The organism is Gilliamella sp. W8128 (genome assembly GCF_016100545.1).
Lineage (GTDB): Bacteria > Pseudomonadota > Gammaproteobacteria > Enterobacterales > Orbaceae > Gilliamella > Gilliamella apis.
This window is the reverse complement of the sequence record NZ_JACFSE010000007.1, coordinates 115,343-173,013: the sequence shown is the minus strand read 5'-3', so window position 1 is coordinate 173,013 and position 57,671 is coordinate 115,343. Positions and strand designations below refer to the sequence as shown.

Annotated in this window: 58 protein-coding genes and 1 tRNA gene (2 of these 59 running past the window's edge); 25 read left to right on the top strand and 34 right to left on the bottom strand. The window is 35.3% G+C overall.

Going from position 1 to position 57,671, the window contains the following annotated elements:
• The 3 genes in view from mrdA to H3U97_RS09010 are tightly spaced (at most 14 nt apart) and all read left to right on the top strand, a layout consistent with a single transcriptional unit that may run on beyond the window.
• Positions 1-820 carry the 3' portion of a penicillin-binding protein 2 gene (gene mrdA, locus H3U97_RS09020; protein ID WP_034900928.1) on the top strand. It extends 1,121 nt beyond the left edge of the window, so 820 of the gene's 1,941 nt are visible here — the last part of the coding sequence; its start codon lies beyond the left edge, outside the window; it ends in the stop codon at positions 818-820.
• A 2-nt stretch (positions 821-822) separates the two neighbouring features.
• Entirely contained in the window at positions 823-1,929 is a 1,107-nt protein-coding gene (gene mrdB / locus H3U97_RS09015; protein ID WP_065579035.1) for a peptidoglycan glycosyltransferase MrdB, read from the top strand.
• Positions 1,930-1,943: 14 nt separating this feature from the next.
• The gene (locus H3U97_RS09010; protein WP_034900930.1) at positions 1,944-3,125 is read left to right on the top strand and encodes a serine hydrolase; all 1,182 of its coding nucleotides are present in this window, start codon (positions 1,944-1,946) and stop codon (positions 3,123-3,125) included.
• A 185-nt stretch (positions 3,126-3,310) separates the two neighbouring features.
• Here the strand turns inward: H3U97_RS09010 and fliR are convergent, their stop codons facing one another.
• The 13 genes from fliR to fliF all read right to left on the bottom strand — a co-directional run bounded on the left by fliR (position 3,311) and on the right by fliF (position 14,161).
• Positions 3,311-4,114 (bottom strand): flagellar biosynthetic protein FliR, encoded by an 804-nt coding sequence (gene fliR, locus H3U97_RS09005; RefSeq protein ID WP_198198747.1) that lies wholly within the window; start codon positions 4,112-4,114, stop codon positions 3,311-3,313.
• Between the two features lie 5 nt (positions 4,115-4,119).
• Entirely contained in the window at positions 4,120-4,389 is a 270-nt protein-coding gene (gene fliQ, locus H3U97_RS09000) for a flagellar biosynthesis protein FliQ (protein ID WP_034900933.1), read from the bottom strand.
• A gap of 21 nt (positions 4,390-4,410) precedes the next feature.
• On the bottom strand, positions 4,411-5,154 hold the full coding sequence (gene fliP, locus H3U97_RS08995; protein WP_370545684.1) for a flagellar type III secretion system pore protein FliP: 744 nt from the start codon (positions 5,152-5,154) through the stop codon (positions 4,411-4,413).
• Between the two features lie 3 nt (positions 5,155-5,157).
• Entirely contained in the window at positions 5,158-5,559 is a 402-nt protein-coding gene (locus H3U97_RS08990) for a flagellar biosynthetic protein FliO (protein WP_198198746.1), read from the bottom strand.
• Positions 5,560-5,579: 20 nt separating this feature from the next.
• Positions 5,580-5,960 carry a flagellar motor switch protein FliN gene (gene fliN, locus H3U97_RS08985; protein ID WP_034900937.1) on the bottom strand — a complete coding sequence of 127 codons (381 nt, stop codon included), beginning with the start codon at positions 5,958-5,960 and terminating at the stop codon, positions 5,580-5,582.
• Positions 5,953-6,990 carry a flagellar motor switch protein FliM gene (fliM, locus tag H3U97_RS08980; RefSeq protein ID WP_034900939.1) on the bottom strand — a complete coding sequence of 346 codons (1,038 nt, stop codon included), beginning with the start codon at positions 6,988-6,990 and terminating at the stop codon, positions 5,953-5,955. Before fliM ends, fliN begins: the two co-directional genes overlap by 8 nt.
• A 5-nt stretch (positions 6,991-6,995) precedes the next feature.
• Positions 6,996-7,463 (bottom strand): flagellar basal body-associated FliL family protein, encoded by a 468-nt coding sequence (locus H3U97_RS08975; RefSeq protein ID WP_034900941.1) that lies wholly within the window; start codon positions 7,461-7,463, stop codon positions 6,996-6,998.
• A gap of 214 nt (positions 7,464-7,677) precedes the next feature.
• Entirely contained in the window at positions 7,678-8,856 is a 1,179-nt protein-coding gene (locus tag H3U97_RS08970) for a flagellar hook-length control protein FliK (protein WP_198198745.1), read from the bottom strand.
• Positions 8,846-9,310, bottom strand: a complete 465-nt coding sequence (gene fliJ, locus H3U97_RS08965; protein WP_198198744.1) for a flagellar export protein FliJ — start codon at positions 9,308-9,310, stop codon at positions 8,846-8,848. Before fliJ ends, H3U97_RS08970 begins: the two co-directional genes overlap by 11 nt.
• A 17-nt stretch (positions 9,311-9,327) precedes the next feature.
• Complete coding sequence (fliI, locus tag H3U97_RS08960; RefSeq protein WP_217332379.1) at positions 9,328-10,671, bottom strand: flagellar protein export ATPase FliI; 1,344 nt, start codon at positions 10,669-10,671, stop codon at positions 9,328-9,330.
• Positions 10,672-10,693: 22 nt separating this feature from the next.
• Complete coding sequence (locus tag H3U97_RS08955; RefSeq protein ID WP_198198743.1) at positions 10,694-11,470, bottom strand: flagellar assembly protein FliH; 777 nt, start codon at positions 11,468-11,470, stop codon at positions 10,694-10,696.
• Entirely contained in the window at positions 11,463-12,461 is a 999-nt protein-coding gene (fliG, locus tag H3U97_RS08950) for a flagellar motor switch protein FliG (RefSeq protein WP_065579042.1), read from the bottom strand. Before fliG ends, H3U97_RS08955 begins: the two co-directional genes overlap by 8 nt.
• On the bottom strand, positions 12,461-14,161 hold the full coding sequence (fliF, locus tag H3U97_RS08945; RefSeq protein ID WP_198198742.1) for a flagellar basal-body MS-ring/collar protein FliF: 1,701 nt from the start codon (positions 14,159-14,161) through the stop codon (positions 12,461-12,463). The genes fliG and fliF overlap by 1 nt, the downstream gene beginning before the upstream one ends.
• Positions 14,162-14,336: 175 nt before the next feature.
• Between fliF and fliE the strand changes: the two genes are divergently transcribed.
• Entirely contained in the window at positions 14,337-14,639 is a 303-nt protein-coding gene (gene fliE / locus H3U97_RS08940; RefSeq protein WP_198192373.1) for a flagellar hook-basal body complex protein FliE, read from the top strand.
• A gap of 340 nt (positions 14,640-14,979) precedes the next feature.
• On the opposite strand, the gene fliT is transcribed toward fliE, so the two are convergent.
• The 3 genes from fliT to fliD are packed head-to-tail and all read right to left on the bottom strand — an operon-like array spanning position 14,980 to position 17,165.
• On the bottom strand, positions 14,980-15,327 hold the full coding sequence (gene fliT, locus H3U97_RS08935) for a flagellar protein FliT (protein ID WP_165601607.1): 348 nt from the start codon (positions 15,325-15,327) through the stop codon (positions 14,980-14,982).
• A gap of 17 nt (positions 15,328-15,344) precedes the next feature.
• Positions 15,345-15,722: a flagellar export chaperone FliS gene (gene fliS, locus H3U97_RS08930; protein ID WP_034900965.1), complete on the bottom strand. Its 378-nt coding sequence runs from the start codon at positions 15,720-15,722 to the stop codon at positions 15,345-15,347.
• Positions 15,723-15,731: 9 nt separating this feature from the next.
• Positions 15,732-17,165 (bottom strand): flagellar filament capping protein FliD, encoded by a 1,434-nt coding sequence (fliD, locus tag H3U97_RS08925; RefSeq protein WP_198198741.1) that lies wholly within the window; start codon positions 17,163-17,165, stop codon positions 15,732-15,734.
• A 559-nt stretch (positions 17,166-17,724) separates the two neighbouring features.
• On the opposite strand from fliD, the gene H3U97_RS08920 reads away from it, so the two are divergent.
• The 8 genes from H3U97_RS08920 (at position 17,725) to flgL (ending at position 25,174) form a co-directional block, all read left to right on the top strand.
• Complete coding sequence (locus H3U97_RS08920) at positions 17,725-18,537, top strand: flagellin (RefSeq protein ID WP_034900970.1); 813 nt, start codon at positions 17,725-17,727, stop codon at positions 18,535-18,537.
• A gap of 186 nt (positions 18,538-18,723) precedes the next feature.
• On the top strand, positions 18,724-19,440 hold the full coding sequence (locus H3U97_RS08915) for an RNA polymerase sigma factor FliA (RefSeq protein ID WP_198198740.1): 717 nt from the start codon (positions 18,724-18,726) through the stop codon (positions 19,438-19,440).
• A 191-nt stretch (positions 19,441-19,631) separates the two neighbouring features.
• Positions 19,632-19,952 carry a flagellar transcriptional regulator FlhD gene (flhD, locus tag H3U97_RS08910; protein ID WP_034901072.1) on the top strand — a complete coding sequence of 107 codons (321 nt, stop codon included), beginning with the start codon at positions 19,632-19,634 and terminating at the stop codon, positions 19,950-19,952.
• A 13-nt stretch (positions 19,953-19,965) separates the two neighbouring features.
• A complete protein-coding gene (flhC, locus tag H3U97_RS08905) occupies positions 19,966-20,571 on the top strand; it encodes a flagellar transcriptional regulator FlhC (protein ID WP_086358409.1) in 606 nt (201 codons plus the stop codon).
• Between the two features lie 58 nt (positions 20,572-20,629).
• Positions 20,630-21,517, top strand: coding sequence for a flagellar motor stator protein MotA (gene motA, locus H3U97_RS08900; protein WP_065613560.1), 888 nt, complete (start codon positions 20,630-20,632; stop codon positions 21,515-21,517).
• Positions 21,517-22,413, top strand: a complete 897-nt coding sequence (gene motB / locus H3U97_RS08895; protein ID WP_144190093.1) for a flagellar motor protein MotB — start codon at positions 21,517-21,519, stop codon at positions 22,411-22,413. Before motA ends, motB begins: the two co-directional genes overlap by 1 nt.
• Positions 22,414-22,576: 163 nt before the next feature.
• Entirely contained in the window at positions 22,577-24,220 is a 1,644-nt protein-coding gene (flgK, locus tag H3U97_RS08890; protein WP_144190094.1) for a flagellar hook-associated protein FlgK, read from the top strand.
• 15 nt (positions 24,221-24,235) lie between these two features.
• The gene (gene flgL, locus H3U97_RS08885; RefSeq protein WP_034900980.1) at positions 24,236-25,174 is read left to right on the top strand and encodes a flagellar hook-associated protein FlgL; all 939 of its coding nucleotides are present in this window, start codon (positions 24,236-24,238) and stop codon (positions 25,172-25,174) included.
• Positions 25,175-25,463: 289 nt separating this feature from the next.
• On the opposite strand, the gene flgJ is transcribed toward flgL, so the two are convergent.
• The 9 genes from flgJ to flgB are packed head-to-tail and all read right to left on the bottom strand — an operon-like array spanning position 25,464 to position 32,675.
• Entirely contained in the window at positions 25,464-26,489 is a 1,026-nt protein-coding gene (flgJ, locus tag H3U97_RS08880) for a flagellar assembly peptidoglycan hydrolase FlgJ (RefSeq protein ID WP_198198739.1), read from the bottom strand.
• Between the two features lie 15 nt (positions 26,490-26,504).
• Entirely contained in the window at positions 26,505-27,611 is a 1,107-nt protein-coding gene (locus H3U97_RS08875) for a flagellar basal body P-ring protein FlgI (RefSeq protein ID WP_110453940.1), read from the bottom strand.
• Between the two features lie 11 nt (positions 27,612-27,622).
• On the bottom strand, positions 27,623-28,300 hold the full coding sequence (locus H3U97_RS08870) for a flagellar basal body L-ring protein FlgH (protein WP_082205218.1): 678 nt from the start codon (positions 28,298-28,300) through the stop codon (positions 27,623-27,625).
• A gap of 22 nt (positions 28,301-28,322) precedes the next feature.
• Entirely contained in the window at positions 28,323-29,105 is a 783-nt protein-coding gene (gene flgG, locus H3U97_RS08865; RefSeq protein ID WP_144190097.1) for a flagellar basal-body rod protein FlgG, read from the bottom strand.
• Between the two features lie 18 nt (positions 29,106-29,123).
• Complete coding sequence (locus H3U97_RS08860; protein ID WP_034900991.1) at positions 29,124-29,879, bottom strand: flagellar basal body rod protein FlgF; 756 nt, start codon at positions 29,877-29,879, stop codon at positions 29,124-29,126.
• 14 nt (positions 29,880-29,893) lie between these two features.
• Complete coding sequence (gene flgE / locus H3U97_RS08855; protein WP_034900993.1) at positions 29,894-31,105, bottom strand: flagellar hook protein FlgE; 1,212 nt, start codon at positions 31,103-31,105, stop codon at positions 29,894-29,896.
• Between the two features lie 16 nt (positions 31,106-31,121).
• Entirely contained in the window at positions 31,122-31,841 is a 720-nt protein-coding gene (flgD, locus tag H3U97_RS08850; RefSeq protein ID WP_198198738.1) for a flagellar hook assembly protein FlgD, read from the bottom strand.
• 13 nt (positions 31,842-31,854) lie between these two features.
• A complete protein-coding gene (gene flgC, locus H3U97_RS08845; protein ID WP_086353945.1) occupies positions 31,855-32,262 on the bottom strand; it encodes a flagellar basal body rod protein FlgC in 408 nt (135 codons plus the stop codon).
• Positions 32,263-32,264: 2 nt separating this feature from the next.
• Entirely contained in the window at positions 32,265-32,675 is a 411-nt protein-coding gene (gene flgB / locus H3U97_RS08840) for a flagellar basal body rod protein FlgB (RefSeq protein WP_198198737.1), read from the bottom strand.
• Positions 32,676-32,867: 192 nt separating this feature from the next.
• On the opposite strand from flgB, the gene flgA reads away from it, so the two are divergent.
• The 5 genes from flgA (at position 32,868) to flhA (ending at position 37,709) form a co-directional block, all read left to right on the top strand.
• The gene (flgA, locus tag H3U97_RS08835; RefSeq protein WP_198192378.1) at positions 32,868-33,494 is read left to right on the top strand and encodes a flagellar basal body P-ring formation chaperone FlgA; all 627 of its coding nucleotides are present in this window, start codon (positions 32,868-32,870) and stop codon (positions 33,492-33,494) included.
• 78 nt (positions 33,495-33,572) lie between these two features.
• The gene (gene flgM / locus H3U97_RS08830) at positions 33,573-33,872 is read left to right on the top strand and encodes a flagellar biosynthesis anti-sigma factor FlgM (protein ID WP_065579058.1); all 300 of its coding nucleotides are present in this window, start codon (positions 33,573-33,575) and stop codon (positions 33,870-33,872) included.
• Between the two features lie 23 nt (positions 33,873-33,895).
• A complete protein-coding gene (locus tag H3U97_RS08825) occupies positions 33,896-34,330 on the top strand; it encodes a flagella synthesis protein FlgN (protein WP_034901007.1) in 435 nt (144 codons plus the stop codon).
• 143 nt (positions 34,331-34,473) lie between these two features.
• Positions 34,474-35,604, top strand: coding sequence for a flagellar biosynthesis protein FlhB (gene flhB, locus H3U97_RS08820; RefSeq protein ID WP_198198736.1), 1,131 nt, complete (start codon positions 34,474-34,476; stop codon positions 35,602-35,604).
• Positions 35,605-35,624: 20 nt separating this feature from the next.
• Positions 35,625-37,709 (top strand): flagellar biosynthesis protein FlhA, encoded by a 2,085-nt coding sequence (flhA, locus tag H3U97_RS08815; RefSeq protein ID WP_198198760.1) that lies wholly within the window; start codon positions 35,625-35,627, stop codon positions 37,707-37,709.
• A 59-nt stretch (positions 37,710-37,768) separates the two neighbouring features.
• Here flhA and H3U97_RS08810 read toward each other — a convergent pair whose 3' ends face one another.
• Positions 37,769-38,404, bottom strand: a complete 636-nt coding sequence (locus H3U97_RS08810) for an NAD(P)-dependent oxidoreductase (RefSeq protein WP_198198735.1) — start codon at positions 38,402-38,404, stop codon at positions 37,769-37,771.
• Between the two features lie 134 nt (positions 38,405-38,538).
• On the opposite strand from H3U97_RS08810, the gene H3U97_RS08805 reads away from it, so the two are divergent.
• The 4 genes from H3U97_RS08805 to treC all read left to right on the top strand — a co-directional run bounded on the left by H3U97_RS08805 (position 38,539) and on the right by treC (position 43,295).
• Positions 38,539-38,868 carry a helix-turn-helix domain-containing protein gene (locus H3U97_RS08805; RefSeq protein ID WP_034901015.1) on the top strand — a complete coding sequence of 110 codons (330 nt, stop codon included), beginning with the start codon at positions 38,539-38,541 and terminating at the stop codon, positions 38,866-38,868.
• A 99-nt stretch (positions 38,869-38,967) separates the two neighbouring features.
• Positions 38,968-39,930: a trehalose operon repressor TreR gene (gene treR / locus H3U97_RS08800; RefSeq protein ID WP_198198734.1), complete on the top strand. Its 963-nt coding sequence runs from the start codon at positions 38,968-38,970 to the stop codon at positions 39,928-39,930.
• A 182-nt stretch (positions 39,931-40,112) separates the two neighbouring features.
• A complete protein-coding gene (gene treB, locus H3U97_RS08795; protein ID WP_198198733.1) occupies positions 40,113-41,540 on the top strand; it encodes a PTS trehalose transporter subunit IIBC in 1,428 nt (475 codons plus the stop codon).
• Between the two features lie 78 nt (positions 41,541-41,618).
• Complete coding sequence (gene treC, locus H3U97_RS08790) at positions 41,619-43,295, top strand: alpha,alpha-phosphotrehalase (RefSeq protein WP_198198732.1); 1,677 nt, start codon at positions 41,619-41,621, stop codon at positions 43,293-43,295.
• Between the two features lie 297 nt (positions 43,296-43,592).
• On the opposite strand, the gene H3U97_RS08785 is transcribed toward treC, so the two are convergent.
• From H3U97_RS08785 to H3U97_RS08755, 7 genes are all read right to left on the bottom strand, one after another.
• On the bottom strand, positions 43,593-44,315 hold the full coding sequence (locus tag H3U97_RS08785) for an IS1 family transposase (protein ID WP_198198731.1): 723 nt from the start codon (positions 44,313-44,315) through the stop codon (positions 43,593-43,595).
• 277 nt (positions 44,316-44,592) lie between these two features.
• Positions 44,593-45,060 (bottom strand): STY0301 family protein, encoded by a 468-nt coding sequence (locus H3U97_RS08780; protein WP_198198730.1) that lies wholly within the window; start codon positions 45,058-45,060, stop codon positions 44,593-44,595.
• A gap of 96 nt (positions 45,061-45,156) precedes the next feature.
• Positions 45,157-46,020, bottom strand: a complete 864-nt coding sequence (pdxY, locus tag H3U97_RS08775; RefSeq protein WP_110453927.1) for a pyridoxal kinase PdxY — start codon at positions 46,018-46,020, stop codon at positions 45,157-45,159.
• 14 nt (positions 46,021-46,034) lie between these two features.
• Complete coding sequence (locus tag H3U97_RS08770) at positions 46,035-47,315, bottom strand: MFS transporter (RefSeq protein ID WP_065579071.1); 1,281 nt, start codon at positions 47,313-47,315, stop codon at positions 46,035-46,037.
• Between the two features lie 163 nt (positions 47,316-47,478).
• Positions 47,479-48,315 carry a PRD domain-containing protein gene (locus H3U97_RS08765; RefSeq protein ID WP_198198729.1) on the bottom strand — a complete coding sequence of 279 codons (837 nt, stop codon included), beginning with the start codon at positions 48,313-48,315 and terminating at the stop codon, positions 47,479-47,481.
• A 14-nt stretch (positions 48,316-48,329) separates the two neighbouring features.
• Positions 48,330-49,796 carry a glycoside hydrolase family 1 protein gene (locus tag H3U97_RS08760; protein ID WP_198198728.1) on the bottom strand — a complete coding sequence of 489 codons (1,467 nt, stop codon included), beginning with the start codon at positions 49,794-49,796 and terminating at the stop codon, positions 48,330-48,332.
• A gap of 3 nt (positions 49,797-49,799) precedes the next feature.
• On the bottom strand, positions 49,800-51,671 hold the full coding sequence (locus H3U97_RS08755; RefSeq protein WP_198198727.1) for a beta-glucoside-specific PTS transporter subunit IIABC: 1,872 nt from the start codon (positions 51,669-51,671) through the stop codon (positions 49,800-49,802).
• A 795-nt stretch (positions 51,672-52,466) separates the two neighbouring features.
• Between H3U97_RS08755 and H3U97_RS08750 the strand changes: the two genes are divergently transcribed.
• Genes H3U97_RS08750 through H3U97_RS08740 form a run of 3 tightly spaced genes read left to right on the top strand, consistent with a single transcriptional unit; the run spans position 52,467 to position 56,627 of the window.
• A complete protein-coding gene (locus tag H3U97_RS08750; RefSeq protein ID WP_198198726.1) occupies positions 52,467-54,371 on the top strand; it encodes a beta-glucoside-specific PTS transporter subunit IIABC in 1,905 nt (634 codons plus the stop codon).
• Complete coding sequence (locus H3U97_RS08745; RefSeq protein ID WP_198198725.1) at positions 54,361-55,782, top strand: glycoside hydrolase family 1 protein; 1,422 nt, start codon at positions 54,361-54,363, stop codon at positions 55,780-55,782. Before H3U97_RS08750 ends, H3U97_RS08745 begins: the two co-directional genes overlap by 11 nt.
• 5 nt (positions 55,783-55,787) lie before the next feature.
• Complete coding sequence (locus H3U97_RS08740; RefSeq protein WP_198198724.1) at positions 55,788-56,627, top strand: PRD domain-containing protein; 840 nt, start codon at positions 55,788-55,790, stop codon at positions 56,625-56,627.
• A 424-nt stretch (positions 56,628-57,051) separates the two neighbouring features.
• On the opposite strand, the gene H3U97_RS08735 is transcribed toward H3U97_RS08740, so the two are convergent.
• Positions 57,052-57,127: transfer RNA gene (locus tag H3U97_RS08735), tRNA-Phe, on the bottom strand.
• Between the two features lie 159 nt (positions 57,128-57,286).
• On the opposite strand from H3U97_RS08735, the gene H3U97_RS08730 reads away from it, so the two are divergent.
• Positions 57,287-57,671: the 5' portion of an FxsA family protein gene (locus H3U97_RS08730; RefSeq protein ID WP_198198723.1), read on the top strand. Its footprint extends 53 nt past the window's final position; the window shows 385 of its 438 coding nt (coding positions 1-385); the start codon lies at positions 57,287-57,289; the stop codon falls past the right edge of the window.

Genomic DNA, 57,671 nt, shown 5'->3' with positions numbered 1-57,671 from the left:
AAAATGGGGGCACGGCCATGTTGATGTATTACGAGCAATTGAAGAATCGGTAGATACCTATTTTTACCAAGTTGCTTATGATATGGGTATTGATCGCCTAAATTTATGGATGACTAAGTTTGGTTATGGTGAGCGTACCGGCATTGATATTTCGGCTAATGAAGAGACTCGTGCGGTTATGCCAAGTCGGGAATGGAAATTGAAGCGCCATAAAAAATCTTGGTTACAAGGTGACACCATTCCGGTTGGTATAGGTCAAGGTTATTGGACTGCCACACCTATGCAAATGGCTAAAGCCTTAACCACATTAATTAATAATGGTAAAACTTTTACGCCACACTTTTTACTCTATAAAAAAAGTGACATTATTAATACTAATCAGAATCAACCAACTATTGATCCCGAAAAATATGTTGAAACTAATAGCCTAGTTGATGTTAATCCAGCCTATTGGGCATTAGCTAAAGAAGGTATGCATCGAGTTATGTTTGGTGCTCGAGGTACTGCACGTAAAGTTTATGCTGGTGCTAAATATCAAGCGGCAGGTAAGTCAGGTACCGCTCAAGTTTATGGTTTAAAAGAAAACGAAACTTATAATGCCCATAAAATACCCGAACATTTACGTGACCATGCCTTATTTATCGCTTATGCACCTTATGATAAACCGAAAATAGCGCTAGCTATAGTCCTTGAAAATGGTGGCGGTGGTAGCTCCAATGGCGGTGCAGTAGCCCGTAAAATATTGGATTATTATCTTGAGGGTGATAACTCAACAGAATTAGATGATGCATCATCATCGACGACAGGACATGAAGATTAATTATGAACAATATTAAGAAATCTTTTTGGCAAAAGATACATATCGATCCACTTTTTTGCTTATTTATAACCTTACTACTTGGTTATAGCCTTTATATTTTATGGAGTGCTAGTGGCCAAAATGTAGATATGATGCAAAAACGAGTTATCCAAATAATTCTTGGTTTTTTTGTGATGATTGTTTTTGCCCAAATTTCACCGCGAAGCTATGAACAGTGGGCACCTTATCTCTATATTGCCTGTATTATTATATTATTATTAGTTGATATTTTCGGTTATACCAGTAAAGGTGCTCAACGTTGGTTAGATTTAGGCGTCATTCGTTTTCAACCGTCAGAAATTGCTAAAATTGCTGTACCATTAATGGTAGCTAAGTTTATTCATCGTGACGGCTGTCCACCACCGCTTAAAACAACTTTGCAAACTTTAGCTATTATTGGTGTACCTACCTTATTAGTAGCAATGCAACCCGATTTAGGAACGGCTATTTTAATTATTATGTCGGGTATTTTTATTATCTTTTTGGCTGGGATTAACTGGCGATTTATTCTTGTTGCTTTAATACTGATAGCCATATTTTTACCGATTATGTGGTTTTATTTGATGCATGATTATCAACGTGAACGAGTATTAACATTATTTAATCCTGAGCGTGATCCTAATGGTGCTGGTTATCATATTTTGCAATCAAAAACCGCGATAGGATCGGGAGGAATATGGGGTAAAGGTTGGCTTGAAGGTACGCAATCTCAGTTAGAATTTTTACCGGAAAGACATACTGACTTTATCTTTTCAGTTATCGCTGAAGAGTTTGGTTTTATTGGCTCTATTGTTTTGTTAGTCTTGTTCTTATGTTTAATTATACGTGGATTAATTATTGCCGCACAGGCACAAACGACGTTTGGACGAATACTGTCTGGTGGTTTGATTTTAGTATTTTTTGTCTATGTATTTATTAATATCGGTATGGTCAGTGGAATCTTACCAGTAGTTGGTGTACCATTACCACTAATAAGTTATGGTGGCTCTTCTCTGGTCGTTTTAATGGCAAGTTTTGGCATTATGATGTCTATTCACACTCATCGATACATGTTATCTAAAAACATTTAACGGAATTTTTATAAATGAAAAAGAAATTAAAATTATCTTTTGGTTTGTTGGCGCTTGCAATATGTTCTTCTGCCTCTGCAGAGATGGCTTTTCCTATTCCAGCTATCCCTCAATTAGATGCAGAAGCCTATATTTTAATCGATGCCAAATCTGGTGAAATCCTAGCACAATATAATGCTGAACAACAACGCGATCCAGCAAGCTTAACTAAAATGATGACCAGTTATGTTGTTGGCCAAGCATTAGAATCAGGCCGTATTAAAAATGATGATATGGTGCTGATCAGTAAAGATGCATGGGCAACCGGTAACCCGGTTTTAAAAGGCTCATCATTGATGTTTTTAGAGGTTGGTAAAACGGTTTCGGTTGCCGATTTAAATAAAGGTATCATTATTCAATCGGGTAATGATGCATGTATCGCTATGGCTGAACATGTTGCTGGTAGTCAAGGTGCTTTCGTTAATTTAATGAATGAATATGCCAAAAAAATAGGTTTGCAACATACCCATTTTGAAACGGTACATGGCCTTGATGCGCCAGGCCAGTATACTACAGCTAAAGATATGGCACTATTAGGTCAAGCTTTGATTCGTGACTTACCAACTGAATATGCTATCTATAAAGAAAAAGAGTTCACCTATAACTTGTCTAAACCACAATTAAATCGTAATGGTTTACTTTGGGATACAACTTTAAACGTAGATGGTATTAAAACTGGTCATACGAATGCTGCTGGTTATAACCTTGTTGCATCAGCGGTTGATGGTAATACCCGTTTAATTTCAGCCGTGCTTGGTGGCCGAACCTTTAAAGGTCGTGAAGAAGAGAGTAAAAAATTACTCACTTGGGGATTCCGATTCTTTGAAACAGCTAATCCAGTTAAGCCTAATGCACCATTAGTGACAGAGTCAGTTTGGTATGGCGATGAAAACAAAGTAAATTTAGGGACTATTAATGGTGCTTATATTACTGTGCCAAAAGGTCGTTCAGCTGACGTTAAAGTACAATACACTATTGATGATTACATCTATGCACCAATCACCAAAGGTGCTGCGGTTGGTAAAATCCAATTTTTATTAGATGATAAAGTGATCAACGAACAACCTTTAGTTGCACTTGAAAATGTTGAAGAAGCGGGCTTCTTTGGTAATATTTGGGATTGGATAAGCTTACAATTCCATAAATTATTTAATTAATTTTTAAGTTATAATTAACTTGAACCGTTGTGTAACGCAAAGCTACACAGCGGTTTTTTATTATCTCGTATAAGCAACTATTAGTTATATACATGGTTAATAACCTTTAATGTTAAGGCTAAAAAACCCCGTTCCTCAAAATTTTTGTTAAAAGATACTCCTAAATTTTATTAAGCTTAATTAGCTTAATTATTGGTGGCAGCAAGATGGATTAAAATTTGCGAAGTGGTTGAAAATATCTGTTCTAAAATAAATTCAACAAATGAAGGCAAGGTGGAAAATAAATAACTTAACATCATCAAACCACATAATAAGGTAAGTGGATAGCCAACTACAAAAATTGATAACTGTGGGGTAATTCTATTTAATAGCCCTAACGACAAATTAATAATCAACAATAACGTCATTAATGGTAATGCCAACATAACGCCATTACTAAATAACAAACCGGTTGTTTCGATTAAGGCTAAGTGACCGTTGGCCTTTAAAGGTGAAACGCTAATAGGAATAATCTCAAAGCTATTAGCTAATCCATACAGTAACCATAGATGGCCATCTAAGCTGAGAAATATCAACAAGGCAATAATGTTAATTAAACGTGACAGTACGGAAGTAGATGGTCCACCAATAGGATCATAAAAGGTCGCCATGCCTAACCCCATTTGCATACCAATTAATTCACCGGCAAATCTTACCGTTAAAAAAGTAAGTTGTACGGTAAAACCGATTATGATGCCAATCATGATTTGCTGGGCAATAACCCAGATACCGAGTAATGAATAAAGGGCAAGGTTGTCGTCTAACTTTGGTAACGGTAATAAAATGACGATCAGCATTGCTAAACCGATCTTTAACCGATTTGGTACCTCTTTTTCACCGACAATGGGTGCGACCATAATTAGCGCTAAAATACGGGTAAAAGGCAGAAAACTTGATCGAACCCAAGCAAAAAAATCAATATTAAACAGATCGTGAATCGCGGTGTCCATTAAGGTTAACTAGTTAAGTTAGGAATATCAGTAATAACCAGACGGATATAGTCGATCATGGTTGTCAGCATTGAGGGGCCTAAAATGATTAATACTAAAACCACCGCCAAAATTTTTGGAATAAAAGATAAGGTCATTTCATTAATTTGGGTTGCCGCTTGTAACAAACTGATAATTAGCCCAGTGACTAATGCTGCGAGTAATAAAGGACCTGCAAGTGATGCGGCAACTTTAATTGCTTGAATGGCAAAATGGCTAATATATTCAGAAGGCATATAATCCCTTTACTGTTGGCGTTAACTAAAAAAGCTTTGTGCTAATGAACCTAACAATAAATGCCAGCCATCAGCTAATACAAACAACATAATTTTAAAAGGCAGTGATACTGTTGCTGGTGGTACCATCATCATCCCTAATGCCATTAATGTACTGGCAACAACTAAATCAATGACTAAAAAAGGAATAAACAGAGTAAAGCCAATTTGAAAAGCGGTTTTAAGTTCACTAACCACAAAAGCTGGGACTAAAACTCGTAGCGGGATATCATCACGCGTTTGAATATCACCAGAATGGGACATATTAACAAATAGCGTTAAATCACTTTCACGAGTTTGGCTCAACATAAATTCACGCAGTGGTTTGCTTGCCTCTGTCAAACTTTGTTGCATAGTGATTTGTTGTTGAGAATAGGGAAGATAAGCATCTTGATATATTTTATCCACTGTTGGTGACATAATAAAAAATGTCATAAATAGGGCAATACCCAAAATTAATTGATTAGGCGGTGCTGATTGGGTACCAAGTGCACTACGTAATAGCCCTAACACAATAATGATACGAGTAAAACTCGTCATTAATAGTAATATAATTGGGATAAACGTCAGTAGGGTTAAAAAAACTAAAGTTTCAACTGGTAATGACCAAGTTTGCCCTTCTGGTAGTGAGGTTTGAGTAACAATTGTTAACGGTGATAATTCAGCATAACTATATTGGCTGGCCAGCAATAAGCTAAATAAAATAATAAGTTTTAACCGCACAATTAATTACACCTTTTTACTGTTTAGCACAGATTTTAATATCTGATTGAACAGATTATTTTTTGACTGTTGTTCAACGTCAACCGGTTCAGCGAATAACATTTCAGTGCGTTGTTCATTGATAGTATGGAGTAAAGTCATTTGTTGGGCTGTAACCCCGACCACCAGTAATTGATGGTCAACATAAACCAGCATAATGCGATCTTTGGCATTTATATTGTAAGTTGCTTTAACATCAATGAATTGCTTAGTAGATTTTTGCCAACCTAACCGTTTTATTAGCCAGGTTAAAACGAAAATAATGGTGATGACACTAAAAAAGGCTATTCCTATTTGGCTATATAAACTTGATTCAGTAGGAATAGACGAAAAGTTTTGTATACCGGCGTTGATTGTTGATTCGCTCATGGTTATCTCATTAATGGTTATTAACGACTTAATCTACGTACCCGTTCTGAAGGGGTAATAATATCGGTAATTCGTACACCATAATTGTCACCCACCACCACGATCTCGCCTTGAGCAATTAAGTAACCGTTAATTAAAATATCTAATGGCTCACCAGCTAAACCATCTAAGGCGATAACAGATCCTTGAGTTAAATTTAATAGATCTTTAATGGCCATTTTGGTACGGCCAAGTTCAACACTTAAATTAACCGGAATATCTAAAATAAGATTAATATCTTGTTCTTTTACATTTGACGGTTGGGGTGAAAGGGTTTCAAAAATAGCTTCTGTCGTTACCGATTCTTCATCAGTTAAGTTAGTTGCTTGGCTATCATCACTGTTATTTGGCATATCACTCATTGAACACTCCTTCATTCAATTGTTCTAATACAGGGTTGCTTATTTGCTCTACTTGAATTGCATATTGTTTATTTACACTACCATATTGACCTTTTAGAACCGGTACGCCACCAATAGTGACATCTAGGCTGGTTGGTTTTTCAATATCCAAAATGTCGTTTACTTTTAATGCTAATAATTTGGCAACAGTTGTTTGAATATTTGTAAAATTAGCGACTAACTCAACCGTTGATTGTTTAATACCGCTAGTGAGGGAACTCATCCAGACATTATCATCTTGATGGGTTTGGCTTTCGATCGGTGGTTTAATTAATAACTCTTTAATAGATTCAACCATTGCATATGGAATGCAAATGCAGAAAGTTGCTTTAAAGTTACCAATTTCAATTAAAAATGTCGAAGTTAACACTACATCATCGGGAGAGCTGGTGATATTGGTAAATTTACTCTCTACTTCAGAACGAATATATTCAGTTTCAATGCTGTATACGTCAATCCATGAATTTTGATATGTAGTTAAAGCAAGATCTAATACTCGTCTAATAATCTCTTGTTCAGTATGGGTAAATTCACGTCCTTCAGTATTCATATTGGTGGTATGTCCATCACCGCCGAAAAGCGTATCAACAACAATAAATACCAGTTCTGGTGAAAAAGAAAATAAGCAGCTACCCCGTAAAGGATTAAGATGAACTAAATTTAAATGGTAAGTTGCCGAGATATGCGAAAACTCTTTAAATGTTTTTGGCTCAATTGGCGAGGTAATAACATCCGTATTACGACGTAATAAATTAAATAAACCAATTCGAAATTGACGAGCAAAGCGTTCATTAATTATTTCTAATGCGGTTAGTCGTTCAGGGATAAAACTATGTTTAACTGATATATCATAAGGTTTTACTTCAGTCCGTTTGCTTTGCTGTGATTGATAATTTTGCACAATATCTTTTTCAATACTGGCAGCATTATCCGGTGAATGTTTAGCTAAAGATTCACTTTTATCGCTAGTAGATTGAAGCTTATCCGACATGATAATTACCTTATAATGAAATCAGTGAATAACACTTCATCAATTTTTACTGAATGTTTGGCATCGTATTGACGTGATAATGCTGTTTTTATTTGCTCTTGTAATTCGAGTTTGCCAGATTCTTTTTTCAAATTATTGACATATTGTTTTGAGGTTAACAGCAATACATCACTTCTTACTTCAGGCAAATATTCTAATAATACTGTTTTTTGATCTTCATCTTCGACGCGTAACACCATACCTACATATAGAATTTTATTGATATCTAAATTATCTTCAGAAGGAGGTAATGTAATGGTAAATGGTTTTAAGGTTAAAAAAACCGGTGATGAAACTTGAGGTTCTTGATGAGTATGTGTCGTATTTTTAGCTTGATTTTCGAACCATAAATAAGCTGCTGAACCTATTGCGAGTAAGGTAATTAGAATAAGTATTAGGTTTAAAATTCTTACTTTTTTATTGGTGGTTTGCATATTTATTATTGTCTCAATGAAAATTAACGAAAGATTTGTAGCTATTTAAATAACCAAAAATTACCAAAATAATAAATCATGCCGTAAGAATTAATCGGAAGAATAGGCAATAAAAATATTATCTATTCAACCTTTTTAATATTAAGTTATCAACGTTAAACACTGTTAAAAACGTAGATATCAATTATTTTATAAATATTGCCATAACCATTATTTAGGCAAAAATACTTAATCCTGATTGAACAACCTTAGTATGATGATTAATTTTTTGTTGAATTGGATTGATATCATCTAATAGTTGCTCTGTTTCAGATTGTTGTGGTTGTTGATAAGAAGACGACTGTTTAGAATCATTCATCATTGAAAAATCACTAATGTTAGTGTGTTGTAAAGTGATACCTTGTTGTTCCAATGAGGTTCTTAACATAGGGAGTGCTGATTCTAACACACCCTTAACCATATTATGCGCAACCGCCATGTGCAGATCGATTTTGTCATCAATCATGGCTAATTTAATATGTAATGATCCTAGTTCTTGTGGATTTAATTTTATTTCGGCATTTTGAATACCTTGTCGACTGATCAAACAAATTTGTTCATTTAAAGATGCTTGCCACTTACTAATATCCATGGGCATCGGTAAATTTAGGTTTAATGTGGTTGGGGGTGTTGCAGAGGTTACCGGATTAAATAGCGATGGTTGGCCATTTAGATCTATTGTTAAAGCCATTTCTGATGGTGTATTAGCCAAATTAGTAGTAAATAGTTTATCTGTCAGCGTTGAGGCTAAATCAGAATGATGATCATTGTTGTTATTATTTACCAACGTATCTGTTGACTGAGTTTGATTAATGATCAAATGTGCATTTTTGGTCGTTTGTGGCTGATTATTTTCCGAAGCCAATAAATGGTTAAGGTTTGGCTTAGTGGCTTTGTTGATTAATTGCTCACTGTGATTAATTGAAGTAATAATCTCGGCAGCTTTTTCATTAATATTGATGAGTTGTTTAATATCATCAGCACATTGTTTATCCAATTTTGGATCAATCATAGTTGGATTAGCTTCTAATAATAGTTTAGTTTCATATATTGCTTCATTTTTCGGTTGAGTATCCGATTGTCTATTTTGCTGTATATCCTCTTGCGGATTGAGTGGCATAGAAAATAGTATGAACAACTCTTCACTATCCATTCGTTCTTTCTGCTCTAACTCATTGTCTTTTAAGCTTGTAGCATTAATGTGATTATTATTATCACTTAGCCATTGCTGTTTTTCGGTAAGTTGTAATAATTTTTGGAAAAAATCATCATCAAGAATAGATAACTTGTTGTCGTTTAATTCAAATTGTTGAGATGAGATTAATGGAATATCGTTAAACTGATTAATATTCATTCAATGTTCTCCTTGCTATCTGCTGCTGAGCAAATTCATCGGTTAATTTTTGTTGTAAACGACTCTGTTGTAGTAACAGTTTTTTATGTTGTTTATCTAATAATGTAGTATAAGTATTTAGGCTTTTTTGTGATTGATTAAGCTCATTGGTGATCTGCTTTTGTTTTATATCTAAAGTTAATAATAGTTTTTTTTGTTGAGCTATACCTTGTTCAATAGCTGTAATAAAAGCATTAAAATTATTTAGTTCCGATCCTTTAATGCCACTGGATAAGGCATTATTTAGCCGTTGTTGGTACTCGTGATAATAATCATTTAATACATTTAGTTGTGATTGTGCATTACGTTTATTCTCGTGGGCATATTTTAATTTAATCAATTTGTCATCAACTGCTTTTTCAGCGAGCTTTTTTAACGTTATAAATGCAAATTTACCATGATGTTGATTGGCCATAATTCTTTCCTAATTTATCAGCGAGCTGCTACAATATTGGTTAATTGTTGATAAGCGTCTTGGTAACTACAATGCTCATTGATTCCTTGTTGTAAAAATTGCTGCATAGCTGGAAAAAGTGAGATAGCTTTATCTAATAATGGATCGGTTCCAGCTACGTAAGCACCAACATTAATCAAGTCCCGATTGCGCTGGAAACTTGAAAATAATTGTTTAAATAACCGTGATTTTTTTTCATCTTCTGGCGGGGTAAGATCGGTCATTACACGACTGATTGACGCTTCGATATCAATGGCTGGATAATGCCCCGATTCAGCTAGTGAACGTGATAACACTATATGACCATCAAGAATTGCCCTTGCTGAATCAGCAATAGGATCTTGTTGGTCGTCACCTTCGGTTAACACAGTATAAAAAGCAGTAATTGCCCCTTTTCCTTTGGCATCATTACCTGCTCTTTCAACTAATGCTGGCAATTTTGCAAATACTGATGGTGGATAACCTTTGGTTGCCGGTGGTTCACCGATGGCTAAGGCTATTTCCCGTTGTGCCATGGCATAACGGGTTAGTGAATCCATGATTAGTAATACATTAAACCCTTGATCACGAAAATTTTCGGCAATTTTTGTGGCATAAGCTGCACCTTGTAGACGTAATAATGGCGATACATCGGCTGGTGCCGCGACAACGACTGAACGCGCTAAGCCTTCTTCACCAAGGATGTTTTCGATAAAATCTTTTACTTCCCTGCCACGTTCGCCAATCAGACCAACCACAATAATATCGGCTTTGGTATACCTAGCCATCATGCCAAGTAGGACACTTTTACCAACACCAGAACCAGCAAAAAGCCCCATTCGTTGACCTTGGCCAACGGTTAATAATGCATTGATAGCACGAATGCCGACATCTAATACTTGATGAATAGGCGTGCGAGTCAGAGGGTTTAGTGATTTATTGATTAATCCTTCATATTCAATATTTTCTGGTAAAGGTTTACCATCCAATGGTTTGCCCATTGCATCAACTATTCGTCCTAATAACCCCGTACCAATAGGTAAAACTTTATGGCTAAAATGGGTTAGATCATATTGTGAGGTATATACTCTGGCATCAAGTAATATGCCATCGGTTGATTCAAATGGCATCAGATATAAGGTTTTACCATTAAAACCAATAACTTCACACTCAACGGCTTGTACTTTTCCATCTAATTGCCGTTCGACAAAGCAGTTAGAACCTAAAGGTAATTTTAAGCCCACGGCCTCTAAAACTAAGCCCGAAGCTTTAACTAAGCGACCATATTGACGGATTAACGATATTGACTGTAATTTTTGTTGCGCACCATCAATTTTAGTCATCCATTGCGTACAAAAGTCCACCTTAATGTTCAACTCCATGTACATTATCTGAGATGATTTGCCAATGATGGGTTACACTGGCGTCGATCTCATTGGTTTGGGTAAATATTTTGCAACCACCTAATTCGATATTGGCATCAGCTATAAACTGCCATTGCTGTGGTTGCAACTCATTATTTAGTTGTGGTTCAAGCCATAACAAGTCTGTTGGATTAATTCGTACTACAATTGGTGGGTTAACAATTGTATTTTGTTCAATTAATGATTTTATAATATGTAATAATTGTTTTTGTTTGACTTTTGATAAGGAACCAACTGTTTTTTCGGCAGCAAGTAAAGCTAAGTCAAATAGCTTTGGTACAATTTTCTCATCAATTTGGCTAATCGATTGTTGAAAGCTGATTGCTAAATTTTTGATGGCATTTATGCTAGTTAATTTTTCTGCTGTTAACTGTTGTTCTATTGTGTCCAGCCCTTCTTGGTGTCCGAGTGTGAATCCTTGCTCATAGCCAGTCTGTTTGCCAATATTAAAACCTTCTTCTTTACCTAAATTAAAGCCTTCTTGGTATGCTTCATCTCTTGCTTGTTGTTTAATATTTTCGAGTTCTAGCAATATTGCCGGGCTATTAATATCAAAAGAGCCCTCATCTTGATCATCTTGGTTATCTGGCTCTAATGGTGGCGCAAATTCTTCCAACTCTTCTGGCTGTTGCTGGCTGGTTAATGGTGATAATTCGCTAAGTGCCAAATCTTGGAAATGCAATGGTTTCCAACTTACACTATTAGTATGATTATACATATTCATCATCACCACTTGTTAAGATCATCTCACCAGTTTCTGCTAAGCGCCGTGCAATAACCAAAATTTTCTTCTGTTCGGTTTCGACTTGCGACAAGCGAACTGGTGGTCTGTTTTCTAAATCTTCTCGTAATATTGAAGCAGCGCGTTGTGACATATTTGCTAAGAGTTTTTCGCGTAAGGTTTCTGTTGCCCCTTTCATGGCGATAATTAAGGTTTCATTATCCACCTCTTTGAGTAGCCGTTGGATACTTCTATCATCGACATCCACCAGATTTTCAAATAAGAACATTTCATCAATGATTTTTTGAGCAAGCTCATTGTCATAATCACGTAATGCATTGATAACCAGTTCTTCTTGTTGTGATTTCATCAGATTGATAATTTCTGCTGCGGTGCGGATGCCACCCATGTTATTAAGTTTAATATTTTGTCCATGTAGTAAGGTTGATAATGATGTCGATAACACTTCTAATGCTGATGGCTCTACACCACCGAAAGTTGCAATACGTAGCATGACGTCATTACGTAATTGGTCATCAAATAAATTTAAAATCTCAGCAGCCAAATCGCGATTTAAGTGAACTAAAATAGTGGCGATAATTTGTGGATGTTCTTTTTTAACTAAATCAACCGCACGTGCAGCATCGACAAAGTTAAGCATTTTTAAGCCATCAGTGGTATCTTCGATATCGGTATCTAATAGTTCATCAAGTAAGCGGTTAGCTTTATCGCTACCAATTGATTTTTCTAGAACTTTTCTTAAATAGCCATTGGTGTCAGTATTTAATACTGCACAATCATCAAGAGTGGTTTGACACTCATTAAGAATATTTTTCAGCTGTTCTTGAGTTAATTGTGGCAATCCCATCATAGCACTACTAATTTTTTGTACCTCTTTATGGTTTAAAAATTGCATTACTTTGGCTGCTAATTCTTCACCTAAAATCATTAAAATTGTCGCTGCTTTTTGCGCTTCAGTTAAATTCATTACTCGGTGTCCTTCTTGTTCATCCAACCACGTATAATTAAAGCCATTACACGAGGATCTTTTTCGACAATTTTGCGGATGTATTGCTGTTGTTGCATATTATCTTCAAAAATCTTCTGTTGCAGTTTACTGTGTGCTTTGTAATCGAGTTTATCTTCATTAGCCATTGTGCCATCAGATGATCTGTTATCAGTATTAAGATATTGTCTTTGAATTTTAATCCATATCGAGCGTAATACTTTGCGCCATGCAAACCAGATTATTAAAATGTAAATCAGATATTTAATCGCGACTTTCAGCATGTCGAAAACTTCATGTTTTTGTAAAAAGACCATGGTGGCATTTTCATCTTCAATTTGATCGGTAAATTTCAAATTAGCCACCGTTAATGAATCACCACGCAAGTCAGAAAATCCCATCGCTTGACGGGCAAGTGCTTCAATATGGGTGAGTTCCTCTTGATCTAGTTTTACCCATTTTTCAACGGCTTCTTTTTCTGAATTTTCCTCATTTGCCGATGCGACTTCATCGGCTGAGATAAATTTATAATTAACTAAAACGGCGACGGATAAACGTTTGATACGACCTTCAGGAATTTTGCTATGAACAACTTGTCGATTAACTTCAAAGTTCAATGTCTTATTTGACTGCAAATGATACATTTTTTGTTTATCGTCTTTATCTTTGCTATCGCCCTCACCATCAATTGGTGCACTAGGAGTTGGTACTGGTTGATTAGATAAAGCACCCGGCACACCACCGATAATGTTGTTTGATGCTAATTGGCTATTTTCAGTTTGTTGCTTACTGCGAATAGTTTGGTTGCTGGCATCACTATTGGGATCATAAATTTCTGATGTTGACTCTTGCCGACTAAAATCGATATCAGCATTCACTTGCACCTTAACATTTTGTTGTCCCAAAATAGGGATAATAATTTTTTCTACTCTTTCTCGTACTAAATTTTCGATGCGTTCACTATATTCTAATTGGGCAATATTAACGTTACTGTCACGGTATCTTTCACCGGTTAATAAATTGCCTTTTTGATCAATAATCGTCACCTTATCTGCTTGTAATTCTGGAACACTACTCGAAATTAAGTGAATGATGGCATCAATTTGACCTTGCGATAAAGCTCGACCTGGTAATAAAGTTAATGCAACAGATGCCGAAGGGAATTTTCTTTCTCGAACAAATAAAGAGGGTTTAGGCATCGCTAAATGCACTCTGGCATCATCTACACTACTAATAATGGCAATGGTTCTCGATAGTTCGCCTTCTAATGCTCGTTGATAGTTGATTTGTTCATTAAACTGACTCATGCCAAAACTTTCTTTGTCGAGTAGTTCAAAACCAATTGCGCCACCTTTAGGCAAACCCTGCTGGGCTATTCGTAAACGAGTATGATAAATTTGATTTTGGGGAATTAAGATAGTTGTGCCAGAGGATGAAAATTTGTAGGGAATATTTAACTTATCAAGTTGGCTAATGATTTCACCGCCATCTTTATCATTCAAATTACTAAATAATACGCCATAATTATCGTCTTTAAGCCATAAGTAACTAATACTACTAATTGCTATTACAATTACTCCTACAATAAGGAGTAGCATTTTACGATTTATTTTTAATTGATTAATAAAAGGTAACTTACTCAATATTGATTCGCCTTTGTTACCAACTGCCTGGCTATCCATATGTATCCTAACACTAAACTGACTAGATTAATTCTAGGGTTTATTATCTGTGTATTTAAAAAAATCAATAGCTAAAAAAGCATATGCTTTACCCTTTAGTTATCGCTTTTAGATTGTTATCTTTATGATAATTTACGCTATAACTTGATTCAGACGAATAACCGTGACCTTTATTATGAATAGTATTGATGCCTTTAATAGCACAACATTAACCCAACTTGATTTTTCACATAAGCAATCTGTTAATCATAGTGAACAAAATTTTATGGCTGAATTAAAAATGGCATTAGATAAAATCAGTCAAACACAAATAGACGCTAGCCAACAAGCTAAAGCATTTGAGATGGGTGAAGCCAATATCGCATTAAATGAGGTGATGGTTAGCATGCAAAAGTCTTCAGTTTCTTTACAATTTGGTATTCAAGTTCGCAATAAATTAGTCGCAGCATATCAAGAAATCATGAATATGAATGTTTAAACCATTATCGGATGGTTACTTATCGACTAGATGATATATTTTGGTTTAAAAAATAGTATTAATTAATCGCCAATTTTTATCCTAAATTGGCTTAAACTCACCACTATTGTTGTTACAACGACTATCGAGATACTCGATATAAGATTTTTTTTCAAGTTAAAAATGCATTAGTTATTGTGAAGTAAGCTAGTCACCAGTACAAGCAAAGTATATACATTGACGATGTAAAATTAATCAAAAAAAAGTTTGCGGAGTGGGGTTTTTGGCAGATAAAACTAGCTAAAAAAACCCCGTTCCTCAATTATTTTTGTACTATTTTTTTGACTACTCTGTGAATAATCTAAACTAAATTGGCGATTGTTTGGTAGCTATCTATTTTTGCTTGATAATCAACCTGTTCACCAATTAATTGGCTTAATTCATTATGTCGCAGATGGATTAATTGCTTTAATTGCTCATGATAACTAAGAATATTATTGATATACATTTGAATCATATCTTGTTGTGATAATGGTATATTATCAATAGTAGTTAACCCATTTTTGAGTTGAATATCACGTGCTAACTGCTGATATTTAGTTTGCCAACTAATTAATAATTCCCAATTTTCTTGTTGTGCATTAATTAGCATTTGCTCAACAACATAATTAAGTTGCTCGTATTGTTCTAATACTAGATTCGTATTCAATTCTGCTACATCCATAACTATGCTATCTCACGCCAAGCTTGGGCAATATTATTAAGCAGATCAAAACAAGTTTGCAGTATTTGCGTATCATTATGTAGATTAGCAAAAACCAGTTGCTGGCTGATGTATTGATATAACTGATCTAAATTTTCAGCAATTTCACCGCCTTGATCTAAATCAAGGCAACTTTTAAGCCCATTATCAATGATATTAATAGCTTTAGAAATGGCTTTTCCTTTACCAGCAATATTACCCTTTTGTATATATAACTCAGCTAAGCGAATAGCATTTAATGCGCCATCAAATAACAAAACAATAAGCTGATGAGGTGAAGCCTGACTAACACTAGTTTCTAAATTGACTTGTTTATAAGCTTGAGATCCCATTTTATACATTGTTATGCCTTATTTTTTTAAATTCGCCATCATTTCAAATTGGGTGGTAAGGTAATTGCTCATACCATTTAATTCATTGATTAAGATATCTAGTTTTGTGAATTGTACTCGATAACGCTCGATAGTTTGGTCAATAGAGTTATTAACTTGGTCATAACGTTTATCTAATGATTTTAAGGTAGAATTTAAACCGTTAGTTGCCGTATCAATCATGCCGTCGCTATCAATAAAGCTACTTACTTTGGCAAAGACTTCGTTGGCAATACCAGTTGTTTCACCATCACCGGTAAATAAAATGGCGACTGCTTGACTGTTTTCTTTAAGGGCTTTTTCTAATTCGTTTTCTTTAATTACCAGCTTGCCATTACTATCCATATTGATACCAATTTGTGCTAGTACCGATAATTCTCCTGTTTGACCTTTAGAAAATATAGAGCGAATACTTTGATCAATATTACGGAGTGTTGAATCACCAATCAGTGGGCCATTACTATTATTTAATTCATCTGAATTGGCATCACCAGCGGTAAATTGCGTTAAGCTTGATATAGTTGATTGTAATTGATTAAAGGCATCAACCCACTCTTTAAGGGCTTCTTGAGCTTTGTCATTGTCAGCGCTGATGGTTAAATTTTGCGCTGTTGTAGTGACTGCTTTTAATGTGATATCGACACCAGGAATAACCTCTTTAACGGTATTTGATGAGCTATTAATCGTTATACCATTAAAGCTAAATTTAGCATCTTGCGCTTTAGCCACTTCACTCATAGCTGATGAATCAGCTTGATTAGCATTAAAACCAATTAGTGAATTAAGCTTATCATCATCGGATGAAATAGAGGTAATGGCTTGTTGTTCACCAGTTTCTTTCGATGTGATAACCAGTTGATAGCTATCAGTTCCAGAACGGACAATAGTGGCATTTACCGTTGTGTCACTTGTTGAACCATCTTCATTAATCACCTTAGCTTGATTGATTGCATTGGCTATTGATTCGAGCGATGTGTCATCTTTGCCTAACGTGATATTTAATTTTTGGCCATTAGCTTGTTCTATTGTGAGGGTACGGGTTTCATTATCATTACCTAACGCTGATGTTTTATCGTTAATAGCATTAGTAGCAACACTATGCGCAGTGGCAAGTTGTTCGACGCTAACCGCATAATTACCTAATTGGGCCTTGCTATTTACATTAGTGGTAAAATAGTTGTCATTACCAGATGCAAAACGCGCTTGAAACAGCTCTTTTTTTTGCAGTTTTGCTGTTGCGCTGTTGAATGTTGATAATGCACTTTTTAATTTACCAAAACCGCTTATTTTGTTATTAACTGCTTTTTGTTGGGCCTTTATCGGTGTAAGACGATTTTTTTCAACGGCTTCTAATTGATCTAATACTTCATTTAAATCAATACCAGAACCAATTCCTAATATACTCATTGCCATGATTGATTATCCTAATATAAATTCTTTCATCCCTTGTTTTATCGACCAATGCCGTAAAAAGTTTAGCTGTTTTTAGTTTTTTATCTTTACTAATAAATAAGTCGGTTTTGGCAATGAGAATATTGATAATCAGTTTTATCTATTAAAAAATGAGGTAGTTATCTCAATCAATAGTGTTGTTAGCTGTCCTTTATGTTGCCTAACATTAAAATTGTGTAGTGAAACTTCCAATATCATTACTATTGATTAATTAGAAAATATATTGCCATGAATTAAACGGGGACAAGCTTAAGTTTTGTTGCCACAAATTAAGGCTATATTAACCAGTCGATTCAGCGATACATAACTTCGATTACTACACATATAAACATGTATGATGCCCTTTAATCATGTTCATCAAACGACTTAGTTATTCAGCTTTATTTAATACCAACAAATAAAAATTCAAAAAAATATTAAAGTTTCTTTTTTTAATACCGATAACTAAACCATCAGCATATATATTGAATTATTTTTCAATATCTCGTTGATCTAACTAATCATATTAAAGGAGATAAAAATGGCACAAGTAATTAATACTAATACTATGTCTTTAATGGCAAGAAACAACCTTAATCATTCTCAAAGCGTGCTTGGAACTGCAATTGAGCGTCTATCATCTGGTATGCGTATCAACAGTGCTAAAGACGATGCGGCTGGTCAAGCAATCGCTAACCGTTTTTCTTCTAGTATTCGTGGTCTAACTCAAGCTGCACGTAATGCCAATGACGGTATTTCAATTGCACAAACTACAGAAGGTGCGTTAAACGAAATCAATAATAACGTACAACGTATTCGTGAATTAACTGTTCAAGCAGCAAACGGTACTAACTCTGAAAGCGATCTTGTATCAATCCAAAATGAAATCGATCAACGTTTACAAGAGATCGACCGTGTATCAGCACAAACTGACTTCAATGGTACTAAAGTATTATCAGAAGACAAAACCCTTAACATTCAAGTTGGTGCAAATGATGGTGAAATCATTGCTATCAATTTAAAACAAATTGACAGCGACAAATTAGGTTTAGCTAGTTTTAATGTATCAGATGCGCCAACCGCAGATCCATTAAAAACAATTGATGCGGCATTATCAAAAATTGATGAATTACGTGGTGAGCTTGGTGCGGTACAAAATCGTTTTGAGTCAACTGTAACTAACATCAACAATACTGTAAATAACTTAAGTTCAGCACGTAGCCGTATTGAAGATGCAGATTATGCTGAAGAAGTATCTAATATGACTCGTGGTCAAATCTTACAACAAGCTGGTACTTCAGTATTAGCACAAGCTAACCAAGTACCACAATCAGTATTGTCTTTATTACAATAAAACCATACAAGTACATAGATAGAATTTCGGTCACTCTAATTTTGTACGATAACAATAGTGGTATTTTTTAATACCACTATTGTTAATAATGTTAATTACCTATTTTTTAATATCTTATTCTTGCCATTAACTCAATCAATTATCGTCATAATAATCATTAGCATTTTTTTACATTGGTTCAGAAAAATGAGTGATAGCCTGTATAACTCTCAAGGTGTAGTGAATCAAATCGATTGGCAACAATATCTATATTTAGTTCGTAATGAGGCGTTGAAATTAGCTGTTCGATTGCCAACCACGATTGAACTTGATGACTTACTGCAAGTTGGTTATATAGGTTTATTAGAATCCATAAAACGCTATGATGCATCTCAAGGTTATACTTTTACTACCTTTGCTACTCCGAGAATAAAAGGGGCTATGCTAGATGAATTGCGTAGTCGAGATTGGTTACCACGGCAAACACGGAAAAAAATTAAAGATGTCACTAATGCTATTAATGAATTAGAGCAAAAATTAGGCATACCTCCCAATGATCAGCAGATAGCTGCTCATCTGCAATTATCTCTTACTGAATATCACAAAGTATTATTAGATTCAAATTATAGCCAAATCTGTTCTTATGATGAGATTCACAAAAAACTCGGCGATAATTTGGATGCGTTAATTGAGCCTGACGCAGATAACAATCCTTTTGCTTCCATTATCAATGATGAAATTCGCAATATTATTGTTCAACAAATTGATAACTTACCAGAAAAAGAAAAAATGGTTTTAGCTCTCTATTATCAAGAAGAATTAAATTTAAAAGAGATTGGAAAAGTGTTGGATATTAGCGAATCTCGAGTAAGTCAATTACATAGCCAAGCAATTAAACGAATACAAAGTAAAATTGTTTTATAAAAAAAAGAATTAAAACAGTAAAACATGGAAAAATAAATCGAAAATAAATTGAAATGATTTTTTTATTGACCTTTCGAATTTAAAAATGTAACTTTAAGTTTAAAAAAGTGGTGTTAGTTGTATTTTATTAATTTTGCGTTTTTTTATGCGAGCGCAAGCAGATATGGATTGTGGTGGTTAAATTGGGAAATATACAAGATGACGATATTTTGAAATGTATTCATCATTTAAATCTTTCAACGCTTTTATTAAGTCAAAAGATGCTTGAAAAAGATAAAGTGATGGCGATGTATCGATTAGGAATTGATGAAAAAACAGCTGATATCTTGAGTAATTTAAGTGCTTCTCAAATGTTGGTTCTATCTGAAACCAATCAATTAACATTTCAATTTAGATTTAAAAATTCGGCAATGATGGAAAAATTAACTGAGGAATCTCGCGTTAGTGATATAAAGCAGATGCATACAGGGATCCTTCTATCAAGCTTACTTTTAGATTCAATTAATAAGTAGGTAGATAATAAAGATGAGTAGCACAAGTATTATTCAAAAGTATAAAGAAGTTCAATTAGCTATTCGATTAATTTCACTCGGCGCTAGAATCCAAATGTTAGAAAGTGAAACCAATTTAAGCCGTGGTAAATTAATTAAATTATATAAAGAAATTCAAGGATGTCCTCCTCCTAAAGGTTTGCTTCCCTTTTCAACTACGTGGTTTATGACTTGGGAGCCCAATATTCACTCAAGTATGTTTTATAATGCTTACCATTTTTTAGTTAAACATGGCATTAAACCTGGTGTTCAGGCCATTTTAAAAGCCTATCAACTCTATTTAGAGCAGTGTTCCTTTCCTCAAGATGAAGAGCCTATTTTAGGATTAACCCGAGCATGGATTTTAGTTAAATTTGTTGAAAGTAATGTTATGCAGCAGTCAAGTTGCAAGGAGTGCAAAGGGCGATTTATTACCCATGCTTATCAACCGCATAATAGCTTTGTGTGCAGTTTATGCCAGCCACCATCAAGAGCAGAAAAAAATAATAAAACACATAAAGAGAGTCATGCCAAATGTTTACAAGTTTTATCAATACCAAATGCATTTAATTTAGTCACAGCAAATCAGGTAACAATTTAAGTAAACATTAAGCAGTACAACAGAGTTAGTTATATTTTATGGAGATAAAGGAAAGCCAATGCTAATAATTATAGGATATATTGTGGTTATCGCTTCAGCCTTAGTCGGCTATGTGCTAAGTGGCGGGTATTTGGCGGTACTTTTTCAACCATTAGAGTTTCTCATTATTGGTGGGACAGCTATTGGGGCCTTCATTGTAAGTAACGAAAAGAAAGTTATCAAAGCGACACTTAAATCACTAGGTAATTTATTTAAAACCTCAAAATATAATAAAACACTTTATTTAACATTAATCAATTTAATGTACACCATATTAACTAAAGTGCGTCAAAGTGGTGGCTTATCGATTGAAGAAGATATCGATAATCCCAAAGAGAGTGAGTTATTTAAAAAATACCCACTTATTTTAGCCAATCCGCAAGTTTGTGATTTTATCACTGATTATTTACGTTTGATGATCAGTGGCAATATGGAAGTCTATGAAATCGAAGCACTAATGAATGAGGAAATAGAAACCTATACTCATGAACTTGAAAAACCAGCCGATGCCATTTCTAGCGTTGGTGATGGTTTACCTGCTTTTGGTATTGTGGCTGCAGTTATGGGGGTAATTAACACCTTAGCACAAGCAGACCGGCCAGCTAGCGAATTGGGTGAGCTTATTGCCCATGCTATGGTTGGTACCTTTTTAGGTATTTTACTTGCTTATGGTTTTGTGTCGCCTTTAGCAGCCTTATTAAGGCAAAAAAATGCCGATACAGTAAAAATTTTAGAATGTACTAAAGTGATTCTTATTGCCAGTATGCATGATTATGCGCCGCAAATTTGTATTGAGTTTGGTCGCAAAACAATTTTTTCCCACGAACGGCCATCTTTTTTTGAATTAGAAAAATATATTCAAGAAGTGAAAGATAAAAACGCTAACCCAACAGAAAATAATGAATAATGAAAAAGAAGTCAGTAAGAATAGTTATTTCTAAAAAGAAATCCGGTCATGGCGGTGGCCATCATGGTGGATCATGGAAGATTGCTTATGCTGACTTTATGACGGCGATGATGGCGCTATTTCTCGTCATGTGGTTAATTGCTAAGTCCAGTCCACAAGAGTTACAAGGCATTGCTGAATACTTTAGAACACCATTGATTTTAGGTCAAAATGGTGGCAAAAATATCAGTGATAGTGAAAGTCCGATACCGGGTGGTGGCGATGATGTATCTAAAAATGTAGGTGAAGATAAAAATACCATATTGAATGATCATCCTGTCGAATCTGATTTGAATCAAGATGAGAAACATCAATTAATTGATACAGCGAATAAAATATATGAAGTATTTGAACTTGATCCTCGACTACAAAAATTAGCCGCTAATCTTATCGTTGAACTAACAGAAATGGGGTTAAGAATTCAGATTTTAGCCACCGATGATAAACCGATGTTTGATGTTGGTAGTGCGGTTATTCATCCTAATATGCAAGAAATTTTGTATGCTTTAGCGCCAATCATAAATTCGTTACCTAATAAAATGACGTTATCTGGTCATACTGATGAGCGTCAGTATATAACCGGTGATCGTGGTTATAGTAACTGGGAGTTATCCGCAGATAGAGCAAACTCATCAAGAAGAGAGTTGATCGCTGGTGGATTAGATTCCAATAAAATCATTCGTATTATTGGTTTAGCCGATACGGTGGGATTAAATAACCCAAATTACAGCAAAGATGCCAATCGCCGTATTAGTATTTTAATTTTGAACAAATCAGCACAGCAGTATATTGAAGATGAAAATACCATGACAGGCATCGATTTTTTAAAACAGGTCAAACAAATTAAATCAGAATAATATCAACATAAATACTCAGATTAAGCTGGTTAAAAAATTAAAATCAAAAAAAATCCATTTTTATCTAAAAATAATTAAAGTTTTTAAATTGAAGGCCGATATAAATAATAACACTTTAGTTTAATAATTTTATTATTAACTGAGATTATATTTAGGAGCCTTTATGTCAAATTCATTGATGAATACCGGTATTAGTGGATTAAATACAGCACAAAATATGCTTAATGTGATTAGTAATAATATTAGTAATGCACATACAGTTGGTTATAACCGCCAGCAGCAAATTTTGCGTCAAGCAAACGGTACTAAGTATAATTTTGGCTTTGTAGGTAATGGTGTTGCGGTATCATCAGTTAACCGTGCATATAACAGTTTTGTGGTTGGTCAATTACGCCAATCACAATCGCAAAATGGTTCGATAAAAGCCTATTACAATGAATTATCAAAAGTCGATAATTTACTAGCTGAAAACGAAAACAGCATTTCTTCACAATTAAATAATCTGTTTGCTAGCTTAAATAAGCTCTCTTCCAATGCGGGTGATGCTGCAACAAAACAGACAGTGATTAGCGATCTTACCTCTTTAGTCAGCCAGTTCAATAAAACGGAATTGAATTTAAAAAATCAAATTGCCAATATCAATACTGAACTGACGAATAACATAGATAAAGTTAATACTTATACCCAACAAATTGCCGATCTCAATCAAAAAATTGCCAAATTACAGGCTGTCAGTGGTGGTCATGAGCCTAATTCTTTACTAGATGAACGAGATCAACTGGTAACTGAATTAAGCGAACTGATTGGTATAACTGTTACCGAGCAAAATGGCCAATATAATATTTCGCTTAGCAATGGTTTAAGCTTAGTACAAGGCGCATCGACAAATCAGTTATCGGTGCAGCCTTCGGCCTCTGATCCAGCCTTAAATACGATTATTTACACCCATAATTCTGGTGCGACACAAGAACTGACAAGTCAAAATATCGCATCAGGCCGATTAAATGGACTATTAGCTTTTCGTGATGGACCACTCCTTGAAGCTCGTAATCAATTAGGGTTGTTGGCGTTAAATTTAGCTGAGCGCTTTAATGAAGTACATACGTCTGGCGTTGATGTTAATGGTGACCCTGGCGAAAAACTATTTGATTATCACAAACCGACTAGTATTGCTAATAGCAAAAACCAAGGTAATGCTACCGTTAAAATGGATTATAACTCAGTAACTGAAGTCAAAGCTTCTGATTATAAAATAGAGTTCAATGGCAACGATTGGGTAGTAACCAGATTATCTGATAATCAACAAATTACCCCACAAGTTAGCGATGGTAAGTTAGTGTTTGACGGCTTATCGATTGAAATTACTGGCAATGCTGTTGCTGGTGATAGCTTTTTACTTAAACCTGTTGCCGATGTAGCCTCATCATTACAGTTACTGGTTAAAGATGTAAATAAACTCGCGACCGGTATTAACGATGATGAAAATGGTAGTGGTGATAATCGAAATGTGGCTAAACTACTTGATATACAAAATGAAAAACTAGTTAATGGTACTAAAACCTTAAATAGTGCGTATACATCATTAGTTAGTTATGTAGGTAGTGAGACGCAGACCGCTAAAATTTCAGCACAATCGAGTCAAAATATCACTCAAGAAATTTATGAGCAGAATCAATCTATCTCTGGTGTGAATATCGAAGAAGAATATATTTCTATGCAAGTTTATATGCAATATTACCAAGCAAATGCCAAGGTTATTGATGCGGCAACGACAATATTTGATACCATTTTAGGTTTGGCCAAATAATAAAAGGATTTAGACATGCGACTTAGTACTCATTCAATGTATCAAAAAAATCTAAATAGTATTTTAAATACCAATACCAAATGGCAAAAGTCAGGATTACATTTGGCAACCGGCAAGAAAATATTATCACCTTCAGATGATCCGATGGGTGCTTCACAAACATTAATTTTAAAGCAAGCTCAATCAAGAAATAACCAATTTCAAGCAGCGCGAGATAGTGTTGATAAATCATTAAGTCGGCAAGATACAGTATTAAAAGAAGCGAATACTGTGATTCAATCAATCCAAGAAACTTTAGTTTATGCCGGTAATGAGACGTTAAATGATGAAAACAGACAAGATTTAGCTAATAAGCTACAAGGATTAAAAGATCAGTTAATTTCGTTAGCCAATGCTAAAGATACCAATGGTAATTATCTGTTTGCTGGTAATAAAAATGATACCCCTCCTTTTGTGGTCGATGAAAGCGGTAAAGTGAATTATGTCGGTGGTGCAACCACGATTAATGTTTTCATCGATGATACCCGTGAAGTATCGCTAAGTTTTACTGGCCAACAGATTTTTATGACAGGCGCCAATACAGAAGTAGAAAGTGATGTCTTTGCGAGTATCGATTATGCCATAGCGGCATTGCAAATTGGTTTAGATGATAATGACCCTGAAGCTATTGAACAGTTTCGATTAGGTTTATCTAAAGCCAGTCAAGGTGTTGATAACTCATTTGAAAACATCTCTACCGTTAGAGCTGCAGGCGGAAATGTATTGGCTGAAGTCGAAAGACTAACCGCACTGGGTAAAACCTTAGATATTGATTTTGAAACGCAAATTAGTCAAATTGAAGATGTTGATTGGTATGAAGCGATTTCAGATTATGTGATGCTACAAGCAAATTTACAAGCAGCACAATATACATTTATGAACATGCAAAATATGTCATTATTTCAAATGAAATAATCTATTATTAATTTTCTTACGTCCTAAACATTACTATTCATCTAACAAACAGGGGGTGCAACCTCCTGATTATCGATTTGCTTACGGTTATCATTTTATTGTCATACTGTTTTTATATTGCTATGCTGATGATCCGCTATTTGCCAAAGGGTGAGAAACGCGATTATAGGTGATCTCGATATATGCAACTAAGACATTATTGGTTATTTATTGACTATAGAGTAGAGTTTGGTCTACTTATTGGCTGTGATGATAATGCAATTTATTAACAGCTATATTCATTTAAGCACTATTTAAAGGCAATTTGTCTAAATCCAGATATTGATTTTTGCGGTGTATTTTTGGCAATTTGCTCGATTCGGCCAATAATTTGGATCAGTTTCTCGCTATAGTTAGGATCAGTTGCATAGTGTGCGTCTTGTAGTGCTTTGGCCGCTGTTCTAGCATCGGGAGCATTAACCACTGCACGATAACGTGGGCTTTTGGTTAATAAATTAAGGTAATCAGTTAATGCATGTTGTTTACTGTTGTATACCCTAAATTCATCTTTAATTTTAACCATATTGTTATTTAGGAATTCTTGGGTAGTTAACTGAGTTGAATCACCTTGCCATGATGAGGTTGCTTTTATACCGAAATAGTTATAACTCGGCTTATTATCAGCCGTTTTTATCTGTTTTTTACCCCAACCGGTTTCTAAAGCTGCTTGAGCAATAATGACTTCATAAGGAATGCCAGATATTTTCGATGCCTGCTTTGCTGGCTCAAACCATTCGACGACAAATTGGCTAATATGGTCTTTATCAACTTTGTTGAGCGATGTTGGCAAGCTTGATTCATTAACATTTGCTTTGGTTAAATTGTTGGCTTTATGCTGTTGATAAAGCATTTGCCCTAATGCTGCTGGCGATAAATTGGATGAATTATCACTAAATAAAGATTGTGCCAATCGCATATTGGTTTGATTATTATTCGCTTGAGCTTGTGAATGAATATTAAGCGTAGAATGTGGCTGATTAGTTAATTGTTTAACAATAACATTAGATAACCCTAAACCTTTACCTGCCGTTTGTTGAGCAATTTGTTGATCAAACATAGAGGTAAATAGTTGCATTGCTGATTGATTAAATAAACCGCCATTGGGTACCGCTTTGCGCATAGATTGCATCATCATATTTACAAATAGTGTCTCAAACTGATCGGCAACTTGTTTGATGCTGTCAGTTGATCCACTAACGGCATTACGTTTTAATTGATTAATGCTAGAAAAATCATAAGCAAAACGATTAACAGACTGATTTATTAGGTTTTTCATCTCAATAGTTCTGCTTTAAATAGTTTCCAATGCGGCATGCAAACAACCTGCAGTTTTTAATGCTTCTAGTATCGACATTAATTCTGTAGGATTGGCACCTAATAAGTTAAGTGAATGAATAACTCGATTTAGATCGACACCAGACGCTAAATTCTGCAGTGCACCACCATCTTGCTCGATAGTGACCTCATCATCTGGAACTACTGCTGTGTTGCCACCGGCGAGTGGCGTATTGGGTTGGCTAACTTTCAATTTGTTATTTACCACCACGGATAAATTACCATGCGCAACGGCACAATTGTCTAATTGTACTTTTTGATTCATGACCACGACACCAGTACGTGTATTAATCACCACTTTAGCGGAAATAGGGCTAGCACTAATTTGGAGATTTTGAATTTTAGATAATAATTTAACTCTTGCTTGGCTGTCCTGTGGCATGGTCAATTTTACGGTCATGCCATCTAAAGCAATGGCGATATTTTTTTGCACTTTGTTAATGGCATCAGCAATTTTTGTAGCCACAGTAAAGTCAAAATGGTTAAGATGTAAATGAATAGTGCTGTTTTCATCTAAGCGGGTAACTAACTCTCTTTCGATGGTTGCACCGCTAGGAATGGTGGCACCAGCCATTTGGTTAACCGTTACACTACTGCTTCTACTGCTTGCCCCCATACCACCAACAAAAAGATTACCTTGTGCAATCGCATAAACTTGGTTATCGGCGCCTTTTAATGGTGTCATAATCAATGTACCACCACGCAAGCTTTTGGCGTTGCCTAATGACGAAACAACCACATCAATTTGTTGGCCAACACGCGCATAAGACGGTAATTTAGCCGTTACCATTACCGCAGCCACATTTTTTAACTGCATGTTGCTTCCTGATGGCACGGTAATACCTAATTGTGAGAGCATATTGGTGATACTTTGTATCGTAAATGGTGTCTGTGAAGTTTGGTCACCGGTACCGTCAAGCCCTACTACGATACCATAGCCGACTAAGGCGTTTTCGCGAACGCCTTGTATTGTCACCAAATCTCTTATTCGCTCAGCATAACTAGAAGGGACAACCACTATTAGCAAAACAAAACAGATAAAAGTACGTAATTTATTTAGCATAATGATACTCATTAAAATGGCGAAAGATTAAAAAACAGGCGCTGTAACCAACCCATTGTTTGTGCTTCATCGATGTAGCCATTACCTACATATTCAATACGAGCATCAGCGACCTGAGTTGATATAACGGTATTACTACCACTTATTGTCCGAGGGTTAACAACACCTGAAAATCGAATAAATTCTGTGCCCTGATTTATTGCAATTTGTTTTTCACCAATCACTTTTAAATTACCATTAATCATGACATCTTGAACGGTGACGGTAATGGTACCGCTAAAGGTATTTTTAGCATTAGCACCACCAGAACCTTTAAAATCATTGCTGCCTGAGATATCTGTATCGACTTTGCCACGACCTACCAGCCCATCTAAAAAGTGCGGTATGGTTTTTACCCCTAAATTGACCCCACCATTACGGCCGGCATTAATCGATGAACTTTTACTTGCGCTAACGTTTTCTTGTAAAACAATCGTTAATACATCACCAATATTGCGTGGTCGACGATCTTCAAACATCGGTTGATAACCAAAACTACTTGGTTGTGAGGCTTGATAAATAGAGCCACTGCTGTTCACAATTTCTGGCATTTTTGGAACAATACTGGTGTCGCCTTCAACTAATGCCTTTTTAGGTAATTGACTACAACCAACTAACGACAAAGTTATTAAAATATAAAGATATCTCATTACCGCTATCATTTTGTTAGATTTATAATTGATTTAAACGTTGCAACATTTGGTCAGATGCCGATATTGCTTTACTATTAATTTCGTAAGCACGTTGTACTTGAATCATATTAACCAGCTCTTCGGCCACATTCACATTTGACGTTTCAATATAACCTTGGTATAGCAGTCCAGCACCATTGAGCCCCGGTGTATTTTCAGTTGGTGCACCAGAACTTTCGGTTTCTAGATATAGATTTTCACCAACGCTTTCTAATCCGGTGTCATTGATAAAAGTGTGTAATGTTAATTGACCAACTTGTACTTGAGTTGATTGATTAGCTAAGGTGACATTGACAACGCCATCACGTGCTACGGTCATTTTTATAGCATTGGATGGAATGTTGATTGTTGGTTGAATTTCATAACCGGCAGCTGTTACTAACTGACCATTTTGATTAACTTGAAAAGCGCCACTGCGGGTATAGGCTTGTGTTCCATCTGGCATAAGAACTTGGAAAAATCCTTGTCCATTAATGGCAATATCACTACTGTTATCGGTTAATTCTAAATTACCTTGGCTATGAATTCGTTCGGTTGCAACTGGTCTTACACCGGTACCAATTTGTAATCCTGAAGGTAATGTTGTTTGTTCTGAAGATTGCGCTCCTGGTTGGCGAATTGTTTGGTATAACAGATCTTCAAAAACGGCGCGTTGGCGTTTAAAACCACCTGTACTAACGTTGGCTAAATTATTGGAAATAATATCCATATTCATTTGTTGCGCTGTTAAACCGGTTTTTGCAATCCATAATGATTTAATCATTGCTGTTTCCTATTTTAGTTAAGTTAACGATAATATTTGGTTGGCTTTTTGGGCATTTTCGTCGGCAGTGGTAATTTGTTTCATCTGCATTTCAAATTGACGAGAATGGCTAATTAGATTCACCATTGCCGTAACCGGATTAACATTACTGCCTTCGAGTGCTCCAGACATCAATTTTGCATTTGGGTTATCTTGTAATACGGCACCACGATTATTTATGGTTGCCTCAGTGGCATGGAAAAATCCATCATCACCACGTACCAATTCATTGCGTTCTAGGTGAACTTTTTTTATTTTTCCTACTTGGGCAATGGTGGTGCGTTTATCGCCAGCACCTAAAGCTGATAAAGTCCCATCAGTACTGACACTGACTTGTGAACGCTGAGGTACTGTTAATACGCCATTATCACCAAGTAACGGAAAGCCTTGAATGTTAAGTGTGCCGTTTTCATCGATTTGAATCGCACCATTACGGGTATATCCTTCACTGCCATCAGCTAATTGTACTGCTAGCCAATCGTCTTGGGATAAAGCAACATCTAGATTGCGTCCAGTGTAATTAAAGGCACCGATTGTTGAATCATAGGTTGGTGTAGTTGCCGTCACCATAGTTCTTGTCGGCATACTACTACCGACAATGGGAACGGCTTTCATTGCTGTTAATTGCGCCCGAAAGCCAACTGTCGATACATTAGCTAAATTATGACTAGTTATGGATTGTTGATTTAATGTTTGGCTGGCGCCAGACATAGCCGTATAAATAACGCGATCCATAAATACTCCTTAAATTATCTTAAATTAACCAATGTATTAAGGATTTGATCCTGAGTTTTAATGGTTTGTGAATTAGATTGATAATTACGTTGGGCAACAATCATATTAACTAATTCTTGGCTCATATCGACATTGGATGATTCAACTGCACCACTGGTTAGTAAACCAAAAGTACCGGTATTAGCTGAGCCTAATACTTCACCACCAGATTTAAGGGTCGCCCGCCAGTTATTGTTACCGGCTGATTCTAGGCCATTAACATTGGCAAAATCAGCCATGGCAATTTGACCTAATAACATCGTTTGTTGGTTAGAATAGACTCCATAAATTGAGCCATCATCACTGATACTATAACCAACTAGATCACCAGCAGCATAACCATCAACGACAGGGGTTTTAATGCTACCGACTTCTTTACCCATATTTTGTTGCGTACTGTTTGCTAATGACAGCGTGAAGCTATTGGCGGCTGAACCATTAAGCCCATTAATATTAATCGTCATTTCTGGATCACTAATTAATTTGCCTGATGAATCAAACTCCATTTGCCCTAATGCTTGTAGGCTTGCGTTAGGATCACTACTATCAAGATAATGAACATCCCATTGATTATCAGCCGTTTTAACATAAAAAAGCTGAACATTACGTTGATTACCTAAAGAATCATAAGTGGTGATCGTGGTTGAATAATTAAAGGTATCAGCATCGGTGGCATTAATTGGTTGTTTTTCAGGTACTTTGCTATTTGAATTTAAATTTGTTTGCAAAGAGGCTTTATTGGTTGCTGATGCATTTAACATCTCTTGTGAAATCTTTAATGGGCCTGGAGCTGAACCTTGTTGGATCTGTGGTGGTGTGCCAGTGGCAAGATAACCGGTTAATTGAAAACCATCCGCTGAGATAATATTGCGATCAGCGTCTAATTGAAACTGGCCATTACGGGTATAATAGATTTGACCACTACTATCAACTAAGCGGAAGAAGCCATTACCAGAGATAGCAACATCTAGACTATTATTGGTTGACGTTGTGGTGCCATCATTAAAATTTTGCATAACCGCAGCCACTTTGACACCCATTCCTACTTTTGAACCCGCATAGATATCAGCAAATGAAATGCTAGCACTTTTAAAGCCAACTGTTGCAGAATTGGCAATATTATTACCAATAACATCTAATTGTTTTGATGCGGCATTCATACCACTAATTGCTTGAGAAAATCCCATATTAACTTATTCCCCTTTAAAGAATTTGACGTACTTCGTCAATACTAATTGAACCAAGTATCCCTAAATCAAGTAATACTTTATTATTAACTTTGCTATTTATTACGCCGTACACAACCGAGTAACATAGTGGTGTGGATGATACTTTTTGCCCGTCATAAGTGGCATTAACCGAAAACGTATAACTACCATCTGGCGCCAGTGTTCCATCATTAAGTTCACCATCCCAAGTAAAAGAGCTAACTCCAGCAGGAATCGAACCTAAATCGACCTCACGTACAACATTGCCATTTTCATCTTTAATGGTAATGACCACTGACTCAGCATCACGCATAAGTTCAAAGCCAAATGGTGTGGTAATAGTTTCCTTTTCGCTTTCCGAACCTTCCACTTCTGATGTAGCAACCAAAATTTTATTACCTGGAACCATGACACCTTTACCAATCATGTTGCTGGCATTGACCGATAAGCTATCGTCAATTTGGCCTGAAACCATACCTAATGTGGTATTCAGTCGTTCGATACCTGCTAACGTATTGATTTGTGCTAATTGCGAGGTTAACTGACTGTTATCCATTGGATTGGTAGGATCTTGATTTTTCATTTGGGCAATAAGTAATGTTAAGAAATTATCTTGTAGTTCCTGACTTGAGTTACTATCAGACGAACCTTTCTTTAGCGCTTGTGGATTGGCCATATTAGTTGATTCTGAAACTGCTACATTCGAAATACCCATCAATTACGCCCTTTTATTGTCCTAGAGTCAGTGTTTTTAGCATTAAACTTTTTGCGGTGTTAATCACTTCTACATTTGCTTGGTAGCTACGAGATGCAGAAATGGTATTAACCATCTCTGCTACTACATCAACGTTAGGTTTTTGAATGTAGCCTTGTTCATCAGCCAAAGGATGATTAGGTTCATAAACTAAATTCATTGGCGCAGGATCTTCAATAACTTGTGCTACTTTTACTCCAGCAACACTATTGGAATAACCATTGTCATCGACTTGAAAGATAACTTGTTTGGCTCGATAAGCTTGACCAGAAGTACTGGTAACACTATCAGCATTAGCTAAATTACTGGCACTGACATTCATTCGTTGTGTTTGTGCCATTAAGGCTGAACCAGAAACCGAAAAAATAGAGAAGCTCATGATGATTATCCTTGCTGTAATACCGAAATGACATTTTTAAACTGTTCACCTAAAAAGGTTAAATTACTTTGATAGTGGATACTGTTATCCATAAAAGCCGTTCGTTCTTGATCCATCTCAACAGTGTTGCCATCAGCAGATGATTGATAAGGAATACGATAAAGAAGATTATAATTAGTGAAATCAGCGCTAGTTATTTGAATATGTTTTGCAGAAGTAATAGTTAGTTTTATATTATTGTGGGTCGATTGATTATTGATGGCTCTATTTAATTCAGTATTAAAATCAATGTCCCTCGCTTGGTAATTAGGCGTATCACTATTAGCAATATTGGTTGCAAGTATATTTTGACGGTTTTCACGAACATTGAGTGCTTGTTGGTGAAAATTAACGAAAGTATCTAATTTATTTAGCATAAAATCATCTCATCCTGATAGATAAAAAGAATTTTAAGCAAATCAAAAAAAAATCATCGTATAAATAACGATAAAAATTGCCCTTATTTCAACATTCGATAGATGGGTTTATAAAGTACAATTTAGTTATCAATAATTACATGAACCCCAACAAATATGCCTCAGATTATTAGATTGTTGTTTCTTTTTTGTATGTTAGGTTGTTCAAAAATAGTTTGTGCCACTGCACTTGAAAAACAAATTAGTGATCTGATCCATCAACAACTTATTGATGTGAATGTTGATAAAGTTGTCATTAATTATCCAACTGCAAAACCACAATTAAGTTGTGACTCACCAACATTGGCGATATTGAACAAAAATAAACAATGGGGCAATTTAACCATTACCGCCAAATGCGAAAATATCACTAAATATATCCAGATATACGTCGCTGTGAGTGGCCATTATGTTATTGCTAAACAAGCAATTAGTGCAGGAACATTAATTACTGAACAACTGGTAAAAATGCAGTCTGGTCAGCTAGATAAATTACCAGCAACAGTAATTTTAAATCAATCTGAAGTTATCAATCATCTTGCTTTACGTAATATTAATGATGGTGAAGTAATAAAAAATTCAATGCTGCAGAAAAACTGGTATGTTAAAGCCGGTCAAACCGTAAAGGTCATTATTAATGGCGAAGGTTACTCAATTGCAACGCATGGCAAGACATTAAGTAATGGGGCATTGGGAGAATCGATTAATATTAAACTTAATACGGGTAATGTTGTTGAAGGTGTTGTTAGTGAAAAAGCTATCATTATTATTAATAAATAAAATTAATGATTTTTTGATTTTTGCCGATAATTAGACTAAACCAACCCTATAAACCTTGACTTGAATTAAAGGAATTTTATGAGTATAGATGCAACAAAATTGGTTACAGCAGTATCGGGATTGCTGAATCGTGATTTAATAAATGGACAAAATAAAGAAACTAAAGCATCTGTGCAAACGTCAAATAGCTTAAATTTGAATAGCAATGTCAAATTAAGCCAAAACACTATCGCATTATTACATTCGACAGAAAATGATATTGATATTAGTAAAATTGAGAAAATAAAACAGGCCATTACTAATGGTAACTTAGTCATCAATCCAAATAAAATTGCAGACGAAATTATTAAGCAAACTCTTGAAGAGATTGAAAGCTAATTAATTTTTGAAGGAATATCATAATGTTAGAGTTAGATAACATTTTTAATAATGTAACAGTCATGTTGCAATCACTTTCAGATATTCTAGAGTCTGAACAGCAAATCCTAATTGGAACTAATACAATTAGCCAATTAAATGACGTTATAAATCAAAAAAGCCAATTACTTATCGAGTTAAAGTTACTCGATGAAAAACGGCTAAAAGTAAGTGCACGCTATAATATCCAATCACCTTATAGTGAAAACCCAGAGCTAGCGTTGAAATGGCAAGCCATCACTAATACCACTCAACGATTAGCTCAAATCAATCGGGATAACGGTATACTTATTCAAAATCGTATGAATATGACACAACAATCGATTGATTATTTGAAAAGTATTAATAACCCCGCGGTTTATACTTATCACGGTTATCAACAGCCTGAAACTATTTCATCTAAACGTGCTAAAGTTTAATCATTTTAATGCTATTTAAAGCTAAACGAGTTAAATAACCAGTAATTTAGGGTCTTATTAAGCCAATAACTTTAATCAGTTGCGTTCATACTGTGCTATCAAAGTAAAGTGTAATTAGACAGTAAAATTGGTTTAACTAATATATGGCTGATGATAGTGATCTAGAGAAAAGTGAACAACCCACCGATAGTAAATTAAAAAAGGCTAAGGAAAAGGGGCAAATTCCTCGATCTCGTGAGTTAACATCGCTAATTATATTATTAGTTGGCATTATGTTGTTTTGGATAATGGGAACACATTTTGTTAGCAAATTAAAAGCAATTATTCAACAAGCCATGTTAGTTGCCCACCGAACCGATGATGATAAACAGAATATTTTCAATTTAATTAATTTATTAACCGCTGGATTTTGGGCGATTTTACCTATTTTTGTGGGATTAGTTATTGTCGCTATCATTGCTCCGCTTAGTGTTGGTGGTTTGCTGTTTAGTCTACAATCGATTAAGCCTAATTTAGGCAAATTGAATCCTATTAGTGGATTTAAACGGTTATTTAGTCTGCGAATTTTTTCCGAATTGTTTAAAAGTATTCTTAAAGTGGTTTTAATCGCTTTTGCAGCTGCCCTATTTTTGATACATCAATTTCCCAATATGCTGGCACTACCCAGTATGTATTTAAATAATGCGTTATCTCAGGTAATGCAATTGCTGATTTATGCTAGTTTATTGATTGTATTAGCCTTAATACCAATGGTAGGTTTTGATATTTTTTACCAAATATGGAGCAATTTGAAAAAGTTAAAAATGTCGAAGCAAGAAGTGAAAGATGAGTTTAAAGAGCAAGAAGGTAATCCGCAAATTAAAGGACGTATTCGACAAATGCAGCAGGCAATGGCAAGGCGTAGGATGATGAAAGATGTCCCAAAAGCTAATGTTATTGTTACTAACCCAACCCATTATGCGGTTGCTCTGCAATATGATGAAAAAACCATGAGTGCCCCTAGGATATTGGCTAAAGGTACCGATAATATAGCGAGCAGAATCAAACAAATTGCTCAAGAGCATCAGATCCCGCAATTAGAAGCACCACCTTTAGCTCGAGCATTATATCGCCATGGTGAGATAGGTAAATCAATACCAGCAGAGCTCTATGCTGCGGTAGCACAAATTCTCGCTTGGGTTTATCAATTAAAAAGATGGCATAGATATGGTGGTGAAAAACCACTCAAACCAACCAATTTATCAATCCCAGAATCTTTATCTGTGAATAAATAAAGGTAATTGCAATTGTTATGATGAAATCAAAATTAACTAATCTATTATCAATAAATAGCTTAAAAAATGGTCATTATCGAATTTTAACTGGACCAATGCTGATTTTATTGATTCTTTCGATGATGGTATTACCTTTACCAGCATTTATTTTAGATCTCTTTTTTACTTTTAATATTGCCTTATCCATTATCATTTTGATTGTGGCACTGTTTACTAAGCGAGTTCTCGATTTTGCCGCTTTTCCCACCGTTTTATTGTTTGCAACTTTATTGCGCTTATCCCTTAATGTTGCCTCAACTAGAGTGGTGTTACTAAAAGGCCATACTGGTAGTGATGCGGCTGGTCGAGTAATTGAAGCTTTTGGCCACTTTTTAGTTGGTGGTAATTTTGCCATTGGTATTGTTGTGTTTATCATTTTAGTTATTATTAACTTTATGGTAATCACTAAAGGCGCGGGTAGGATAGCTGAAGTAGGTGCTCGCTTTGCATTAGATGGTATGCCGGGTAAGCAAATGGCTATTGATGCCGACCTTAATGCAGGACTAATCGGTGAGGATGAAGCTAAAGCTCGGCGTGCAGAAGTTACTCAAGAAGCCGATTTTTATGGCTCCATGGACGGGGCAAGTAAATTTGTGCGTGGTGACGCTATCGCTGGTTTATTGATTATGGCGATTACCATTGTCGGTGGCTTATTAGTTGGGGTGATGCAGCATGGTATGACATTATCCGATGCCAGTACAACCTATGTGCTATTAACTATTGGTGATGGATTAGTTGCGCAAATTCCTTCCCTAATTATTTCCACTGCTGCTGGTGTTATTGTGACGCGGGTCACTTCACAAGAAAACATCAGTGACCAAATGTTAAAGCAGTTATTTAATAATCCACAAGTATTAATCTTAACTGCGGTTGTAATTGGGTTACTTGGTCTTATTCCGGGTATGCCAAATTTAGTATTTTTAATGTTTACGGCTATTTTATCGCTCATTTCGTGGTGGTTAAGCAAACAAAAGAAACTTGAAAAGTCAGTGTCTACTCCGCAAAAAAATGTAGCAGCAACTAAACCAACAAATGTTGAAGCTTCATGGGCTGATGTCAATATTGAAGATATTTTAGCGATGGAAGTCGGATATGGCTTAATCCCTATGGTTGATCAAAATCAAAATGGTGAATTACTAGGCCGAATTCGTAGTTTGCGCAAAAAGTTTGCCCAAACATTAGGTTTTTTACCACCGCAAGTACATATTCGCGATAACCTCTCATTATCTCCTTATCAATATAAAATTTTTATAAAGGGTGGCGAAATAGGTCAAGGTGAAATTATGAATAACAAGTGGTTAGCGATTAATCCTGGCACAGTGACCGAAAAAATTGATGGTATTGCAACAACTGAACCAGCATTTGGTTTACCCGCGGTTTGGATAGATGCCAATAATAAAGAAGCGGCCCAAATATTAGGTTATACCGTAGTTGATACCAGTACCATGATTGCTACTCACTTTAATCATTTATTGCATCAATTTGCCAGTGATCTATTAGGACGTTTAGAAACGCAAGAATTACTGGATCGCATCAAACAAGATATTCCTAAATTAGTCGAGGATTTTATTCCTGGTGTAGTGCCATTAACCACGTTTCATAAAATTTTACAAAACTTGTTGGCCGAAAAAGTCTCTATTCGTGATATGCGTACGATTATTGAGACAATTTGTGAACAAGCAGCTAACCAAAATGATGCTTACCAGTTACTTAGTATTGTTAGAATAGCATTGGGTAGAGTGATTACTCAGCAGTGGTTTCCGGGAACAGAGCCGATAAAAGTGATTGGATTAAGTATCAGTTTAGAGCGAATATTACTGCAAGCGTTACAAAATACCAGTAATGTTGAGCCAGGTTTGGCGGAACATATACTCCAACAGCTTCAGCAAGCCCTTAATCAACAAGATGCAATTGGTGCACCGCCAGTTTTATTAGTTAATCATACCTTGCGGGCTATGTTGGCGCAGTTTTTAAGACCTAACTTTCCACAATTAGCGGTATTATCAAATTTAGAAATTAGTGATAATCGTGAAATCAAAGTGACCTGTCAAATTGGTAGTGAATAGATAAGAGATAAACCAAAAAGTCTTACCTATTAAATTGGCAAGACTTTTGGATAATTTGATTATTCAGCGACAACAGTGAAACGTTGTTTGATATGTTGGGCTTTTTCTGCTTCATCAATCATAGCGATCGCATAGTCAGCGTAGCTGATTTGACTTTTACCTTGGCTGTTAACTAAGAATTGCTCGCCACCAACAATATAATGACCAGTTCTTGCACCATCAGCAATAAACTCAATTGCTGGGCTTAAATAGGTCCATTGCACATCATCACAGGTTCTTAGATGATCTAAAGCTTTCGCCATATTGTTGGCTAATGGTTTAAATTCATCAGGGAAATCTGGTGAATCGGCTAAACGAACGGTATGCTCTGGGTTGACGTATAAACTGCCGGCACCACCAACAACTAATAAACGGTTAGGTTTACCGCTTAAAATATCGGTTAAATGTTTAAGGCTAGTTTGATGTAATGGTAGTGATTCAGGTGTCCAAGTACCAAATGCATCAATAATCACATCAAATGGTTTTAAATCGTCATAAGTTAATTGAAATAGATCTTTAACTAATACTTTCGCTTTTGCGTCGCTATTTGAACTTGGTTTACGTACGATAGCTGTGACATCATGTCCTCGTGATAATGCTTCTTTAACCAATAGCTGTCCTGATTTACCATTTGCACCAATTACTGCAATTTTCATCTTGTTCTCCTTATTACAACTTAGATAAATTAATTTTTTTAGCTTAATAGCCAAAGTTTCTATTGTAAAGTAGGTACCAAGTAGTAATATAGTTACCGTTTAGATACTATTGTTGAAATTAAAGGAATTTTATTATGCAGGCAATTGAAAATTTACCGCCATGTCCTGTTGAAACCACCCTATTATTAATGGGTGACAAATGGAAAGTGCTAATTGTGCGAGACTTACTTTCTGGCACCAAACGTTTTGGTGAACTGAAAAAATCACTCAACGGCATCTCACAAAAAGTGCTTACTTCTCATCTACGTACTATGGAAAAAAATGGTTTAATTACCCGCAAAGTGTATGCCCAAGTGCCCCCTAAAGTGGAATATACCTTAACTGAAGTCGGAGAAAGTTTAAAGCAAGTACACGATGCTATGTTAGATTGGGGTAGCATCTACAAATTAAAATACAGCAAATAAGATCAGAATTAGCGATAATCTTATCATTGATATGATTATCGCTATTTTCTTTAATCTGTATTACTATGATTTAATTGATATTCATTCAACAAATCGATTATGAGTAAATCATCAACTAATTTAACCATTAAAGATATAGCTAAATTAAGTGGCGTCAGTAAATCGACGGTTTCACGAGTGATTAATCACGATCCTATGGTGAAGGAATCAACTCGCAATAAAGTGATGGCAATTGTTGAACAATATCAATTCACGCCTTCAAAATCAGCAAGAGCAATGCGCGGTTATGGTAATAAGGTTATCGGTATTATTGTTACACGCCTTGATTCAATATCTGAAAATCATGCAGTGCAAAGTATGTTGCCGATTTTTTATGCTAATGGCTATGATCCTATAATTATTGAGAGTCAATTTAGTGCCACAAAAGTCGCCGAACATCTGACGATGTTAAGAGAAAAACAAGCTGATGGCATTATTGTGTTTGCTTTTACGGGATTGGACAGTTCATTGTTAACGGTTTGGCAACATAAATGTGTGGTGATTGCTAGGCCATTTCCGGCTTATTCTTGTATTTGTTATGATGATATTGGTGCAGTAAATAAAGCACTAACTTACTTATATCAATCAGAAAAACATAAAAAAATAGGTTTTATTGGTGTTGATAAACAAGATCAAACTACCGGTGGTTTACGTTATCAGGCCTATATTGATTTTTGTACTACCTATAAAATTCAAGCCAATGCCGTACTTGGTAATTTAAGTTATTATTCTGGTTATGAGCTTGCCGAATCGGTGTTAGTTCATTCACCAACAGCGATAGTTTGTGCTACTGATTCGATTGCTTTAGGCTTAAATAAATTTTTATCGGAAAAAAATATTAATAATATTGTTGTTATTAGTATCGGTAGTAGTGAGTTACTAAATTTCTTATTTTCTCAAACGATAACGGTTGATCTTGGTTTTGATAAAGCGGGCATCTATGCTGCAAACGAGCTATTACTGATGTTAGAAAAACAAGTAAACGCTAAAATTATTACTGTTCCATCCCAATTACTGAAATAACTCACTGTGTATAGCATTTAGCTGTGATTATCTGAAATTTGTGAGGTTTATCACAAAAAGGGAACGTTCCCATTTATTTAAATAGTCATTCCATTTATGCTTAATCTCTATCAAATTAGGATCGAAATGATTTAACTAAAAACCAAAATATTGGCTTAAATTGAAAATAAGGAGACTTAACAATGGCGAAAGCACCTAAAGTTTCAACCGCATCAATTATGCAACTAATTGAGCTGGTTGGCGGAAAAGAAAATATTGCCAGTGTCACCCATTGTTTAACCAGATTAAGATTTGCGCTTGCTGATCCGAAAATAGCCAATGTTGACGCTATTGAAGAATTACCTTTTGTCAAAGGTTGCTTTAATAACGCCGAGCAATTCCAAGTTATTATTGGCACGGATGTTGACCGTTATTACAAATTACTCACTGAACAGTTAAATATTGATGAAGCAACCAAAGAACAAACCAAAGCCGCAGCTAAACAAAATATGTCCTGGTTTGAACGGTTAATCTCGAATTTAGCGGAAATCTTCGTGCCATTATTACCCGCACTCATTGCCGGTGGTTTACTACTTGGCTTACGTAATGTGATTGGTGAAATGCCAACCATTGACAATAAACCGCTAATACACACTTTTAGTTGGCTGATACCAATTAACGATTTCCTATGGTTACCGTGTGAAGCTATCTTTCACTTCTTACCGGTAGCTATTTGCTGGTCTACGGTGAAAAAAATGGGCGGATCACCCGTTTTGGGCATTGTATTAGGCATCACATTAGTTTCACCACAACTGATGAATGCTTATGATTTGGGTAAGGCCATTCCCAAGGTATGGGATTTTGGTTGGTTTACCATTGCTAAAGTTGGCTATCAAGCACAAGTTATACCGTCAATTTTTGCCGGTTTAGCGTTGGGATGGATTGAAACGCGTCTTCGCAAAATTGTACCTGATTACTTAAATCTAGTTATCGTGCCAATCGTTGCCTTAATGGTATCAGTCGTCTTAGCTCACTTTGTTTTAGGACCAATTGGACGCATACTTGGTGATGGTATCGCTTATGTGGTTAAGTATTTAATGACCGGTGATTATGCCTTTATTGGTTCAGCTATTTTTGGCTTCTTCTATGCACCTTTGGTTATTACTGGTATTCATCACACCACATTAGCTATCGATATGCAGATGACCGAAAGTATGGGCGGCACACCTATTTGGCCAATTATCGCCTTATCCAATATCGCCCAAGCATCAGCGGTGGTTGGTATCATCTTAATAAGTAAAAAACATAATGAACGTGAAGTATCCATTCCTGCAGCAATATCTGGCTATCTCGGTGTGACAGAGCCAGCGATGTATGGTATCAATTTACGCTATAAATTCCCGATGTTTTGCGCCATGATTGGTGCTGCTTGTGCCGGATTAATTTGTGGCTTATATGGGGTGTTATCCAATGGTATCGGCGTCGGTGGATTACCCGGTATCCTATCGATAAAACCAGTCTACTGGGCGATTTATGCCTTGGCTATGTTGGTGGCGATTGTGGTGCCAATCGTATTAACCGCCATTGTTTACAAAATAAAACAGAAAAAAGGCACGTTAAATATCAGATAACGGTTATAAATAGGGGATTCACCACGGTTTTTACCGCTGGTGAAATTGAATCTACTGATTAAAAATAAAGAGCGAGCAATGAATAAAATAGCTATCCCATGGTGGCAAAACGGTACCATTTACCAAATCTACCCAAAAAGTTTTCAAGCCAGTCAAGATCAGGCAACCGGTGATTTGTTAGGTATTATCAGTCGCTTAGATTATTTAAAAAAACTTGGTATTAGTGCCATTTGGTTAACGCCAATTTATCCATCACCGCAAATTGATAATGGCTATGATGTTGCCGATTATTACGATATCGACCCGGCTTATGGCTCAATGGATGATTTTGAATTACTGATTAAACAGGCGCATGAAAGAGGGATCCGCATTATGATGGATATGGTGTTCAACCACACCTCGACCGAGCATCCATGGTTTAAATCAGCTTTAGATAAAGCCAGCCCGTACCGCTCATTTTATATCTGGAAAGATGCTAAGGCCGACGGTAGCGAGCCCAATAATTGGCGCTCCAAATTTGGTGGTAAAGCATGGCAATGGCATGAACAATCTGGGCAATATTACTTACACCTATTTGCCAAAGAGCAGGCTGACCTTAATTGGGAAAATCCACAAGTTCGTAACGAAATTAAAAAAGTATGCCAGTTTTGGTCAGACAAAGGCGTGGATGCCTTAAGGTTAGATGTGATTAATTTAGTCTCCAAACAACAAGATTTTGCAGATGATAAAAACGGGGATGGTCGCTGCTTTTACACGGATGGACCTAAAATCCACGAGTTTTTACAAGAAATGAGTCGCGATGCTTTTCAACCCAATGATCTAAAAACGGTGGGGGAAATGTCTTCGACCACGTTAGAAAACTGCTTAAAATATGCCTCGTTAGACGGAAAAGAGCTAACTATGACATTTAATTTCCACCATTTAAAAGTCGATTATCCAAATGGCTATAAATGGGCATTAGCCAAACCGGATCTACTCCAGTTAAAAAATATTATCGGTGAGTGGCAAACCGGGATGCATAATAAAGCTTGGAATGCTATTTTCTGGTGTAATCACGATCAACCGCGAATTGTGTCGCGCTTAGGCAATGAAAACCAATATCACCGTGAATCAGCGAAAATGCTTGCTATGTTGCTATATGGATTACAAGGTACGCCATATCTCTATCAAGGTGAAGAGATCGGCATGACCAATCCGCATTTTAATAGTATTAACCAATATCGTGATGTCGAAAGTTTAAATATCTACCACGAAAAAATAGCCGAAGGTATGGATAAAGCGGAAATCTTAGCCATATTAGCGAGCAAATCGCGCGACAATAGCCGAACACCTATGCAATGGGATGATAGCTTAAATGCCGGTTTCACTAAAGGTCAACCATGGATCGAAGTGGCAGGTAATTATCAACAAATCAATGTCAAAGCAGCACTTGAAGACCCTAATTCTATCTTTTACTGCTATCAAACGTTAATTAAATTACGCCAAGAATACCCGATATTTATTTTAGGTGATTATCAGGATTTAACCGCCAATGTTGCTGATTATTGGTGTTACTTGCGCCGTTATAATAATCAACAACTATTAGTGATAACCAATCTTACTGAACAACCTGTTAACTGGCAGTTACCAAAAACCTTACAAAGTACTAATTGGCAAAGATTATTGAGTAATTATCAGCCAGCAACAGCATTCGACGCTGAAATCCAATTAAGACCATACGAAGCATTATATTTATTGGCTGGTAATGATAAATAATAAGCTTTAGTAAAATTGAATGTAAAAAAGTGCCGTTATTAAAATGAACGCTTTTTTATTAATAATCATGATTGATATAAGTGATTACTCCAGTCATTCAAGCACAAGAGAATGCCGGTTTAATTCAAACCACAGCTAAACCTTATCTTGAGGATGGACTTTTTCATAACTATATGATTATAAAAAGTAACTAAAAATTCTCAACATGGAATTATTGTGTTTTATCGCATCTATTTTCTTATTAAGAAAAATTAAGATGGTATAGACTTCTCAATATTTTTTACAATTATATTAATATTATTTAGCTTTAATATGTGGACTATTCACATTAATATCTAACCAAGTTTGACGATAACGCTGGCGTCGCTTTGTTCGGCAATAGTTAACTAAAAGTGTAAATCCTTGTTCTTCCATCAATGTAAAAAAATAGCGCTGCCATTTAGCTGCGGTATTGGTATTAATGTCTAATTTTTGCTGAATGGTTTTATATGTTTCACCTTGGAGTAATAAATCAATAAACGGCAACCATCGTTCATGGTGAGATAACTTATTAAGTTGATATTTTTTCAGTGGATTAAAGGTTTGCCGACAGGTTTTACAACGGAAATTAAGCCGATGGCCAATGCGAATAGTATTCAAAGAGTGGCAATAATCGCAAGGCATGACAGACGTCTTAAGTAGCCCAGTAAGCCACGACTTAAAAGCCTTAGCTTGCTGAAAAACTTCTGTTGGTTTTGCTTGAGCAAGGTTAAGAATCGCTTGATAAAGATCTGGTTCATATTGTGCTAACAACTGACGAATAACATTATCCCACCGCCGTGCTGCTCGTGCTGAAAGGTTAAACTTATCTGCAATAAAGCTATGTGGTTGATTGCTTAACGTCATTGGCGCAATATTTATGAATAATGAAGCTGGTTTAAAACGTCGACATAAAGGCGTTGTCGCCACCAAATCCGGCAATGCTAGCAAAAAACGCTCAGCGGCAAGATGTTGCTTAATCGGTAATAGAGAATGATACATGATCGTTGACCCTTTGATGGCATAGACTCCTTAATTATTTTTACACATAATGAATACAGGAAAAGGCATAATTTTTTCATTGTGTAAAACCACAAATATCTTATTTTCTTGTTACAAATCTTGATATGTTTCTTATTAGTTCAATTAATGACATCTAAGCATAGATTAAAATATGCCAAATTTGATAAGTCGATGAGATAATTATCAAACCGACTAAGCATAGCAAACACTATTAAAGATACTTAAATTCAAAGCATTTAAAATTAAAAAACCAGATTTATTCCACCTTTTGCCATTCACTAGCACTACAGATAAGTTTGGCTTTTATGGCTTGGTTTTTATCATTTGAATAATCCGCCCAGCAACTTTTCATCGATGGATCGATTTTTTTTACTAATTGGACTTCATCGCCATTATAGCTACAACTAACGTAGTTTCCATTTTCATCATAGGCTGAATTGATTTGCCAAGTGAGGTCATGTTTTTTGCCATCAATAATGCCAATTTCAGGTTTTAATTGAAATAATTTAACTGGCTCATCGGAATAAACACCAATACCACTGAGTAGTAAACTACGGTTTTTTTTCATTGAAACTTGCCAACCCTCAGGAGTTGCTTCAAGTTCAGGATGATCGGATTTAATATTGATTCGGGTTGGGCAATCAAGTTCATAAGCAGTAGCTACTCCAATAGTTGCCAACCACGCTATTACAATCAAACTAATATTTATTCGGTAACCTTTCATCTCATCCATCCTGTTTATATGGCATATTAATCTATTATTAGCGCTTTTAATTAATTATGCCAATAATCTAAATCAAATTATTTTAAAATGCTGTTTTTATAATAATGGTGTTGCTCGATACTGTAAATCAGGTTTTTTTAGCCAGTCTTGTGAATCAATAATCGCTAGTTCTCTAGCCTCTTTTTGTTTGGTAACTGCTAATACGTGATTCGCTGCATTGGCGGCTAGTTCAAATGCATTTAATTGTGATTTGCCATTAATTAAATGAGCAGTGAACAAACTACAGATTAAATCGCCAACGCCCAATGGACGATAAGGAAAATCATATAATGGACGGGCAAGGTGATAACTTTGCGATGGTGTGGCTAATATCATTTCAAACAATTCTGTGGTTTTACCGGCATGGACTAAATTTTTAACTAAAATTGCCTGGATAGGTTGATTTTGCAGTTTTTTAATTGCCGTTTGTACATCGCTAAAGGTTTTAATTTCGATATTCGATAATATCTGTAATTCTAATAAATTCGGCGTAATATAGTCTGCATGTTTAATCGCTTGCTTAGTGAAAAAATCAATAATATTTTGCGGTAGCGAACTGCCTTTATTAATATCTCCGCCCATAACCGGATCGCACACATAAATGGCGTTAGAGTTATAATATTTTATCTTTTTTACTGCTTCGATAATTTCTTCACCTTGTTCGGCAAGGCCAATGTAACCTGATATGACGGCATCAATTGATTTTAAAACGCCAATTTTTTCGAGACTATTTACGATCCGTGTAATTTGCTGAGCCCCAAGTACAATACCATCATAATCGGGATAGACCGTATTACTCGATAGTTGCACTGTGTGGATTGGCATGACTTCAACGCCTTGTAATTGCATGGCTAATGTGGCAACTTTGTTGCCTGCATAGCCATAAACAACATTAGATTGAATTGATAAAACGGTTTTCATAAGTAGTTACCTTTTTATTCATCATAATAGTGATAATGGCTTAAAAGATAGATGCTGATAATGGATAGCATTGCTAATCCACAATAAAATAGCGCTAATGGTAACCAATAAGTTTGGTAGGTAAAGATAATATAACCCCCGATCAATGGAATAAGGCTACCAAAAATAGCTGCGCAACCTTGATAGCTCATGGATAGTCCAGTATAACGAATTCTAGCAGGAAAAATTCGGCTTAAATAACCCGCTATTACTCCATAGAAACCACTGTAACAGATCACATTTAATGAAATACCAATAATAAAACTGGTTTTTGTTCCTGCTTGAATAATTGGGAATAACAAAAATACGGATGCCATCGCTAATATTGCTGAAATAATTAAAAAGCGTGTTGCTGAGAACTTTTCTGAAAAATAAGAGATAAACGGTTGCGCTATAAAGTGTACTATTGCAATCCAAAATAGTGCATCAACGATGATCTTCTTCTCAACCCCTAGTGCCATTGTGGTATAACCAATCATTAGCGTATTAGAAAAAATACCACTAAATGATAGTACATTGGCGCATATAGCTAATACCAGTATTGGCGTTGCCCGTTTAAACACCTCAATAATTGGCACTGACTCTTTTTGTTTCAAGCTAGCTTGCTTTTTAGCTGATTCGATAAATACGGGTGACTCAGTTAAGGTAATTCTGGCAATAATTCCAACAATTAATAAAACAAAACTGACTAAAAATGGGATGCGCCAATAACCGCTATCTATAAGTTTATCGGTAGGCAAGCTAATGATATAAGAAAAAACCAATAATGCGAGAATATTACCTGCCGGACTACCCCACTGAGCAAACGATGAAAAGAAGTTTTTTAAGCCTTTGGGAGCATGTTCATTAGCCATTAATACTGCGCCACCCCATTCACCACCGACAGCAATACCTTGTAAAATACGTAATCCAACTAACAGTATCGGTGCGATGATTCCTGCTTGTTGATAAGAGGGTAACAAACCAACACACGTTGTAGCAATGCCCATTAATAGCAAGGTAATAATTAGTGATTTTTTCCGCCCTAATCGATCGCCAATATGACCAAAAATTATTGCGCCTAATGGTCGAGATAAAAAACCAACTGCAAATGAGGCAAACGCCCCTAAAACTTGCACAAATTGATTATCAGAAGGAAAGAAAAGCTGACCAAAAATTAAGACTGATGCTAACGCATAGATATAAAAATCATACCATTCAATGGTAGTACCAATAAAAGCTGCAAAAGCGACTTTTTTAGCAGATGAATTGGGCATAGTTAGACCTTGGCAAAGCCAATAATGAATGTAGTTAGTTGAGACAAAGAAACTAACACAAAACCATTAATATCACAATTTGTTATCTGATAAGATAAGAAAAATTATCTAAAAAGGATTGCTTACTTTAGCGTAACCTGTTTAGATAAAAATCAAAGACTATTCATTTGGTATTGCGTATTAGTCTATTAATATGGATCCCCAAATAGACCACCTCATCATCAGATATTGAGCTATGATAAGTTTGATCGATGTACTGTTTTACTTTTTCTGCAATATGCATCGCATAAGGATAAAGCGAGGATATTTGTTGATAAAGATCGTTATTATCTTCTTGTAATTGATTATTGGCATAAAATCGTTCTACAAAAAATTTAATATGGGTAATAAAACGGCTATAGTGAATTGATGAGGTATCTATTGGCACGCCGACGGAATACTTCACCAAATTCACTATTGAATTTATCATTTTGGCATATTGAAACGTATTAAGATTTTGCGTGGTCGTGGTTTGAGCGTTAATGAGATGAAATGCAATATTACTCGCTTCTTCTTCAGGAAAAGTGAGATTATATCTGGCATTGAGTAACTCAATAGCTTGCTTAGCGATATTAAACTCTTGCGGATAATAATTTTTTATTTCCCAATATAATTTATTGGGTATAAACAGACCTTTTTTAACTCGTTCAACCGCAAAGTAAATATGATCTGTCAGTGTTAAATAAATATTATTATTCAGTTTTCTGTTTAAGTTGTTTTCAGCTAATGTGATGATTTCTTTGGTTATCTGAAAAAATTGAAAAGGCACTTCTTTGACTAAATCGGTGATATAAGCAAGCTTGACATTATTCTCTAAAAAGATTTTATCCACTCGCTCATCATCAATCGTATCACCTAGTTTTTTACCAAAACCAATGCCTTTGCCTAATACAATTTTCTCGATACCCTCTTCTTCGACTAAAACGACACTAGAATTGAGTACTTTCACCACCAAAATCATTATTCACACTCCAGCTATTTGTCGTAAATAGCTTTACCATTGGTTTCAATCACTTTTTTATACCAATAAAATGATTCCTTTTTATATCTAGCTAAGGTGCCATTACCTTCATCATCTTGATCGACATAAATAAAACCATATCGTTTCGACATTTGCGAAGTACTGGCGCTGACTAAATCTATTGGTGCCCAACTGGTATAAGCAATTAACTCCACGCCCTCATCAATAGCTTCTTTCATTTGTTTGAAATGTTCTTTAAAGTACTCAATTCGATAATGGTCATGAACGGTGTCGCCCTCTAACTTATCAATCGCGCCAATCCCATTTTCGACGATCATCATTGGAATATTATAGCGGTCATAGAGTTCAATTAGTGAAATTTTTAGCCCTTTAGGATCGATTTGCCAGCCCCATTCAGTGGATTTTAAATAAGGATTTTTAACGCCGATAATCGTATTACCGGGTATGCGATCAGCATCAGGATTTGTCGATTCAGCTTTTGACATATAGTAACTAAAAGATAAGAAATCGACGGTATTTTGTTTAAGTATTTCTTGATCGCCCTCTTCAAACTTAATATCAATTCCTTTTTGTTTTAAATTGGTCAATATCAGTTTTGGATATTCGCCTTTAATTTGCACATCTGTATAAAAGTAATTGTCTAAGGTTTTTTGCAACGTCAATTCCACATCCTCTGGCTTACACGTCAATGGATAAGTGGTTAATTTAGTGAGCATACAGCCTATTTTACAATCTGGGATTTTTTCATGGGCGATTTTGGTAACCAGTGCACTTGCTACAAATTGATGATGTAAAGCTTGATAGATATCTTGTTCAAGCTGCCCGTCTTTACATTTATCCGGAATAATTCCGGCTGTGGTAAAAGGATGTCGATAAATACTGTCTATTTCATTAAAGGTTAACCAATATTTTACATAAGCGCCAAACTGGTCAAAACAAACGGTAGAAAAACGGACAAAATCATCAATTACTGAACGTTTTACCCAACCATTATATTTAATACTTAATGCTACTGGCATTTCATAATGTGATAAGGTGACAATAGGTTCTATTGCCAGTCGTTTCATCTCTTTAAAGACATTTTTATAAAATTCAATTCCTTTAGGATTAGGTGTAAGTTCCTCACCAGTAGGAAACAGTCTAGTCCAAGCAATGGATAAGCGTAATGTCTTGAATCCCATTTCAGCAAAAAGCGCTAAATCTTCTTTATAACGATGATAAAAATCAATCCCTCGTCGTTTCGGATAATTTTTATCAGAAGGATCGTTTATCGCCGCCATTACTCCTTCACTGGTTACTGCCATATGAGCAACATAATCTTTGACATCGAGATTTGGTTTATAGGTTGCTATATCTGCAACAGAAAGTCCTTTGCCGTCAATATTCCATGCGCCTTCGATTTGATTGGCGGCTATCGCTCCGCCCCATAAGAAATTATCTGGAAATGCTAAATTTTTCATTGGTTACTCTCCATAGCTTAATATCTTTGGCTTAATTTCTAAAATAGTATCGTCGTTAGTGACTTGTTTATTTTCATTAAAAGTAGAAATAGTATAGTCTTCTGGATTGGTGACTAAAAATATTACAGTAGGATCTAGTTGTTTATTTTTGATGATGTTGATATCAAATTTAATTAAATCATCACCAATATCGACAATATCGCCAACATTAACCAGTGTCTCAAAGCCATCTCCATTGAGTTGTACCGTATCGATTCCTATATGGAAAAGCAGATCAGCACCATTATTTAATTTAATACTCAATGCATGTTTAGTATGGAATATCATAGCGATAACCCCTTTACAGGGTGATTTTAAAACGCCATCATTGGGAATAATACCGATACCTTGACCAACAATACCAGTAGAGAAAACATTATCGTTAATTTCCGTCATTGGTATCACTTTACCCTTAATCGGGCTTCTAATTTGGATAACTTCATCTTTAGTTATATTTTTAGTGTTGTTATTTATCTTTTCATCATCAATCTCAATACTATCTTTGAATAGTATGGCGGAAAGAATGAATGCGACTAAAAAGGATATTCCAAAAGTGACAAAAGCCCAGACTATGTTCATCGCATTGTCTTTATCAATATACATGGTCATACTGGCTAAACCGGGACCAACAAGAACAAATGCTTTTAGTAAAATAATGCCAGCAAAAGCGCCACCAATTAATCCAGCAGCCATCACGCTATAAAGAATTTTTTTATTTACAATTGTCACACCATATAACGCAGGTTCGGTAATACCAAAAAGGGCGGATAATCCGGCAGATAAAGCAATCGATTTTAATTTACTATTTTTAGTTTTAATACTTACACCAAAACAAGCACCTGACTCAGCAATATTGTGTGCCAAAGAAGCTGGCATATATAACATTTCACATCCAGTTTTACCCATTGCATCAATGGCATAAGGCAGCATTGCTTTATGCATGCCGGCAAAAACCATAAATGGAAGTACCGCGGCTAATAATCCGGTGGTAATCCATGAAAAATGGGTATAAAAAAATATAATAAATTTAGAAAATATCACACCGGCGTTGTAGCCAAGGGGACCAAGTAACAGTAACGAGACCGGTACGGTAATGATTAAACTCATCATTGGCACAAAGAACAGACGAATAACTTTAAATGAATATTTCGTGAAAAATTTTTCAACAACAGAATAAAAAAGGATGGTTAAAATGGCTGGAAATATTTGAAACGCATAATTGATATTCTCTAAAGGCAAAGAGAAGAGGGTGCTGTCCTTTTGTAGTAGAGCCACCATATCAGGAAGGATTAACGCACTTACCGCGGATGCCGCTACTAATGGATTCGCTTTTAATTTATTCGCGGTGGTAAATGCGACCAGTATCGGTAAAAAATATAAGGGCGCACTACCAATTAATTGCAAAATTTTATAGTTCGATCCATTCTCATCAATCAATCCGAGCATGGCAAACAGTATTACAAAAGATTTCAACAGACCGCCGCCAGCAATTGCTGGAATTAATGGTTGAAAAATTGAAACAAGAAAATCGAGTAAAATAGCACTTATTTTTTTCTTGCTATTAGGCTGATGGTTAACGATATTTTCGTTAATGTTGCCAATTAATTTAATTATTTCGTTATAAACTTCAACCACTTCATTACCAATAATTATTTGGCATTGAACGTTTTGCCGTACGCCTATAACACCCTCAATTTTTTCTAAAGCCGCAATATTAATTAGGTTATCATCTTTTAAGGTAAATCTTAGCCTTGTTGCACAATGTTCTAAATGCGCGATGTTACTTTTGCCACCAATATTATCTAGAATGGTTACGGCTATTTTTTGATAATCCATTACTATCTCCTATTGCTTTTGTTAGTGGTAAAAAAAAGCAGAACCTAATAAAATGCTGTTTTACCTACGCAATTTATTAAGGTCCTGCCTGCTCTACCAGTCACATGCCTGTTTAATAGCATACAAACATACAATTGGCGTTGAGTCAATTTTGATTTAGAAGAACTGTGAACTAGATCTCAATCACTACCGCAGAATAACTGTTAAGTTAACTAATTGTTTTAATTTATTAAGATATGAAGTAAATAAACTATAAAAGAATCATTTACGAAGTTAAAAATAAAGGACAGAAGATTAAAGATAGAATCTGTCCATTTTAGGTTTTGATTGGAGTAGAGGATCTTGGTTACTTAGATATTAATATACTGGTTCCGGTAAAGGGTATTCAACACCATTATAATATATATTGCCTTTTTGTTGATTCAGTAATTTCTTCAACACATTCCCCTAAAGATGATTAGTGATTATTCACAGTGGATTATTTGGGTTATTTTATTAAATAAAGAGTTCAATTGATTGCACAAAACTGAAATTGAAAGCACCTTAAAAATTAGTAAAAATATTAAAGTTCGCGCTTAATTAACGCATAGCAATATAATTATCTAAGTTATATAAAATAAGATATAGATCACATTTATTGAATTTTAATTTGAAATCAATATTAGTTATATATACTATCGGATCCATTAAGGCATGTTACTGATTTAATTCAGGCAGGACCAAAACAAAAACTTATCTAGAAGGTGAGTTTTTGTTTTGGTCTTTTTTTTTGGATCTTTTAGAGTGAGTGTATATATGGATTATCAACAGTTAGGAATACAAATTTTGCGGTTAGTTGGGGGAAAAGGTAATGTTAATTCCTTGACTCATTGTGCAACTCGTTTACGGTTTGATCTTTTTGATAAAAATATCGTTGATTGTGATGCAATCATGAAATTGGCTGGTGTTATTAGTATTGTAGATAGTGGAGGGCAGTTCCAAGTAGTGATCGGTAACGAAGTCCAACAAGTGTATCAAGCTATTAGTCAAAATTTATCTAACCAAGAACATGGCAAGGTAAGAAGCAAAAAGAAAGAAGGAATACTTTCATATATTATTGGTATTATATCCACTTCATTTACGCCTGTAATTCCTGCATTAACTGGTGCGGGGATGATTAAAGCGTTATTAGCTATATGTAAATTAATGGGGGTGTTATCGCCAGATAGCCATACCTATTATTTGTTGGATATGTTGGCCGATGCGGCATTTTTCTTTATGCCTATTTTGTTAGCCTATGGTGCTGCAAGTAAATTTTCGTGTAATCCTATTTTAGCTATGACTATTGCAGGTGCAATGTTACACCCCAATTTAGGAAAATTAATGGCGTTGGGTCAAGATGTTTCTTTTATTGGTATCCCAGTTAAATTAGCCGATTATGCAGGTTCTGTATTACCTATCATTATTACCGTATGGGCAATGTCTTATATTGAGCGCTTTGCTGAAAAAGTGACTCCATCAATGATAAAATTTTTTATCAAACCAATGATTATTCTATTGATAGCTGGGCCATTAGCATTAGTGATTATTGGTCCATTTGGCATCTTACTAAATGATTTAGTTGCACAAGGGGCGGGTTATATAAATAGTAAAGCTAGTTGGTTAATTCCAATGTTAATGGGCGGATTACAGCCATTTTTAATTATTACCGGTACAGCTTGGGCAATGACACCAATTGCAACAGGACAATTAAGCCGTAATGGTTCTGAAATGATTAATGGCCCTGGTATGCTAGCCTCAAATATAGCACAAGGTGCAGCTACATTATATGTAGCAATCAAAACTAAAAATAAAAATCTAAAACAACTTGGGTATTCTGCTGGTTTCACCGCATTATTAGGTATTACTGAACCATCATTGTATGGCGTAACCTTAAAGTTAAAACGCCCATTAATTGCTTCAATGATAGGTGGTGGAGTTGCTGGCGTTTATGCAGGGGTATCTGGATTATTACGTTATGCTTTTGTATCACCAGGATTAGCTGGTTTACCTGCTTTTATAGGCGATAACCCGATGAATATTGTTCATGCTCTGGTGACATGTTGTATTGCGATAGTCGTAACATTTGTATTGACATGGTTTATGGGATTTGATGATCCAATTGATGAGGATGATTTGATTAAAACTATTGATACAGAATCAACATTATCTTCAACAAATAACTCTGTCGCTGCTGATTTGAGTAATGTTATCTTAAGCAGTCCTTTAACAGGAAAAGTAATACCACTATCAGAAGTAAAAGATGATGTTTTTTCAAAAAATTTGATAGGTGATGGTATAGCCATTGAGCCTAATCAAGGTAAAGTTGTTGCACCAATTAGTGGTAAGGTTGTCAGTTTACTTGAATCAAAACATGCGATCGGTATAAAAAGTGATCAGGGTATTGAAATTTTGATCCATATAGGACTAGATACCGTTAAGTTAGGTGGCCAATTTTTTACAGCTAAAGTTGAACAAGGTCAGCGGGTTAATATTGGTGATGAGTTAATTGAATTTGATTTAGCTGCTATCAATCAAGCTGGTTATATGACAACTACCCCAATAATTATTTTACATTCAGATCAGTATTTTGTTGAAAATTTTAAGAAAAATATGGTGGCAATAGGTGATGATCTGATATTAGTTAAAAAAGCAAATCAAGGTGATAATCATGCTCTATAAAACATTAAAACCGTTTCCTCAAAATTTTTTATGGGGAGGATCAACATCGGCTTATCAGTTTGAAGGGGCATGGGATGAAGATGGAAAGTCTCCGTCAATTGTCGATATGTATTGTCATCCTGAAGATGTAGCCGATTTTAAAGTAGCAAGTGATCACTATCATCATTATAAAGAAGATGTACGGCTTTTTGCCGAATTAGGCTTAAAAGCCTATCGTTTTTCTATTGCTTGGACGCGTATTATTCCAGATGGTATTGGTGACGTTAATCAACAAGGATTAGATTTTTATCATAACTTAATTGATGAACTTAAACGTTATGATATTGAACCGATAGTAACTCTATATCACTTTGATTTACCCTATAAATTGGACAAACAAGGTGGATGGAGCGAACGATCAACCATTGATGCTTTTGTCCGATATACTGAAGTTCTATTCCAAAATTTTGGTGAAAAAGTTAAATATTGGCTAACAATTAATGAACAAAACACCATGATTCTTCATCCTGGTGCAATTGGTGTTCCTGAAAATGGTAAATTACCAGATAAGAAAACACTCTATCAACAAAATCACCATATGTTTATCGCTCAGGCTAAAGCTATGCAGCTATGCCACACTCTTTGTCCCAATGCTAAAATTGGGCCAGCATTAAATATCACTTCAATGTATGCTGAAACTTGCCGACCTGAAGATGCTATAGCAGCTCATAATTGGGAAACTATTCGATGTTGGAGTTTCCTCGATACCGCTATTTTGGGGCGCTATAATGCGTTATTTTTAAGTTATTTACAGGATAGAGGGCTTTGCCCAACAATTTTGGCAGAGGATCTCGTTGTATTAAAAAATGCTCAACCTGATTTTATTGCCATGAATTATTATTCAACAGCAACAATTGCCGCCAGTAAAGGAAATGCTTCCGATATATCAGCCAGAGCTGGTGATCAACAAATCATGTTGGGTGAACAGGGAGTTTATCGAGCTGCGGAAAATCCTTTTGTCGACAAAACGGCTTATGGATGGGTAATTGACCCTATTGGTTTAAGATTAACCTTAAGAAAAGTTTATGAACGCTACAATTTACCAATTCTAATTACTGAAAATGGCATTGGTGCTCCAGATAAACTTAATGCAGATAATACTGTTAACGATGATTATCGCATCGACTTTATTAGCCAACATATAACCCAAATGCAATTGGCTATCACCGATGGTGTTGAACTTATTGGTTACTGCCCATGGTCTGTTATTGATGTGGTAAGTACTCATCAAGGTTATGGTAAGCGTTATGGTTTTATTTATGTTAATCGAGGCGAATTTGATTTAAAAGATATGAAACGTATCAAGAAAAAGAGTTATTTTTGGTATCAGAAATTAATTAAGGCTAATGGGCAGTTGGATAAATTGACGTAACCGTTATGATAACATTTAAAGTTGATAAAATTTTAAATAACAGCCTAGTATTATCCAAAAATAGTGATAATAACGAGGTGATCCTGATGGGAAAAGGGATCGGTTTTAATGCTAAAGTTGGTGATCTGCTTGATGCTGAGCAGATTGAGAAATGTTTTGTTTTACGACAAATAACAGATATTCAAGGTTATCTTAACTTAATTGAATCATTACCTGATGATTACATCGAGTTAACGAGATTTTTGTTAGACTATGCGAGCAAAACATTACAAACGACTTTTAGAGAAACACTCTTTTTTACCTTATTAGATCACCTCAATTATGCTATTGAAAGATATTATTCAGGAGTGGTTATTCAAAATCGCTTGTTATACGAAGTGAAAAGCTTTTATCCTAAAGAGTTTGAAGTTGCAAAGTACGGCATAACCTATATAAACCAACGTCTTAATATTAGTTTACCTGAGGAGGAAGCAGGTAACATAGCCTTTCATTTAGTTAACGGTCAATCACATCAACAAACTATGCAGCACACGTTATTGTCCGTTAAAATGTTGAAGGATATATTCAATATTATTCAATTTAATTTTGCAATTCGAATAGATAAACAATCGCTACATTATTCACGCTTTTTAACTCATATGCAGTTTTTTATTCAGCGTATTTTTGAGCAGAAGCAGCTACAATCTGATAATGATTTTGTTTTTCAACAGGTGATTAGGCAATATCCAGATGAGTTTAAATGTGCAAATGTCATTAAAAAATATTTAATTAATCAGCTTAATATCACGATTTCAAATGAAGAAATCCTCTATTTAATACTACATATCATTCGTATTGTACATTAAATCAAGCAAACAAAAGTCAGCACTGATGTTTATATCGATAATTAATACCAAAATAGAAGATTATTGCTAATAATCTCTTTTTATTCGAGATAATAAGATGTTTTTGCCATCGAAATCCCAAAATAGTTTTTCAACTATGTGGTTTCCATTTTACGTGATCTGCTCACAAAATTTTGAGTTAGTATGAAAAAATACTGATCATAAAAGGTAGCGCTCAAGCAATTTCTCTTAAGCATTACCAATAAAGGCTTTAAAGCTATTTTATGGATACACGCTATTATCGAACCAAATGTGTCCAGGTTTGTATCCGATTTTGCACTTGATATAGAGTAATCTAAGTTGATGTCGGTTGACAAAGAAAACTCTTTGAAAAAGCTTTAGGCATAAAAAAACCTGCTAGAAGCAGGTCTTAAAATTTGGTGATTGGTGCCCGGACGCGGAATCGAACCACGGACACGGGGATTTTCAATCCCCTGCTCTACCGACTGAGCTATCCGGGCAACAATGGATGTGTATTAAACACGATTCGTGATCATCCGTCAATCCCTCTTGTAAGAAATTTTAAAAAATATGTACTGATTGGTTGAAATTTAACTAGTTATCACTATATTTATAATTTAGTTAGAATAATATCACTCTATATTTAGAGGAATTTTTATATGCGAGTTTTTGGTTTTATTATTTTTTTTATTTATGCTTATTTTGAACTGAGTTTGTTTATAACAGTTGCTGATTCAATTGGTGTTTTTCTTGCTTTGATTGGGATTATTGCCACTTCAATTATTGGGCTTTCATTAATCAAAAAACAAGGTTTAAAAAACCTAAGTATTATGCAACAAAAAATTGTTAATCAACAAAATCCCAAAGATGAAATTATTAAGAGCGTATCCTTATTATTTGCTGGCTTTTTGTTACTTATTCCAGGTTTTTTAACTGATATTCTTGGCGCCATTATGTTAATTCCACATGTTCAAGAATATATTGTTCGGTTTATTGTTGGAAAACTACCCTCAAAATTTTATGCTTTTTCTTCTAACCGCAACA

Excerpts from the sequence above, each read along its gene's own strand:
- H3U97_RS08955 (WP_198198743.1), bottom strand. The coding sequence starts at position 11,470 with ATGTATAATCATACTAATAGTGTAAGTTGGAAACCATTGCATTTCCAA.
- flgE (WP_034900993.1), bottom strand. The coding sequence starts at position 31,105 with ATGGGATTTTCTCAAGCAATTAGTGGTATGAATGCCGCATCAAAACAA.
- fliM (WP_034900939.1), bottom strand. The coding sequence starts at position 6,990 with ATGTCGGATAAGCTTCAATCTACTAGCGATAAAAGTGAATCTTTAGCT.
- fliS (WP_034900965.1), bottom strand. The coding sequence starts at position 15,722 with ATGTATAAAATGGGATCTCAAGCTTATAAACAAGTCAATTTAGAAACT.
- motB (WP_144190093.1), top strand. The coding sequence starts at position 21,517 with ATGAAAAAGAAGTCAGTAAGAATAGTTATTTCTAAAAAGAAATCCGGT.
- flhB (WP_198198736.1), top strand. The coding sequence starts at position 34,474 with ATGGCTGATGATAGTGATCTAGAGAAAAGTGAACAACCCACCGATAGT.
- fliF (WP_198198742.1), bottom strand. The coding sequence starts at position 14,161 with ATGGATAGCCAGGCAGTTGGTAACAAAGGCGAATCAATATTGAGTAAG.
- fliI (WP_217332379.1), bottom strand. The coding sequence starts at position 10,671 with ATGACTAAAATTGATGGTGCGCAACAAAAATTACAGTCAATATCGTTA.
- H3U97_RS08770 (WP_065579071.1), bottom strand. The coding sequence starts at position 47,315 with ATGCCCAATTCATCTGCTAAAAAAGTCGCTTTTGCAGCTTTTATTGGT.
- fliJ (WP_198198744.1), bottom strand. The coding sequence starts at position 9,310 with ATGGCCAATCAACATCATGGTAAATTTGCATTTATAACGTTAAAAAAG.
- H3U97_RS08745 (WP_198198725.1), top strand. The coding sequence starts at position 54,361 with ATGCTCTATAAAACATTAAAACCGTTTCCTCAAAATTTTTTATGGGGA.
- flgD (WP_198198738.1), bottom strand. The coding sequence starts at position 31,841 with ATGGGTATTTCGAATGTAGCAGTTTCAGAATCAACTAATATGGCCAAT.
- flgA (WP_198192378.1), top strand. The coding sequence starts at position 32,868 with ATGTTAGGTTGTTCAAAAATAGTTTGTGCCACTGCACTTGAAAAACAA.
- flhA (WP_198198760.1), top strand. The coding sequence starts at position 35,625 with ATGAAATCAAAATTAACTAATCTATTATCAATAAATAGCTTAAAAAAT.
- flgK (WP_144190094.1), top strand. The coding sequence starts at position 22,577 with ATGTCAAATTCATTGATGAATACCGGTATTAGTGGATTAAATACAGCA.
- treB (WP_198198733.1), top strand. The coding sequence starts at position 40,113 with ATGGCGAAAGCACCTAAAGTTTCAACCGCATCAATTATGCAACTAATT.
- H3U97_RS08780 (WP_198198730.1), bottom strand. The coding sequence starts at position 45,060 with ATGAAAGGTTACCGAATAAATATTAGTTTGATTGTAATAGCGTGGTTG.
- H3U97_RS09010 (WP_034900930.1), top strand. The coding sequence starts at position 1,944 with ATGAAAAAGAAATTAAAATTATCTTTTGGTTTGTTGGCGCTTGCAATA.
- fliQ (WP_034900933.1), bottom strand. The coding sequence starts at position 4,389 with ATGCCTTCTGAATATATTAGCCATTTTGCCATTCAAGCAATTAAAGTT.
- H3U97_RS08870 (WP_082205218.1), bottom strand. The coding sequence starts at position 28,300 with ATGAGATATCTTTATATTTTAATAACTTTGTCGTTAGTTGGTTGTAGT.
- H3U97_RS08975 (WP_034900941.1), bottom strand. The coding sequence starts at position 7,463 with ATGCAAACCACCAATAAAAAAGTAAGAATTTTAAACCTAATACTTATT.
- H3U97_RS08760 (WP_198198728.1), bottom strand. The coding sequence starts at position 49,796 with ATGAAAAATTTAGCATTTCCAGATAATTTCTTATGGGGCGGAGCGATA.
- pdxY (WP_110453927.1), bottom strand. The coding sequence starts at position 46,020 with ATGAAAACCGTTTTATCAATTCAATCTAATGTTGTTTATGGCTATGCA.
- flgB (WP_198198737.1), bottom strand. The coding sequence starts at position 32,675 with ATGCTAAATAAATTAGATACTTTCGTTAATTTTCACCAACAAGCACTC.
- H3U97_RS08920 (WP_034900970.1), top strand. The coding sequence starts at position 17,725 with ATGGCACAAGTAATTAATACTAATACTATGTCTTTAATGGCAAGAAAC.
- flgL (WP_034900980.1), top strand. The coding sequence starts at position 24,236 with ATGCGACTTAGTACTCATTCAATGTATCAAAAAAATCTAAATAGTATT.
- flhC (WP_086358409.1), top strand. The coding sequence starts at position 19,966 with ATGAGTAGCACAAGTATTATTCAAAAGTATAAAGAAGTTCAATTAGCT.
- mrdB (WP_065579035.1), top strand. The coding sequence starts at position 823 with ATGAACAATATTAAGAAATCTTTTTGGCAAAAGATACATATCGATCCA.
- flgM (WP_065579058.1), top strand. The coding sequence starts at position 33,573 with ATGAGTATAGATGCAACAAAATTGGTTACAGCAGTATCGGGATTGCTG.
- motA (WP_065613560.1), top strand. The coding sequence starts at position 20,630 with ATGCTAATAATTATAGGATATATTGTGGTTATCGCTTCAGCCTTAGTC.
- fliD (WP_198198741.1), bottom strand. The coding sequence starts at position 17,165 with ATGGCAATGAGTATATTAGGAATTGGTTCTGGTATTGATTTAAATGAA.
- fliN (WP_034900937.1), bottom strand. The coding sequence starts at position 5,960 with ATGAGTGATATGCCAAATAACAGTGATGATAGCCAAGCAACTAACTTA.
- fliR (WP_198198747.1), bottom strand. The coding sequence starts at position 4,114 with ATGGACACCGCGATTCACGATCTGTTTAATATTGATTTTTTTGCTTGG.
- flgG (WP_144190097.1), bottom strand. The coding sequence starts at position 29,105 with ATGATTAAATCATTATGGATTGCAAAAACCGGTTTAACAGCGCAACAA.
- H3U97_RS08740 (WP_198198724.1), top strand. The coding sequence starts at position 55,788 with ATGATAACATTTAAAGTTGATAAAATTTTAAATAACAGCCTAGTATTA.
- fliG (WP_065579042.1), bottom strand. The coding sequence starts at position 12,461 with ATGAATTTAACTGAAGCGCAAAAAGCAGCGACAATTTTAATGATTTTA.
- treC (WP_198198732.1), top strand. The coding sequence starts at position 41,619 with ATGAATAAAATAGCTATCCCATGGTGGCAAAACGGTACCATTTACCAA.
- H3U97_RS08805 (WP_034901015.1), top strand. The coding sequence starts at position 38,539 with ATGCAGGCAATTGAAAATTTACCGCCATGTCCTGTTGAAACCACCCTA.
- H3U97_RS08825 (WP_034901007.1), top strand. The coding sequence starts at position 33,896 with ATGTTAGAGTTAGATAACATTTTTAATAATGTAACAGTCATGTTGCAA.
- H3U97_RS08970 (WP_198198745.1), bottom strand. The coding sequence starts at position 8,856 with ATGAATATTAATCAGTTTAACGATATTCCATTAATCTCATCTCAACAA.
- H3U97_RS08990 (WP_198198746.1), bottom strand. The coding sequence starts at position 5,559 with ATGAGCGAATCAACAATCAACGCCGGTATACAAAACTTTTCGTCTATT.
- H3U97_RS08875 (WP_110453940.1), bottom strand. The coding sequence starts at position 27,611 with ATGCTAAATAAATTACGTACTTTTATCTGTTTTGTTTTGCTAATAGTG.
- treR (WP_198198734.1), top strand. The coding sequence starts at position 38,968 with ATGAGTAAATCATCAACTAATTTAACCATTAAAGATATAGCTAAATTA.
- H3U97_RS08915 (WP_198198740.1), top strand. The coding sequence starts at position 18,724 with ATGAGTGATAGCCTGTATAACTCTCAAGGTGTAGTGAATCAAATCGAT.
- H3U97_RS08810 (WP_198198735.1), bottom strand. The coding sequence starts at position 38,404 with ATGAAAATTGCAGTAATTGGTGCAAATGGTAAATCAGGACAGCTATTG.
- fliE (WP_198192373.1), top strand. The coding sequence starts at position 14,337 with ATGAATAGTATTGATGCCTTTAATAGCACAACATTAACCCAACTTGAT.
- flgJ (WP_198198739.1), bottom strand. The coding sequence starts at position 26,489 with ATGAAAAACCTAATAAATCAGTCTGTTAATCGTTTTGCTTATGATTTT.
- H3U97_RS08785 (WP_198198731.1), bottom strand. The coding sequence starts at position 44,315 with ATGTATCATTCTCTATTACCGATTAAGCAACATCTTGCCGCTGAGCGT.
- H3U97_RS08860 (WP_034900991.1), bottom strand. The coding sequence starts at position 29,879 with ATGGATCGCGTTATTTATACGGCTATGTCTGGCGCCAGCCAAACATTA.
- H3U97_RS08765 (WP_198198729.1), bottom strand. The coding sequence starts at position 48,315 with ATGATTTTGGTGGTGAAAGTACTCAATTCTAGTGTCGTTTTAGTCGAA.
- H3U97_RS08750 (WP_198198726.1), top strand. The coding sequence starts at position 52,467 with ATGGATTATCAACAGTTAGGAATACAAATTTTGCGGTTAGTTGGGGGA.
- H3U97_RS08755 (WP_198198727.1), bottom strand. The coding sequence starts at position 51,671 with ATGGATTATCAAAAAATAGCCGTAACCATTCTAGATAATATTGGTGGC.